At 39.4% G+C, this 57,671-nt stretch carries 52 protein-coding genes (1 of these 52 only partly in view); 22 read left to right on the top strand and 30 right to left on the bottom strand.

What is annotated here, in order from left to right; genetic code table 11:
* Positions 1-112 precede the first annotated feature (112 nt).
* Together J4E06_RS10565 and J4E06_RS10560 are read right to left on the bottom strand one after the other, a co-directional pair.
* Positions 113-808 (bottom strand): LytR/AlgR family response regulator transcription factor, encoded by a 696-nt coding sequence (locus J4E06_RS10565; RefSeq protein ID WP_349523877.1) that lies wholly within the window; start codon positions 806-808, stop codon positions 113-115.
* Positions 805-1,599: a sensor histidine kinase gene (locus J4E06_RS10560; RefSeq protein WP_349523876.1), complete on the bottom strand. Its 795-nt coding sequence runs from the start codon at positions 1,597-1,599 to the stop codon at positions 805-807. The genes J4E06_RS10565 and J4E06_RS10560 overlap by 4 nt, the downstream gene beginning before the upstream one ends.
* Before the next feature lie 208 nt (positions 1,600-1,807).
* Between J4E06_RS10560 and J4E06_RS10555 the strand changes: the two genes are divergently transcribed.
* The 14 genes from J4E06_RS10555 (at position 1,808) to J4E06_RS10495 (ending at position 17,081) form a co-directional block, all read left to right on the top strand.
* Positions 1,808-2,695 carry an ABC transporter ATP-binding protein gene (locus J4E06_RS10555; protein WP_349523875.1) on the top strand — a complete coding sequence of 296 codons (888 nt, stop codon included), beginning with the start codon at positions 1,808-1,810 and terminating at the stop codon, positions 2,693-2,695.
* Positions 2,696-2,790: 95 nt separating this feature from the next.
* Entirely contained in the window at positions 2,791-6,000 is a 3,210-nt protein-coding gene (locus J4E06_RS10550) for an ABC transporter permease/M1 family aminopeptidase (RefSeq protein ID WP_349523874.1), read from the top strand.
* A complete protein-coding gene (locus J4E06_RS18420) occupies positions 5,987-6,262 on the top strand; it encodes a helix-turn-helix domain-containing protein (protein WP_502877348.1) in 276 nt (91 codons plus the stop codon). Before J4E06_RS10550 ends, J4E06_RS18420 begins: the two co-directional genes overlap by 14 nt.
* A gap of 382 nt (positions 6,263-6,644) precedes the next feature.
* Positions 6,645-6,806 carry a glycine zipper domain-containing protein gene (locus J4E06_RS10545; protein ID WP_349523873.1) on the top strand — a complete coding sequence of 54 codons (162 nt, stop codon included), beginning with the start codon at positions 6,645-6,647 and terminating at the stop codon, positions 6,804-6,806.
* Between the two features lie 95 nt (positions 6,807-6,901).
* The gene (locus J4E06_RS10540; RefSeq protein WP_349523872.1) at positions 6,902-7,519 is read left to right on the top strand and encodes a hypothetical protein; all 618 of its coding nucleotides are present in this window, start codon (positions 6,902-6,904) and stop codon (positions 7,517-7,519) included.
* Between the two features lie 40 nt (positions 7,520-7,559).
* Positions 7,560-8,129, top strand: coding sequence for a hypothetical protein (locus tag J4E06_RS10535; protein WP_349523871.1), 570 nt, complete (start codon positions 7,560-7,562; stop codon positions 8,127-8,129).
* Positions 8,130-8,157: 28 nt separating this feature from the next.
* A complete protein-coding gene (locus J4E06_RS10530) occupies positions 8,158-9,063 on the top strand; it encodes a TolB-like translocation protein (RefSeq protein ID WP_349523870.1) in 906 nt (301 codons plus the stop codon).
* Positions 9,064-9,148: 85 nt separating this feature from the next.
* Complete coding sequence (locus tag J4E06_RS10525; protein WP_349523869.1) at positions 9,149-10,081, top strand: NAD(P)-dependent alcohol dehydrogenase; 933 nt, start codon at positions 9,149-9,151, stop codon at positions 10,079-10,081.
* Positions 10,082-10,284: 203 nt separating this feature from the next.
* Positions 10,285-10,968, top strand: coding sequence for a DUF4386 domain-containing protein (locus tag J4E06_RS10520; protein ID WP_349523868.1), 684 nt, complete (start codon positions 10,285-10,287; stop codon positions 10,966-10,968).
* Positions 10,969-11,136: 168 nt separating this feature from the next.
* Positions 11,137-12,570, top strand: a complete 1,434-nt coding sequence (locus J4E06_RS10515) for an amidohydrolase family protein (protein ID WP_349523867.1) — start codon at positions 11,137-11,139, stop codon at positions 12,568-12,570.
* A 246-nt stretch (positions 12,571-12,816) separates the two neighbouring features.
* A complete protein-coding gene (locus tag J4E06_RS10510) occupies positions 12,817-13,674 on the top strand; it encodes an alpha/beta fold hydrolase (RefSeq protein ID WP_349523866.1) in 858 nt (285 codons plus the stop codon).
* A gap of 4 nt (positions 13,675-13,678) precedes the next feature.
* Positions 13,679-14,632 carry an alpha/beta fold hydrolase gene (locus tag J4E06_RS10505; protein ID WP_349523865.1) on the top strand — a complete coding sequence of 318 codons (954 nt, stop codon included), beginning with the start codon at positions 13,679-13,681 and terminating at the stop codon, positions 14,630-14,632.
* Positions 14,633-14,779: 147 nt separating this feature from the next.
* The gene (locus tag J4E06_RS10500) at positions 14,780-15,277 is read left to right on the top strand and encodes an alpha/beta hydrolase (RefSeq protein WP_349523864.1); all 498 of its coding nucleotides are present in this window, start codon (positions 14,780-14,782) and stop codon (positions 15,275-15,277) included.
* Between the two features lie 367 nt (positions 15,278-15,644).
* Positions 15,645-17,081 carry a S41 family peptidase gene (locus tag J4E06_RS10495; protein WP_349523863.1) on the top strand — a complete coding sequence of 479 codons (1,437 nt, stop codon included), beginning with the start codon at positions 15,645-15,647 and terminating at the stop codon, positions 17,079-17,081.
* 507 nt (positions 17,082-17,588) lie between these two features.
* Here J4E06_RS10495 and J4E06_RS10490 read toward each other — a convergent pair.
* A complete protein-coding gene (locus J4E06_RS10490; protein ID WP_349523862.1) occupies positions 17,589-18,197 on the bottom strand; it encodes a TetR/AcrR family transcriptional regulator in 609 nt (202 codons plus the stop codon).
* A gap of 258 nt (positions 18,198-18,455) precedes the next feature.
* On the opposite strand from J4E06_RS10490, the gene J4E06_RS10485 reads away from it, so the two are divergent.
* The 3 genes from J4E06_RS10485 to J4E06_RS10475 all read left to right on the top strand — a co-directional run bounded on the left by J4E06_RS10485 (position 18,456) and on the right by J4E06_RS10475 (position 20,833).
* Positions 18,456-19,145: a Tat (twin-arginine translocation) pathway signal sequence containing protein gene (locus tag J4E06_RS10485; protein WP_349523861.1), complete on the top strand. Its 690-nt coding sequence runs from the start codon at positions 18,456-18,458 to the stop codon at positions 19,143-19,145.
* 227 nt (positions 19,146-19,372) lie between these two features.
* Positions 19,373-20,185: a sulfite exporter TauE/SafE family protein gene (locus tag J4E06_RS10480; protein ID WP_349523860.1), complete on the top strand. Its 813-nt coding sequence runs from the start codon at positions 19,373-19,375 to the stop codon at positions 20,183-20,185.
* A 69-nt stretch (positions 20,186-20,254) separates the two neighbouring features.
* On the top strand, positions 20,255-20,833 hold the full coding sequence (locus J4E06_RS10475; RefSeq protein WP_349523859.1) for a hypothetical protein: 579 nt from the start codon (positions 20,255-20,257) through the stop codon (positions 20,831-20,833).
* A 375-nt stretch (positions 20,834-21,208) separates the two neighbouring features.
* Here the strand turns inward: J4E06_RS10475 and J4E06_RS10470 are convergent, their stop codons facing one another.
* The 15 genes from J4E06_RS10470 to J4E06_RS10400 all read right to left on the bottom strand — a co-directional run bounded on the left by J4E06_RS10470 (position 21,209) and on the right by J4E06_RS10400 (position 32,468).
* Positions 21,209-21,505: a hypothetical protein gene (locus J4E06_RS10470; protein WP_349523858.1), complete on the bottom strand. Its 297-nt coding sequence runs from the start codon at positions 21,503-21,505 to the stop codon at positions 21,209-21,211.
* Positions 21,495-21,896, bottom strand: coding sequence for a group III truncated hemoglobin (locus J4E06_RS10465; protein WP_349523857.1), 402 nt, complete (start codon positions 21,894-21,896; stop codon positions 21,495-21,497). The genes J4E06_RS10470 and J4E06_RS10465 overlap by 11 nt, the downstream gene beginning before the upstream one ends.
* 28 nt (positions 21,897-21,924) lie before the next feature.
* Positions 21,925-22,272, bottom strand: coding sequence for a hypothetical protein (locus J4E06_RS10460; RefSeq protein ID WP_349523856.1), 348 nt, complete (start codon positions 22,270-22,272; stop codon positions 21,925-21,927).
* A 77-nt stretch (positions 22,273-22,349) separates the two neighbouring features.
* Entirely contained in the window at positions 22,350-23,069 is a 720-nt protein-coding gene (gene ric, locus J4E06_RS10455; RefSeq protein ID WP_349523855.1) for an iron-sulfur cluster repair di-iron protein, read from the bottom strand.
* A 65-nt stretch (positions 23,070-23,134) separates the two neighbouring features.
* Positions 23,135-23,569, bottom strand: coding sequence for an RrF2 family transcriptional regulator (locus tag J4E06_RS10450; protein ID WP_349523999.1), 435 nt, complete (start codon positions 23,567-23,569; stop codon positions 23,135-23,137).
* A 144-nt stretch (positions 23,570-23,713) separates the two neighbouring features.
* Positions 23,714-24,916 (bottom strand): hypothetical protein, encoded by a 1,203-nt coding sequence (locus J4E06_RS10445; RefSeq protein WP_349523854.1) that lies wholly within the window; start codon positions 24,914-24,916, stop codon positions 23,714-23,716.
* Between the two features lie 34 nt (positions 24,917-24,950).
* Positions 24,951-25,733, bottom strand: a complete 783-nt coding sequence (locus J4E06_RS10440; RefSeq protein ID WP_349523853.1) for an ABC transporter permease — start codon at positions 25,731-25,733, stop codon at positions 24,951-24,953.
* Positions 25,726-26,436: an ABC transporter ATP-binding protein gene (locus J4E06_RS10435; RefSeq protein ID WP_349523852.1), complete on the bottom strand. Its 711-nt coding sequence runs from the start codon at positions 26,434-26,436 to the stop codon at positions 25,726-25,728. Before J4E06_RS10435 ends, J4E06_RS10440 begins: the two co-directional genes overlap by 8 nt.
* Positions 26,433-27,683 carry a nitrous oxide reductase family maturation protein NosD gene (locus J4E06_RS10430; protein WP_349523851.1) on the bottom strand — a complete coding sequence of 417 codons (1,251 nt, stop codon included), beginning with the start codon at positions 27,681-27,683 and terminating at the stop codon, positions 26,433-26,435. Before J4E06_RS10430 ends, J4E06_RS10435 begins: the two co-directional genes overlap by 4 nt.
* 33 nt (positions 27,684-27,716) lie before the next feature.
* Positions 27,717-28,196, bottom strand: coding sequence for a pyridoxamine 5'-phosphate oxidase family protein (locus tag J4E06_RS10425; protein ID WP_349523850.1), 480 nt, complete (start codon positions 28,194-28,196; stop codon positions 27,717-27,719).
* An 11-nt stretch (positions 28,197-28,207) separates the two neighbouring features.
* Positions 28,208-28,639 (bottom strand): nitrous oxide reductase accessory protein NosL, encoded by a 432-nt coding sequence (locus J4E06_RS10420; RefSeq protein ID WP_349523849.1) that lies wholly within the window; start codon positions 28,637-28,639, stop codon positions 28,208-28,210.
* Positions 28,636-29,262, bottom strand: a complete 627-nt coding sequence (locus tag J4E06_RS10415) for a hypothetical protein (RefSeq protein ID WP_349523848.1) — start codon at positions 29,260-29,262, stop codon at positions 28,636-28,638. Before J4E06_RS10415 ends, J4E06_RS10420 begins: the two co-directional genes overlap by 4 nt.
* 125 nt (positions 29,263-29,387) lie before the next feature.
* Positions 29,388-31,295 (bottom strand): Sec-dependent nitrous-oxide reductase, encoded by a 1,908-nt coding sequence (gene nosZ / locus J4E06_RS10410; protein WP_421813725.1) that lies wholly within the window; start codon positions 31,293-31,295, stop codon positions 29,388-29,390.
* A 73-nt stretch (positions 31,296-31,368) separates the two neighbouring features.
* Positions 31,369-31,950 (bottom strand): fasciclin domain-containing protein, encoded by a 582-nt coding sequence (locus J4E06_RS10405; protein WP_349523846.1) that lies wholly within the window; start codon positions 31,948-31,950, stop codon positions 31,369-31,371.
* Between the two features lie 5 nt (positions 31,951-31,955).
* Positions 31,956-32,468, bottom strand: a complete 513-nt coding sequence (locus J4E06_RS10400) for a c-type cytochrome (protein ID WP_349523845.1) — start codon at positions 32,466-32,468, stop codon at positions 31,956-31,958.
* Between the two features lie 112 nt (positions 32,469-32,580).
* Here J4E06_RS10400 and J4E06_RS10395 point away from each other — a divergent pair, with 112 nt between their 5' ends.
* Positions 32,581-33,015, top strand: coding sequence for an RrF2 family transcriptional regulator (locus J4E06_RS10395; RefSeq protein ID WP_349523844.1), 435 nt, complete (start codon positions 32,581-32,583; stop codon positions 33,013-33,015).
* Between the two features lie 234 nt (positions 33,016-33,249).
* Positions 33,250-34,182: a TerC family protein gene (locus tag J4E06_RS10390; RefSeq protein WP_349523998.1), complete on the top strand. Its 933-nt coding sequence runs from the start codon at positions 33,250-33,252 to the stop codon at positions 34,180-34,182.
* Position 34,183: 1 nt separating this feature from the next.
* Here the strand turns inward: J4E06_RS10390 and J4E06_RS10385 are convergent, their stop codons facing one another.
* The 11 genes from J4E06_RS10385 to J4E06_RS10335 all read right to left on the bottom strand — a co-directional run bounded on the left by J4E06_RS10385 (position 34,184) and on the right by J4E06_RS10335 (position 47,517).
* The gene (locus J4E06_RS10385; protein ID WP_349523843.1) at positions 34,184-34,780 is read right to left on the bottom strand and encodes a Crp/Fnr family transcriptional regulator; all 597 of its coding nucleotides are present in this window, start codon (positions 34,778-34,780) and stop codon (positions 34,184-34,186) included.
* 287 nt (positions 34,781-35,067) lie between these two features.
* Positions 35,068-37,380, bottom strand: coding sequence for a glycoside hydrolase family 3 protein (locus tag J4E06_RS10380; protein WP_349523842.1), 2,313 nt, complete (start codon positions 37,378-37,380; stop codon positions 35,068-35,070).
* An 87-nt stretch (positions 37,381-37,467) separates the two neighbouring features.
* Complete coding sequence (locus J4E06_RS10375) at positions 37,468-38,499, bottom strand: alpha/beta hydrolase (RefSeq protein WP_349523841.1); 1,032 nt, start codon at positions 38,497-38,499, stop codon at positions 37,468-37,470.
* A gap of 10 nt (positions 38,500-38,509) precedes the next feature.
* Positions 38,510-38,821, bottom strand: coding sequence for an AtuA-related protein (locus J4E06_RS10370; protein ID WP_014033591.1), 312 nt, complete (start codon positions 38,819-38,821; stop codon positions 38,510-38,512).
* A gap of 3 nt (positions 38,822-38,824) precedes the next feature.
* Entirely contained in the window at positions 38,825-40,162 is a 1,338-nt protein-coding gene (locus J4E06_RS10365) for an acyclic terpene utilization AtuA family protein (RefSeq protein ID WP_349523840.1), read from the bottom strand.
* A 1-nt stretch (position 40,163) separates the two neighbouring features.
* Positions 40,164-41,462: a CitMHS family transporter gene (locus J4E06_RS10360; RefSeq protein WP_349523839.1), complete on the bottom strand. Its 1,299-nt coding sequence runs from the start codon at positions 41,460-41,462 to the stop codon at positions 40,164-40,166.
* A gap of 42 nt (positions 41,463-41,504) precedes the next feature.
* Positions 41,505-42,995, bottom strand: a complete 1,491-nt coding sequence (locus J4E06_RS10355; protein ID WP_349523838.1) for a DUF1593 domain-containing protein — start codon at positions 42,993-42,995, stop codon at positions 41,505-41,507.
* A gap of 49 nt (positions 42,996-43,044) precedes the next feature.
* Positions 43,045-44,415 carry a Gfo/Idh/MocA family protein gene (locus J4E06_RS10350; RefSeq protein ID WP_349523837.1) on the bottom strand — a complete coding sequence of 457 codons (1,371 nt, stop codon included), beginning with the start codon at positions 44,413-44,415 and terminating at the stop codon, positions 43,045-43,047.
* Positions 44,416-44,418: 3 nt separating this feature from the next.
* The gene (locus tag J4E06_RS10345) at positions 44,419-45,012 is read right to left on the bottom strand and encodes a gluconate 2-dehydrogenase subunit 3 family protein (protein WP_349523836.1); all 594 of its coding nucleotides are present in this window, start codon (positions 45,010-45,012) and stop codon (positions 44,419-44,421) included.
* A gap of 4 nt (positions 45,013-45,016) precedes the next feature.
* Positions 45,017-46,723, bottom strand: a complete 1,707-nt coding sequence (locus tag J4E06_RS10340; RefSeq protein ID WP_349523835.1) for a GMC oxidoreductase — start codon at positions 46,721-46,723, stop codon at positions 45,017-45,019.
* 68 nt (positions 46,724-46,791) lie between these two features.
* Positions 46,792-47,517, bottom strand: coding sequence for an NUDIX hydrolase (locus J4E06_RS10335; protein ID WP_349523834.1), 726 nt, complete (start codon positions 47,515-47,517; stop codon positions 46,792-46,794).
* Between the two features lie 577 nt (positions 47,518-48,094).
* Here J4E06_RS10335 and J4E06_RS10330 point away from each other — a divergent pair.
* The 3 genes from J4E06_RS10330 to J4E06_RS10320 all read left to right on the top strand — a co-directional run bounded on the left by J4E06_RS10330 (position 48,095) and on the right by J4E06_RS10320 (position 56,642).
* Complete coding sequence (locus J4E06_RS10330) at positions 48,095-51,295, top strand: SusC/RagA family TonB-linked outer membrane protein (protein WP_349523833.1); 3,201 nt, start codon at positions 48,095-48,097, stop codon at positions 51,293-51,295.
* 4 nt (positions 51,296-51,299) lie between these two features.
* On the top strand, positions 51,300-53,009 hold the full coding sequence (locus J4E06_RS10325) for a RagB/SusD family nutrient uptake outer membrane protein (protein ID WP_349523832.1): 1,710 nt from the start codon (positions 51,300-51,302) through the stop codon (positions 53,007-53,009).
* 294 nt (positions 53,010-53,303) lie between these two features.
* On the top strand, positions 53,304-56,642 hold the full coding sequence (locus tag J4E06_RS10320; RefSeq protein ID WP_349523831.1) for a VCBS repeat-containing protein: 3,339 nt from the start codon (positions 53,304-53,306) through the stop codon (positions 56,640-56,642).
* Between the two features lie 20 nt (positions 56,643-56,662).
* Here J4E06_RS10320 and J4E06_RS10315 read toward each other — a convergent pair whose 3' ends face one another.
* Positions 56,663-57,671 carry the 3' portion of a serine hydrolase domain-containing protein gene (locus J4E06_RS10315; RefSeq protein WP_349523830.1) on the bottom strand. It continues 50 nt past the right edge of the window, so the window shows 1,009 of its 1,059 coding nt (coding positions 51-1,059); the start codon falls outside the window, past its right edge; the stop codon is at positions 56,663-56,665.

Here is a 57,671-nt window from a genome sequence, read left to right as displayed (position 1 = left end):
CCTTTATTCTAGTTAGTTTTTTTACTAAAACAGTTTTTGCCAACTCAACTAATCGTATACGGACAAGCTATGAAAATTAAACTCAGGTATTAAAGTTAAACGTGAACGGTTGCTACTTTAAAATTTTAATAAGGTTGGCTTTATATAATTTGCCAACTGGAATTGTGTGGTCTTGAATGTGTATTCTATTTCCATCAATTCTATTAATATATTTTATAGCCACTGCAAATGATTTGTGTACTTGTATAAAATCATCTGAGTGTAGTGATTCTAATACATCGGATATTTTTTCTCTTATCGTGATCGTTTCATTATTAGAAACAATTTTGGTATAATTTCCAGAAGCTTCAATAAATAATATTGTGTCTACTTCTACTTGGATATACGATTTATTCTGACGCAAAAATATACGTTTTGTTGTCGCATCATTTTCTTCTGAACTGGCATTTTTTAAGTTCGTATTTGAGCCCATAACTTTGTTTACGGCCTTTAAAAAGCGCTCTAAACTAAACGGTTTTAGTAAGTAATCCGAAACATTAAGCTCATAACCTTCTATAGCAAACTCACTATAGGCCGTAGTAACTATCACTTTTGGAGGCGATGATAGTGTTTTTAAAAATTCAAACCCTTTAAGCTTTGGCATATTTATATCTAAAAAGATTAAGTCGACTTGATGTGTATTTAAATACTCAAGGGCTTCCAAAGCGCTATAACAGTTTTTTTGCAACTTCATATGTGGAAGCATTTCACAATATTCCATTATAATCTTGTGTGCGATATGTTCATCATCTATGATTAGATATCTCATTGTTTTAGCTTTAGAGATAGTTCAACTTTATAACTTTTGGTGTTTACGTCAAAAGAAAGCGCATGCTTATTTGGGTATACTAATGCTAACCTTCTTTGTAAGTTTTTTAAGCCAATTCCTTCTGTATTAGTTGATTGTTGCAATTCAAAATTATTTTCAATGGTGAAATTTACGTTATTATCCTTTTCGGTTAAGTTAATATGGATATATGCGTCCTTTTCTAAATTTTCTAAGCCATGCTTAAAGGCATTCTCTACCAGAATAATAAATAGTAAAGGCATAATTTTAGCTTGCGGATTCTCAATTTCAGAATTAAATTGAACATCAGACTTTTTATGATAGCGTATTCCTTGAAGTTCAATATAGTTTTTTAAGTAATCTAATTCTTGTTTGAGGCTAACCCAATCTTTTTGACCTTCATAAATACTATATCGCATCATATCGGAAAGTTTTAGTACCATTCCCCTTTCCTTGGAATCTTTCTCCATTAATCCATATAAATTGTTTAGCGTATTGAAGAAGAAATGTGGATTTACCTGACTTTTTAAATGCAGTAATTCTGTTTTTTCTTTTTCATTCTTTAAGCGAATGATTGATTTGATTTGTTTAAAAATCCAGTATGCAATGGTTATAAATAAAAGAGTAAAGTACAGAACAATAAACTCTACAAATCCTTCTAATTTACCAAAAGTGTCATTAAACAATACAAGGACTAGACCTATAATTACAAGGGATATTTTATAAATCCTGTTAATGATTTTCTTTCGTATATCTGATATTTTCAACTTCATACGTCAAGATTAGTTAAATAAAACTCCTTCTACAAATTAGTTGATAAACAATGGATACTGAGGGATAAACACCTACTTAGTGGGGATAAGGTACGTTTGCACCCTTCTTAAGGTCTTGTGTCACAACTACTATGAAGTACATCACTTTTTATTTTTTACAATTAAGGCTCGTCATAAGTTTGCCTCAATCAATCAAAAAACGAACAGTATGGAACTGAGAATCGACAATCTATCAAAGACGTATTCAAACGGGATTAAGGCTTTACAAAACATTTCACTAGAGATACCAACAGGCATGTTTGGTTTGCTAGGTCCTAACGGTGCAGGCAAGTCAACTTTAATGCGAACCATTGCAACCCTACAAGATGCCGATTCCGGTTCCATTGTTCTTGGAGACATCGATGTATTAAAACAAAAAAATGAATTGCGACAGGTATTAGGCTACTTACCACAGCAATTTGGCTTGTATCCAAAAATATCTGCGGAGGTATTACTCAATCATTTCGCGGTACTTAAAGGAATCACTAATAAAAATGAACGTAAAGAATTAGTAAAAGCACTTTTGCATAAAACCAATTTATATGAAGTGCGACAACAAAATCTTAAAGGGTTTTCTGGCGGTATGAAGCAGCGTTTTGGTATTGCACAGGCATTACTGAACAATCCTAAGTTGCTAATAGTAGATGAGCCTACAGCTGGACTAGATCCTGTAGAGCGGAATCGGTTTTACAATGTGTTAAGTGAACTTGGAGAACATACCGTAGTTATTCTATCTACGCACATCGTTGATGATGTTAAGGAACTCTGTACGAACATGGCGATTATTAATCAAGGCCAGGTTTGCTTAAAAGGGCAGCCATTACAAATACTAGAGGGTCTAAAAGACAAAGTCTATCAAAAAACAATCGGAAAGGCAGAATTAAACACTTACAAGGACAATTATCAGGTGATTAGTGAAAAGTTATTTCTAGGAAAACCAACCATACACATCTTAAGTGATGAGAACCCAGGGGATGGCTTTTCTCTAATAAATGCCGAATTAGAAGATGTATACTTTTCGGAAATATTCAGTAACACTAACGCTAAATCCAACTAGTTATGTGGTATCAAATTTTTAAGTTCGAAATTCGATATCGCATTAAACGACCAGACACGTATGTGTTCTTCCTGTTTCTATTTCTATTTTCAATTGTGGGTGTAGACTTTATTTTTCAAGGTTCAGAAATGGGGCTTATGAAAAAAAATTCACCCCTAGTGATTACAAAAACAATGGGCGCCATTACAGGCATATTCATGATTTTAGCTTCCATGATTATGGGTGTTTCTGTATTGAGAGATTTTGAATATAACATAGAGTCACTGGTTTTTTCGGCACCAATTCAAAAAAAGGATTACTTGCTAGGTCGATTTTTAGGATCGTTTGCTGTATTACTATTTGTATTCACCGGTATTCTATTCGGTATGATGCTGGCCGAATTTATGCCCTGGACTAACCCGGACGATTTATTAGCATTTAATGCCTTTATTTATTTGAAGACATTTTTAATGGTAACGCTGCCAACTTTATTTTTTGGAGCATCTCTGTTTTTTGTCACAGGTGCTTTAAGCAGAAACCTAGTGGTGGTATATACACAAGGTATTTTTGTATTTGTTGTGTTTATGTTGACCAAAGCTATCACTAATGAGTTTTGGCAAGCCATTCTAGATCCATTTTCCCTAACGACCACCACCTTTGCTACCAAATCTTGGGCAGCTATAGAAAAGAGCACACAAGAGCTTCCTTTTATAGGCGCCTTACTATATAACAAACTATTTTGGATTGCTTTGGGGATACTAGCATTGATCTATGGTTTTAAGAAGTTCACATTCATTGTTGTTAAAGAAAAGCGGTCTAAAAGAAAAAAGCGGCAATTGCTAGCTAATACAGCCTTATCTGAAGTTAATGATGTGGTTGTACCAGATGCTACAAAGCAATATGGTATGCTTTCAAAATTAACGCAGTTAAAAGAGTTTTCTTGGTTTTATTTCGTGAGTATTTGCAAGCAAGCTTCATTTTGGGGCATTGTTATTTGCGGGATGATTATCATCCTTATTAATTCTGTAAATCTGGGAACTGTATATGGTGTTGACAGCTATCCAGTAACATACTTTATTGTTGAGGAACTTAAAGAAACATCTATTTATTTCTTCATTATCATTTTGGTGTTTTATTCTGGAGAATTGGTATGGAAGGAGCGCCATGCTAAACTTAATTTAATTTATGATGCAACACCCATGTCCAGCTTTATGAAGTTGGCTGGTAAGTACATAGGATTAAACTTGATCTATGTTGTTTTAATGCTTGCTTTAATTGGTTCAGGAATTATATTCCAAACGTTGAGCGGTTATTATAACTATGAGTTTCAAGTCTATTTTTATGGTTTCTTTCTAGAGATTTTACCGTCTCTAGCCTTATATACCTTCATCGCATTTTTTATCCAATCGCTTGTTAACCATAAGTTTGTGGGTGTCATGTTGGTCATTGTATTCTTTATTGCCAATATAGCTATGGGGTTATTTGGGTTTGATCATGATTTATACTTTTTTGGAGGAAGCTCTTTAGGAGCCTATTCCGATATGAATAGTTATGGCCACTTTTTAAAACCCTATCTGTTAATTAAATCGTACTGGTTTCTCTTTGGCATGTTATTATTGATAATAGCATCTTTAGTATCGGTTAGAGGTACTGAAACCAACTTGGTAAAACGCATAAAAGTTATTAAATACAGATTAAGTAAGCCGCTTGTTAGGCTTTCGGGTGCTATACTTTTTGCCTTTATGACTGTTGGAAGTGTTATATTTTACAATACGAATATTTTACATGAGTATTGGACGAATTCTGAAGCAACTGCGTTTCGAGTCGCATATGAAAAAGAACTTAAACCATTTGAATATATACCACAACCAAAATTAGTAGAAGTTCACTTGCAATTAGAATTGTATCCCGAAACACGAGACTACACCGCAGAAGGGTATTATATTTTGAAAAACACTACAAATGAACATATCCAAACTGTTCATATTCACAAACTTATTGAAGAGAATGTAACATTAGACAGTATCGCTTTTGAAGGTGGGTTTACAACTGATAATCAGTATGAAAAGTTTGATTACGCCATTTATAATCTCAATACTGCTTTAAAACCTGGTGACTCTGTAACCATGTATTTTAAGCAAAGATTTACCACCAATGGTTTTGAATTAGGAAACTCGAATGTAAACATTAATAACAACGGTACATTTTTTAATAATTCAGATTTGCCAACTATTGGATACAACAACAAATATGAATTGAGAGACAATGATGAACGTGAAGATCATGGTTTACCAATGCTATCTAATAAGGCAGGACAAGATGATATAAATGAACTGGTGAATGCGCGATCTGGTAGTGATTCGGATGGAATCCGTTTTGAAATGACTATCGGTACATCAGAAGATCAAACTGCTTTAGTACCTGGTAACTTATTAAAGGAATGGACCGAGAGTAATCGCAATTATTTTCATTATAAAATGGAGATTCCAATGATTAATTTTTACTCCATAGTTTCAGCAAGCTATGAACTAAAAAAAGACACATGGATGCCTAAAGGGGAAGCTTTAACAAGCCCTGTTGACCTTGAAATTTATTATCATAAAGCCCACGATTATAATGTTGATAGAATGATGACTTCTATGAAAGCCTCTTTAGATTATTACAGTAAAAACTTTAGTCCGTACCAATACGAGCAACTTCGTATTATGGAGTTTCCGCGTTATGCACAATTTGCACAGTCATTTCCTGGAACCATTCCATTTTCCGAATCTATAGGTTTTGTTCTAGACATAGACGACGAGCAAGATGTAGATATGGCATTTTATGTTACTGCTCACGAAATTGCGCACCAGTGGTTTGGTATGCAGGTAGAAGCAGCAAATGTAAAAGGGCAACTTTTCATTTTAGAAACCTTATCGCAGTATGCAGCCATGATGGTTTTAAAAGAACAGTATTCTGAAGAGAAGCTGCTTCAATTTATAGAGAATCAGAGCGAGAGATATAAAGAAGGTAAAGATAGAGAAGCTTTAGAGGAACCGTCATTGGCTTTAGTAGAAAATCAAGATTATGTGTATTATGCCAAAGGAGCCATCAACATGTATCAATTTCAAAAGGCAATAGGAGAAGATAATGTAAACAGGGCATTGAAGCGCTTTCTTGAAGATTGGAATACCACTAATGGTAAACGAAGAATAACTACAAATAGGTATGCAACAAGTCAAGACTTACTAGGTTATTTAAGAGAGGTGACACCAAGTGATCAACTTCACATAATCAAGGAGCTTTTTGAATCTGTAGGTGAACTAAAAACTAATCAGCTTCATTAAGAATCAGCACTCTTACCTAGAACTTCCTGCGAACTATGTATCTCAATTATTAAATTTAGGGTTTCAAAAGAACTTCTCTGAGTATATCAATACCTATAGAGTTAACGAATTTAAAGAGCGCGTTCTTCTAGAAGAAAACAAAGGCATAACTATTATGGCTGTTGCTTATGATAGTGGTTTTAACTCTAAAACAGTATTCAACATATTCTTCAAAAAAATAGAAGGGATTACACCAAATACTTACCTTAAGAGTAATAGTTAGTTCTGATTTAAAAAATAGAACCTTCCTTTTGTAAGCTACAATTAATTTTACTTCATCAAACTATTAACAGTGATAAAATGCTCGATGTTTTCTTTCGTAATATTTTAAAATGCATCATAATTTATAGTCTTGCTCCATAATTTATAGCACTTCGCTAAACTTAATAACTCTTGATTCATAACTGATTACTCTTGCTTCAAGGTTGGTCGCATCTTTGTATCATCAAATCGGAACAGTAATTCTAAAAATTCAAAATCATTACAAAATCAATTAATTAGAATGCAGTTTGCCGATTAAAAGATTTCGTTCTGGTTTTTAAAGTAGAACTTTTTAGTTCCGAAGGCTATTTAATTTTATCAAAAATTTAATAATTATAACAAAAATGAAAATCAAAAAAAGTGGAAAGGGCCTAAAATTAGGAATAGGGATTATACTAGGGGCTATAGTTGGCTACTTGACCTCAAATATGCAATTGTGGTTTGTTTTAGGGATTGCCATAGGTTCAGCATTAGAATATGGTGCCAAAAAAAATCATAAAATATAAAAATCATTCATTACACATTCCTCTTTTTTAAAGCATTAGCTATTAATGCTTGTAACATCAGAAACAAAAATCAAACAATCAAAAAACGAACAATCATGAAATCAATTAAAATGAGAACAATCAAAAAACAAGTCTTATTAAAAATGGCTTTTGTAGCCTTTGCATTAGTATCAAGTACAACATATGCACAAAACGCAGATTCTGAAACAACAACACAAAGAGATGGTTTTATCTTCGAATTCGTCGTAGGTGGTGGCATTATCAGTATAGAAGATAGTGCTGGTATTCAAACCTTCGACAAATCCCAGGGAACCTTCGTTTTTCCAGATTTAAAGTTTGGCTATATGTTAAACGAAAGACTAGCTATTACTGCCTCTTTACCAGGAAATATTTACGAATTTCAGGATAATGACAGAAATTTTGGAGCATTTATCCCATCTGTACAGTATTGGGTAAAAGACCGTTGGTGGATTCATGGTGGAATTGGTTTAGCAATAGATTCACCAGCACTATATGATATTGAAGACAATGTAAATGACGATTGGAATTTTGGTGCCGCTGTTATGGCAAGTACAGGTTATGAGATTTACAAAAAGAAAAACTTCGCACTTAATGTGCAGTCAAAACTAGTTCTTGGCAGTGTGTCTTTAGATGGAAATGCCGATAGAGATGCAGTAATCTTTAATGTAGGCTTAGGGTTTAGCTGGTTATAAGGTTGAATTAACAAATTCACTTAAATCTAAAATTATTATCATGAAAAAAACTTTAATTACCTTGACTTTGTGCGGACTAACATTAATCGCCAAAGCTCAAAACACAAGTGTAGAAAAATCAACATTCGGATTACAAACTGGAGTTCTAGGAATCTGGGCATATAATGAAGCGAAACTATCAAATACCGTAGCACTGAGAACAGAGCTCGGTTTTGATTTTGGTATTTGGGAATCTACGTTTTATGACGATTATGATTCTCCATTTCTACTCGCACCTGTAATAGTTGTGGAGCCAAGATTCTATTACAATCTCAAAAAACGCTCTGAGAACTCAAAACCAATTGATGGAAATAGTGGCAATTTTATTGCTTTAAAAATGGGTTATCATCCAGATTGGTTTGTCTTGTTCAATACAGACAATGCCCCTATTGTAAGTGATTTTTCCATTATACCCACTTGGGGAATTAGGCGACATATAGGGAAACATTTTGATTTTGAAGCAGGTCTTGGCGCAGGATTTAGTTACACATTTGCTAAACGCGCTGGTTATTTAAAGAACAAAAGTGAAATGGAATTAAATATGCACTTGCGAATAGGGTATAGGTTCTAGCAAAAACAATAATAATTTGAATATCAAAATGGAAAAGACCTTCATAACACTACTTATCGCTGGAATACTTTCTTTACAATCTTGTAACATAAAAAAAAGGCAAACACCAGATAATAATATACCAACCTTTAAAAACCCATATCTGGGACAAAAACCACCAGGATTAAAGCCTATACCATTTGCTCCAGGTTTGGTATCTACAGATTTGTATGAAGTCAATAGTGCATTCACCCCAGATATGAAAGCGTTTTATTTTATTAGAAGAGGAGAAGAACATAAAAAATCAGCTTTTTACGAATACAAATACAATGCAAAAAATTGGAAATGGGAAAAATCTGAAATAGCATCTCCATGGATAGGAAGACCAGTAATATCCCCAGATGGACAAACCATGCATTTAGGTGACAGGTATCTAAAAAGAAAAGAATTTGGATGGTCAGAATTACAAAAACTAGAACCTCCTACCGTAAGTAATGATTCTATGTATATTATGCGCCTTTCATCGTCTTCAAATGGGACGTACTATTTTGACACCTATAAAGAGAATGATTCAACTTTTCCAATTCGCTATTCGCGTTTAATAGATGGAAAGCATGAGGAACCTATGGCTTTGCCTAAAGAAATAAACACGGGCACTTTTTTAAGCCATCCTTTTATAGCTCCAGATGAGTCGTATTTATTATTTGATGCTAAAAGGGAAAATGGTTTCGGAGACTCTGATATTTACATCAGTTTTAAACAAAAAGATGGTACTTGGGGTGAAGGCATTAATTTGGGAGATAAAATAAACACCAACGCCTGGGAAGCTTCAGCAAGTATAACGCCAGATGGCAAGTACCTTTTCTTTAGCAGAAATGTTGGATCAGACGATTTTGAAAATGTAGATATTTTTTGGGTGGATGCAAAAGTTATCTATGCTCTTAAAAAGGAATAATGAAAAGGAAAGGTTTGTTCCAATTTAAAAATGCGAACTTTTGTACCCCACATTTTAACCAACTTTGCTGTTAACAAAAACAATTATGAAAGCAATAGAATGTCTAAAATATGGGGAGGTAGAAAACCTGGTGCTAAGTAATGTTAAAAAACCAACACCCAAAGCTAATGAAGTACTTATAAAAATACGTGCAACTTCAGTTACCACAAGCGATGTTCTTATTCGAAGATTGAATGAACCTATGATTCCCAGATTTATACTCCAACTTATATTTGGTTTTGGACGTCCAAGAAATCCAATATTGGGTATGGTAACAGCTGGGATTGTTGAGCGTAAAGGGAAAGATGTGACATTGTTTGAAATTGGGGATGAGGTTTTTGCGTATGGTTCTATTTCACCTACCAAACGTCGTTTCGGTTCTTATGCAGAATATATTTGTTTACCGGAAGATTGGAATCTTACATTAAAACCTGTAAATCTTTGTTTTGAGGAGGCTGCAGCAATACCTTATGGTGGTTTGCTTGCGTCCCATTTATTAAAAAAGACGAATATAAGCAGGAACGACAAAGTTTTAATTTATGGAGCGTCAGGAAGTATAGGCACAATAGCTATACAATTAGCGAAGCATCTAGGTGCTCATGTGACTAGTGTATGCAGTCGAAAAAATTTCGAATTAGTAAAGTCTTTAGGTAGTGATGTGATGATTGACTACACCTTAGAAAATGCTGAAACACAATTGGAAAGGTATAAATATGTGATTGATGCTGTAGGCAATTCGAAATCATCGAAACTAAAAGAAAAGAGCAAAAAAGCATTAACTTCGAATGGCAAATACATATCCATAGATCATGGGACTCCATTAACTCCAAAAGAAGCCTTTTTTAATTTAAAAACTTTAGCAGAACAAGAGAAGATTACCCCTGTTATTGATAGGATTTATCCTTTAGAAAAAATAGCCGAAGCTCATAAATATGTGGAGATGGGGCATAAAAGAGGAAATGTGGTTATCACTATTTAGCTGGGCTATAGATTATCTCAATTTACAAATCATTAATAAAAAACGAACGGTATATGTTTTTCAAATAAAAAGTAGGAAAATGAAAAATAAAATAATCACTTATTTCTAACTGATATCATACGTTGTGTACCATTTGAGCAAAACACTAACAATTACCCTATTACATCGTCAGAATTAGTATAAATATTAAAATCAAATAAATTATGATTGTAAATACAGAACAAAAACAATTGATTAAAACTGCAAGAATAACTGGCGTATGGTACTTAATGATGGCTATTTCAGGAATTCTGGGATTTATGGTCTTTCATTCTCAAATATTTGTGTCTGGTAACCCTGAACAAACGCTAACGAATTTAATAGAATTAGAATCTACTGCAAGAATTAGGTTGCTTTTAGAGTTTGCTATCGTAATATCTCAAGCACTTACCGCAGTTTGGTTTTACAAATTATTCAAAGATGATTATGAATGGGAAGCTTGGACTCTTGGTATTTGGGGTATGGTGAATGCTTTAGCCATTATGATAAGTGCAATTTCAATCGCTTCTGCTATAGGTGTTGTCAATTCTGATATAAGTGCTACGGAAGATAAAGTTATACTCATTCAGGTTTTTCAAATTATAATTTCAAATGCTTGGGGTATTGGTGGTCTTTTCTTTGGGCTTTGGCTGTTTCCTATGGGATATATAGTCATCAAATCTAAAAGAATGCCCCTCTGGTTAGGAAGAGTTATTATTTTAGGTGGTATTGGCTATCTAATCTCTACGGTTATCCGCTATTCAGGAATTGATTTTAGCTTCAATAGATTTCTTACTCTACCTGCAACCATTGGTGAATTTTGGATGATAGGTTATTTACTGATTTTTGGACTAAGACCTCGTAAATGAGTAAAAGTAAATTAAAACGGCGAAAAAAAATGACTATAAGTAATGGCGCTGTTCTCGGCTACTTCTGTAACTTCTAAGGGTTTTCCTCTAGTTCGTTCCATTTCTAGTAAGTTGGTTCCTTAAACACGTAACTATCCTTGCACATAAACGTAATTAAAAATTGGACAAATGAAAATAGTAAAACGAATTTTAAAAATTGTCCTCGCTCTCATTGGCTTGCTTGTGCTAATAGGAATCATTACACTTTGGATTGATTCATCAGGAACTAATTATCTCGAGATTGATAAGAATGAATCAGTATCCAATAACTCTTATCTCATTAAGAACGTCAATGTTATCCCAATGAACCAAGACACTGTTTTAGTTGATAAAATGGTGTATATAAAAGAGGGGATTATTGAAAAGATTGGTGATACTATTGAGGTCGATGGAATTCAAATTTTTGACGGGGAGGATAAGTATCTAATACCTGGACTTATCGATATGCACGTGCATGTGTGGGATAGATATGAACTCGGACTATACCTATCCAATGGTGTAACAGCAGTTAGAAATCTTTGGGGCATGCCCATGCATTTAAGAATTAAAGAAGATGTAATGGAAGAAAACATTTTTTCACCATCGTTTTTTACGACAGGCCCAAAACTAACGGGCTCAGAATTCATTGGTGATGACAATTTAAATCTGACTAATCCGAGTGAAGCTAAAGACAAGGTAATTTCATATAAAGACAGAGGTTACGATTTCATTAAAACGTATTATGGATTGGATAAAGAAGTTTTTGATGCTGTGATTGAACAAGCCATAATTTCTGAAATGGATATCGTGGCTCATCCTTCTCAAAAAGTCCCATTTTCATATCATTTGAATTCACAAATCAAATCCATTGAACATGCTGAAGAAATTGTACAGCAACCTTTACAGTTTGATTTGGATACCATTAAGCTGCAACCGATAATTGATTCCATTTCGCAATCCAAACACACAAGTTATTGTCCTACAATTACGGTATTCAATAATATTTATCAGATGATGATGGATGATTCAATTCTAGATTCAGAATCATTGAAGTATATGAATCCACTTATTAAAATGGATGACAGCAAAAGACAATTTGACCGTTGGTTTAATGCCAAGCAAGAAGATCCATCTACAGTTGAGCGGATAAAAAAACAGCATGACTTTCACATGACCATTGTTAAAAAGCTACATGAAGCGGGAGTACCTATAATTTGTGGTACTGATGGCGGTATTGGAGTTACCCTTCCAGGGTTTTCAATTCACAAAGAACTGGACTTTTACAAAGAAGCTGGCCTTTCCAATTACGAAGTGTTGAAAACAGCTACTGTAAATGCTTCTCAAACACATGCAATGATGAATCAGCTTGGAACTATTGAAAAAGGTAAGATTGCTAATTTGTTGTTGGTGGATGAAAACCCACTTGTTAAGTTGTCTACCCTTAAAAATCCCACCAATGTTTTTGTGAAGGGCAGAAAATTGAACAGAGCGACTTTGGACTCTTTTAATGCAAAGGCCAAAAACCGAAAGAATCTAGTAGCTACTGCGCTTAGGTATTTGGAAAACTTAATCATTGAAAAATAAACTATTGCTAAAAACATAAATAAAGTCGTAGCTCTTATTTGGTCGCCACCCTTTATATTTTCGACTTTACCTAACACTAGAAAAAAAATTAAACAATTAGAAACTACAATCCATTATTAATAATAGTTGTATTTGTGATGTTTTTAAATGCTTGAGATTATTTTTTTAGTAACTATAATTCAGCATCATTCGTCTTAGTATTCTAAATACATCAATTCCAATCATCAATCAAAAAACGAACAGCAAATGTTTTTTAAATCAAATGAAGGTAAATCAAAAATTTTAAGTCTCTACAATCGAAAACTTAAAGAACTTAACATTGATTACTCCGAAAAATTGGTGGATACCAAGTATGGTAAAACCAACGTTCTATGTGTTGGTGATACTACCTTACCACCACTTGTATTAATACATGGTACGGGAGGCTGTGCACCTCAGATTCTTGAGTCCTTTCCCCATTTAGCATTACAATATAGTGTGTATACAGTAGATGTACTGGCGCAACCCAATAAAAGTGCTGAGAACAGATTGGACATGAAATCTTTGGATTATGGAAAATGGCTTTTAGAGGTCATTATAAAACTAAGATTGAAAGAAGTGACCTTGGTCGGCTTTTCCTTTGGAGGTTTAATCAGTTTAAAAGCATTGGAGTATAACGAAACGCCTATTAAACAAGTGTTCTTAATTGCACCCGTTTATATTGTAAATGGCAACCCGATTCTGAACCTATGGAAAATGTTTATTCCATTGAAAAAATTCATCAAAACAAATAATCAGGCTTACATTAAAAAGGTAATGGATGTTCTTTTTTCTGAATATGATGGTTTTGCATTGGTCTTCATGTCAACGGTATTTCAAAACTGCAATATGGATTTTTCACCGCTACCAATAATGTCTAAAAATTCAGGGAAAAACATAAAAACACCTATCACAATTTTCGCTGCAGAACAAGACATCATGTTTCCGGGCAAAAAGATGATAAAACGTGCTAAGCAACTGTTCCCTTCTTTAGAAGAGGCTGTTTTATTGGAAGATTCTAAACACGTACCAGATGCAAAAGATTTTAAAAAAATTGAAGAATTAATTCTAGCAAAAAGCGAATAGTATTATGAAATCAATAAAAGAAACCGTAAGCTTTCCTAAGTCAACTCTAATTCCAATAAATGGTATTGAATTAGAAGTTTTTGAAGCAGGTATTGAAAATAGGGGAAACCCAATTGTATTGTGCCATGGTTTTCCTGAACACGCATTCTCTTGGCGCCATCAAATTCCAGCTTTAGTAAAAGCAGGTTATCATGTGATTATTCCTAACCAGAGAGGTTACGGTAATTCATCCAGACCGAAAGAGGTATCTGCATATGATATTATAAACCTGACAGATGATTTAGTAGCCTTATTACAGCATTATAATTATAACAAAGCAATTTTCACGGGGCATGATTGGGGAGCCAATGTAGTATGGCATCTAGCTCTATTGCACCCAGAACGTGTACATAAAGTGATAAATCTTGCTTTACCCTATCAAGATCGTGGGGATAGACCTTGGTTAGAGGTGATGGAAGCGTTTTTAGGTGAAGATTTCTATTTTGTACATTTCAACAAACAACCAGGAGTCGCAGATGAGATTTTGGAAAAAAACACAGAAAACTTCCTACGAAATTTATTTCGTAAGAATGTACCACTTGCACCACCAGAACCAGGGATGTTAATAATAAATCTTGCCAAAGCAAAAAAACCGCTTGGTGAAGCTTTAATGAGTGATGCTGAATTAGAAGTTTTTATAGAGTCATTTAAAAAGTCGGGATTTACCGGATGTATAAATTGGTACAGAAATCTGGATCGTAATTGGCATTTATTGACAGATTTGAAGCCAAGGATTGAGCATCCAACATTAATGATTTACGGAAAACAAGATGTGATTCCAAAATCTAAAACCTTAAAAGACTTTGCACCTAATCTGGAGGTGGTTAGTTTAGATTGCGGTCATCATATTCAACAAGAATTGCCAGAAGAAACAAATCAAGAGATTTTACAATGGTTAGCAGCTATAAAACGAGATTAATGAATCTAAGAAACGTTAACTTGTTATTACTACTGGCATTTTTATTGTCCTCTACAGTTTTTGCCCAAAAGAGCGATGTGTATAATGATTCTCTTATAACAAAAAGGACAAATTTGGCATTGTCCAAGATTCAAGTAATTCCTATAAATGATTCAAAGACAAAAAGAGCATCCGAAATATCAAAGTGGCGAGGCATTGAATCATTTAAATTTTATTCAAAATGATGTGATCAAGTACGTTGAAGAAAAGTATAGAACTAAACCTAATAGCCGAACGTATTTTGGATATTCACTTGGAGGAACATTTGAGGCCTACATATTGTTAACACAACCTTCAACCTTCAAAAACTACATACTCGGTAGCCCAGAAACGTTATTGGACGATTCTTTTATTTATAACTATGATTTTAATACTGTTCCAGAAATACATGATGTAGAGATCAATATTTTTATATCCACTGGAGAATTGGAAAGAGAAGATTTAATTGAACAAGCTAAAGGCCTTGTTACCATGATAAATAAATCTAAACACAAAAATACATCGTTGGAATACGAGGTTATAAAGTCCGCCGATCACGGAAAGGCTTTCCCAATAGCTGCTGTTAAAAGCATATATTGGCTAGCTGAATGTAATAAAGAGAACTAAATAAGATGTTTCCATTAATATCAATACGCAATGCGGGCGTATGTAAAGTAATTATGTTTTATAAAAAGCAACCCACCAGTGCTCAATAATTCGGTTAGTCACAAAAAATAGGCAGGGCAAAAGCTTACAAATTTAAGGGGTGGCGAATGGATTTCGAACCCTATCGCAATCACTAGTATTATTAAGGGTTGAGACGTTATTATATGGTCTTGGCCCTTTTTTTATTGCGCAGAAACTAATAGGGAATAGTATATCCTAGTTGCAATAAACATCGACCATTTGCTCTTGAACCATCAGATTTTTAATGGAAAAACACCAACTGTAACAAAACGGAATACGTATCCTCTTTGTACAAAATCAATCAAAAATGAAGAAAATAATTTTTACTGCCTTTTTGGTATTCCCGTTCATTCTTTTTTCCCAAAACTGTGATTGTGAATCAAATTTTAATTGGGTAAAAAAAACTTTTGAGGAAAACGATGCTGGATTTGCTTACGCTATATCGAACAAGGGAGAACAAGCCTATCAATCCCATAACGAAGATTTTATCCAAAGAATTAAGGAAGCCGAAAACTCCAAGGAATGTTTGCAATCCATTAAGGAATGGCTTACTTTTTTTCGATTAGGCCATATTTCATTGCGAATGCTGGGCCAAAACTCTGAAGCAAAAATAGATGATAAAAAAATTATTCAACAATACAAGGATACAGAGAGTGTAGCTGTAGACATAGAGAAATTTACGCAATATCTTAATTCCAAAAAAGAAGTGGATTATGAAGGTATTTGGGTTTCCAAACCCTATCGAATAGGCGTTAAGAAGATTAAGGACGAATATGTGGGGTTCATTATTGAAGCTGATGGCGTATATTGGACCAAAGGTCAGGTTAAATTCAAAATAAAACCAGATAATTCCTGTGTTTATTATATGCAGGATCACACTAAAAAGGATTTTCCCACTACGACCCTTTTGGGGAACAATTATCTACAAGCAGGCTTTGTTACACTCCAAAGAGCGGCTCCCAGATATGATAGCAAGCCTGAAATTGACCGTTATTTTGAAGTAATCTCTACCAATAAACCCTATTTTGACATTATTGATGACCACACGGGATATTTAAGAATCCCAACATTCAGTGGTTCTAAAAAAACTATTATTGACAGTGTTATTGCTGCAAACAAGGAAACCATTTTAAATAGTCCCAACCTCATTATTGATATAAGGGATAATGGAGGCGGAAGTGATAGAAGTTTTAAGGAACTTTTGCCCCTGTTATATACAAATCCCATACGAACTGTTGGTGTTGAATTGCTATCAACACCCTTGAACAATCAGCGAATGTTGGACTTTATCAACAACCCTATTTACGACCTGGATAACGAGGAGAAAGAATGGGCGAGAGCAGCTTTTGACAAATTGGAAACACAACTGGGTAGTTTTGTTGATTTGGATTCAAATGTTGTGAATATAACTACCTACGATACCATTTATCCTTTTCCAAAAAAAATTGGAATTATAATTAATGAAAACAACGGTAGTACGGCCGAACAATTCTTATTGGCGGCGAAACAAAGCAAAAAAGTTAAATTATTTGGTAGGACAACAGCAGGGGTCCTGGATATTTCCAATATGTATTTTGTGAACTCGCCTTGTGGGGAACTAGAGTTGGGTTATTGTTTGTCAAGAAGTATGAGAATACCCGAAATGACTATTGATGATAAGGGTATTCAACCAGATTATTATATGGATAAAACCATTCCCGTATATCAATGGATTGATTTTGTGGCGGAATCATTGAAGGAATAGGCATTGCGTTAAGGATGAATCATTAGGGTTTGTGTAGATCCGCAGCCAACCAAAGGTGGATGGCGTGGTTTTAACTCATTGTTCAACCTATTTCAGATATAACCTCTATCAATCCAGTGTAAACTCTAAAATAGTGGGGTCTATCATGGGTTCCTTTTGTCCATTAAACACTTTATGGTTATTCGTAAATTTTTGAAAATTCATGGTGTTAAATGTCATAAAACAGGTTTATAATTGATTTAAGGGCAGGAAACGGTGTGTGAAATATTTCATTCGGAGAAATCGGTTTCATGGTAAAAGGTATTGATTTCAATGAAAAATTGCTAATTGAACTTAAAGAGAGAATTAACGGATTACCAGTTGAGTTTATAAAAGATAACATCGAAATTGATAAGACTTTTATAAAAATACATCAGGAGATGTAATGGTTTGTTGTGGAGATACAATATCTCATTGTAGCCTTCCTAAACAAGGGTAGGGCTGCGCTAGCATTGAATGCGGATAAGGCTATTTTTTAAAAAGCAGTTTGATATAATTTTGATATTGTTTTAGCTGATTTGCTGTCACCTTGGCATCATTCAAAGCTTTGGACATAATAAAAGCCCCTTCAAAAACTGTTGTAAAGTGAAGGGCCAAGGCCTTTTTGTCTATCGGCATAACAGAACTGTACTGTTCTTGGATTTCGGTAATCATTGCCTCGATGGTATGTTGCCACCTATAAAATGCATCGGTAATGCCCTTCATGATCCCTTGGTCGAACAATACGGGTTCATAACTGTAAGAGGCATACAGACAACCGGGGAAAGGCTCATTCAACTTTTCGAAGGCATCGATAAAAACTTGGATGAATGCAAGCAGACGTTTCAAAGGGTCTTTGATACCCTCTACGTGCTTTAAGGCCTCAATTCTTTCTCTTTCATCTTGTTGGATGTATTCTTCCATCAGGCCCATGGCCAGATCATTCTTGGTTTTAAAATGATAGAGGAATGTTCCTTTGGAGATACTGCTCCTTTGAATGATCATATCTATGCTCATTCCACTAAAGCCTCTTTCAAGAACCAAATCTTTGCTGTGCTTTAAAATTTTGTCGCGTGTAGGTTTTCCGTCTCTTGGCATTTCTCAGGGGGATTTACATACAAAAATAAAAAAAATACTTAAACAGTATGGATGGTATAAATAAAATTATATATTTGCACCGTATAGACGGTTTAAAAATTATACAGTGCATTCAGATGAGATAAAAGATAATATAAAGAAATAGCTCAGCAAGCCCAGTCATAAATCTCGTTTAATCAACGATAATGGTAAAGCTGAAACCTTCTCAATTGGATGTCACGGTATATAGAAAAATAGTTTAATCAAAATTCAATAACAATGAAAAATCATCAATCAAGAAGAATGTTCGTTGGAGCTTTGGCTCTAGGGGCCACGGCCAGTGCAATGGCTTCGGTTCCAGCTCCGTTGAAGTCATGGTACTTAAGGGACCCGTCGTTGGGAGACCCACCGTTAATCGAAGGGGATGCAGAACAATGGTTCAAAAAAATCAAAGGCACACATAGGATGGTATTTGATGGATCCATGCCGCATGGTGGCTTTCCCGTAATTTGGAACTGGGCCTATTATCTATCCAACAATGAAACAGGTTCGGCAGATAGTGACATTACCGCGATGACCGTGCTGAGGCACGATGCGATTCCTTTTGGCCTGCATTCGGACCTCTGGGAAAAGTACGAACTTGGGAAGGTGTTTAAAATAAAGGACAATGCCACCCAGAGACCTGCTTTGCGAAACCCATATTACGAACCAAAGGAAGGGGATATGCCCTTGCCAGGTATAGATGGTATCAAGCAATTGCAGGAACGTGGGGCCATGTTTTGTGTATGCAATCTTGCACTGACCGTTTGCTCCAGTGTTGCAGCACAGAAAAAAGGGTTGGACCCCAAAAAGGTTTATGGGGAGTGGGTGGATGCACTACTGCCTGACATTCAATTGGTTCCTTCCGGGGTATGGGCCTTGGGCCGTGCACAGCAACACGGTTGCTCCTACATCTATGCCGGAGGATAGATAATTTCTTCAATTTATAATTTCTAAATCCCAAGAGGATGTCTTAAAAGCTAGTTGGCTGTCAGTTCGAGCGCAGTCGAGAACCTAAAGTAGGTTGATAATCAATGGGTTTCGACTTTAGTTTATCCTGAACGTAGCCGAAGGGATCGACCTGACAAATTCAAACTTTTGTTGTTTTCTAGACACCCTCTTGGGTTAATATGTCCATTTCTTAAAACTGTTTAACAATGGAAACTTTTCAATTGATAGGTTATGCGGGAGCATTTATCATTGGACTGGTCATGGGAATTACCGGCAGTGGAGGGTCGGCCATGGCAGTTCCCATATTCAATTATATATTCCTAATGGATATGCACTCCACCACCTCACATTCTTTGTTTGTTGTTGGGATGTCCGCTGCGACAGGAGTGTTGCTCAATTATAAGAGACGAACAATTGATTGGCGATTGGCATTGTACCTGTCCATACCTATGGTCGTTTCGGTATTTCTGGTACGCAAATATATATTACCGATGATACCGACAGTTCTTTTTGAGATCAATATTATGGAACTGCAAATAACGCGTGATATGGTAATCATGGTGTTCTTTGGCCTATTGATGGCGGTAGGGGCCATACTTTCAATTAAAAGGGGAAAGGCTTCTTATTCCAGTACATCGGATATTAAAAAAGGTCCAATCTTTATTTTATTGATGGGTGTGGGTATAGGGGCCATTACCGGAATAACCGGGACTGGAGGTGGGTTTTTAATTGTTCCCGTGCTCGTGGTGTTTTTGCAATGTTCCATGAAGAAGGCCATTGTGACATCCCTTATGATCATTGCCTTAAAATCTTTTGTAGGTTTTATCGGTGATTTGGGGAGTGTGGACATCGATTGGATCCTATTGTTGGGTTTTACCGCCATTTCTATAACCGGGCTGGCTATAGGTATATACAGCTCTCAACGAATAGGGGAATCTAATTTGAAAAAAGGGTATGCATATGTAATCTTAAGCATTTCTATTCTGGTCGTGGGTAGGGAATTGATTCATTTGGTTTGATTGGTTCCAGTACCTGTGGAAAACATATATTATTAAAATTAATCAAAAAACAAACAAATATTTTTAACAATGGAAAAGATAGTATTAAAATTTATAGCGCTTACATTTAGCTTAATGGCCTTAATATCCTGCAATAATGACAATTATAATGGGAATATGGTCGATGAAGGACCAAGTGCCCCGTTGATGTTCAGCATTAATGCAAAAGGAACGGCAATAGGCGAATTGGTTGAAAATTATGCGCTCCCCGGAACAGAACTCAAGGTATCGGGTAATGCATTTACCATGCCTATGTTCAATCCAGTGACAGGTGAGACCATGGGAACTGTTATTGATATCAATGTGAATGCCGAAACTTTTGGGGATGGTAGCATGTTTGCCGAAAATTATACATTGTTCTTCTTTGAAGATGAACAAGAAAGTATATTGGTGCTCCATAACTGGATAGACATGGTGCCTGCACCACCAACCTTCATGGATGCCTTTATCAAAAAAGAGCACACATTGGATAATGTAGTGTCAGGGTCAGGGTTGTTTTCCGATTTTAAAGGGGGAGCCACCCTTAATGCTTCTTTGGATATGAAGGATTTTGATAAGAATACCGTTGGCTTTGATTGCTTGTACGGGTTTACACAAAAGGTATTTTAGTAAATGGTATGCTTGGAGTGTTGGGAGCTGTTTAATTATAGTTTTATATCACTCGTGCTTGGATTCCCTTCAAATATTTTGAACGATGGCCAGAAATCGAATTCGGTTTCTGGCTTTTGAAAGACTAAAATCATGGATGGGATTATCAAGGCAATAAATAAAGATCGAAAGCTTTGGGGACCTGTACACAAGATTTATTGTTTGCGCTTCCATATTTGGGAGAGCCTTGGGATGAAATACTAGAGAGGACAATCTATGGCTTATCAGTGACTTGTTGCACGACCTGATTCACTAGCTTGGACGAAAGCGATTTAAACAATAGCTACCGAATCTCTTGGTACCGGAATCAAAGAGAATAGATTACCGTCATACAGGTTATGAAAAGGTTATTTCTTCGGTATTGATATCAAAGCTTTCCTGTTCCAAGGTAGCGCCTACATAGGCTATAATGTCTCTTTTGGACAATGTGGATCGATATTCTAACCTGGTGTGGATGTTTTCGGCGTAGCAAAGGTTGCTTTCCACGGTACTACCTTCCATATAGGGTATGTCCAAATGCAGGGACAAACGCTGGATAAACTTCTTTTTGATTTTAAGGGTCAACAATTGATTTCTGGTATACACCGATTGATTCGACTTTTTGACAAAAATATCTGAAAGCTTAACCTTCATGGAACCTTTTTCGTTTGTTGTGTTGAAAATAATCAACTTTTAATTGAAACATTTCAGCCATTTTTTCTGCTCTAAACTTAGCTTCTAGGGCTTTATCGCCATAAAAATTTTCATCAATGGTCTCAAAAAACAAAAGCTTCCAACGATCAAAATGATCGCCATGGACCGGAAGCTTCGCATGAGGTGCAAAAGGACTCCCTTGATAGGTGTGCTCTTGTAATAGGACCGTTTGCCAAAAGCGATACATTTTTTCCAAATGGGCGGGCCAATTATCTTGGATTACCCTGTTGAAAATGTCGGCCAATAGGTCGTCTTTCCGGACCTTTTCATAAAAGAGGTCTACCAATTGCTTTATTTCTTCCAAGCTTTTGATTTCCTTCTGCTGTGGCATTTTTATTGGTTCTTGTATAATAAGTGGATTAAAAAATATGGGCAATAATTACCAAAGTACTGAATACGATACTTAAAATCAAAAGATTAAACGTGGTCAATGGTTTTAACTGGGCCAATACAGCTCCGTTAAATGCCATACAGAATATGGTAACAAAAAAGAGGATTGTCATTTTTAAGGCCATTTCCATATTTCCCATTAAGAGCAACATGGCTGCTGCAGAACCGAGGCAACTTTGTCCTATAATGGCAATGGTAGAATAACCCAATTGCCTTTTTTTGAATTCATTGAACGTTTGTCCGTAAATATTTTTTATTCCATTTGTTTTGGGTTCAGTTCCAGAATGGGTCATTGGAAGTGTTGTTGAATTTTCCATTATTGTGTGTTTTTGTATTATGATATTTTTTCTTAGGCACACCAAATAGTTTACTGGATGTGCCTCACCTATTAAAATCAGTTGCTTAATACGTTGTTTTCCAAAATTTCAGCCTTGGGGAAGAGGATGTTGTTCTCCAAATGGATATGACGGTGAAGGTCTTCCTCAAATTCCTGCAATAGCGAGAAAGCTACCCGATAGGTGTTACATGCATCTGCCGGAGGCGTATAATCATTACTCAATGCAGCTATTTTTCGGAAACGCTCACCTTCATTGTCGTGTTCCTCCATCATCATTTTGATAGGACTTTTTACGGTTTCAAAATGCGGGTGTTCAAAATTTGCAGGATTATTTACCATTTTACGTATCCAAGGGAATAGCACCAGTTCTTCTTTTTTCATATGCATGGCCAGTTCACCCGCTGAGGCATTGAAATGTTCAAAAATGTCGAGCAGTTTAGGATGACGTGCTCCGTGTACCTTGCAAAGTTTGCTTAGGTATTGCTTCAAGATCGGGATTTGTTGCTCCACATAACGATGGTGCTTTTTTTCGATATAGTCGATTAATAGGTCTAACGGCCAGGTTTTAAAATCGGGTTGGTCACCTTCGTCTTGATTTTGTATTGTATCAAGTTCTTCAATGAGGCTGTCCAAATTCAAGCCCTTTTTTTCTGTAACTTCTTGTAGCGTACGGTTGCCTTTACAGCAGAAATCTATTTTGTAATTTTTGAAAATCTGGGCAGTTCGGTAATCCTCTGCTACCATTTGCCCTATTGTTTTATCCAAGGTATCGTTCATAATAAATGATTTTAAATATATTTTTATTAATCGGACAAAAATGTCCTTTATTTATTCAAATTTTTTTATCGTTTCAAATAGGTCAACCCAACCTCCAATCCCGTGGCCAGTTCAAATAAACTGGTACTTTTTAGCATTTTGCTCAAATCGGTACGGATATCAACGAATTTGTCGTGCAAGGGGCAGGGTTTCTGGGCATTACATTCTTTGAGTCCCAGACCACAACCTACATAAATCTTGTCACCATCAATGGCTTTGACTATCATGTTCAATTTTACCGCATCCATATCTTCCCGAGCAATTTCAAACCCACCAGTGGGCCCTTTAACGGAGTGGATGATGTTGTTCCTAGAGAGTTGTTGCAAAATTTTGGCCGTGAAAGCTATGGGCGAATCTATTTCCTCAGCAATTTCATTAACACTGACACGTCTTCCATCCAAGGAACGCAGCGCAATATAAACCGCTGCCCGAATACCATATTCACAGGCTTTTGAAAACATCATAGGGAACTTTTATTGTACAAAGATAAGACTAAAAATTTAATTCGGATAAAATTGTCTTTTATTTTTTTTTAAAAGTTTTTTTTGAACGAAATCAAATATACGGCATTGTAGGGGAGGTCGCATAGGCTCATGCAAAAAAACTTAATTGGAGGCTCGGTTTTCTATGAGCATCATTGCAATCCCCGAAGGAATTAAAAGAGAGAGCAGCGCCAAGATTTCTAAATGTCCATTGAAGATGTTCCACTGCTGCCAAGCAGCCATACCCCTATAAAAAATGAGCGCTTCGGTGAGAAGGAACCCCAAAAAATACCATACGTAAGATTTCTTCGGTATTGGAAATAACGTAAAATAATCCATGAAAAAGAATAAACCAATACTGATGATGCCCAAAAAGGTCAAATGCAGATACCCAATGGTCAGATCAAGATAGTTGGTCGCCATGTTGGCAAAATAGGGGAGAGCGGTCAAAAGCTGCAATACTATTTTGATCCAGATCAAAACCAGTACTGTTCTGAACAATAAAAACTGCACTTTTGACAAAGATAATTTATCGATGTTACGCTTTAACATGCCCCATAATACTGCAAAGGCATAAAGCTGTGCCAAAGCTCCCAGACCTGCCAACACATAAAACCAAAAAGAAGGTTTTGTCCAAAGTGTGGACAAGAAAAAGGTGAGCACAACCCCCACATTTAGACTTATAAAAAAGCGAGCGAAGGTTTTTGTGGGAATTTCAAGACCGCGCTGTTCCCAAACATAAATGAAAAGCCCTACCAAGGCCAATATCATCCAGGCATTGTATTGAAAATGGAGGTAAAAATATATCGCCAACCGGTACCAAATGGATTGAGCTCCCAAACTGTTCATGATCGCTCCCAAGGCCCAAGGTCCCAAACTGGAGATTACCATATATATCAGGGCCGCTTTAGCACATTGCAATCCTTTGCTGTGCCTGTATTTTGGGTTGATGTTTTTCCAGAAATGGTAAACGTAGACATACGACACGATCAGGAACAGGGTAGAAAAAATAATGGAAAACAGCGCATATCCTTGAAAAGGGAAGGTCACTAACATACCCACCAAGGTGGCTTGCGTACACCAAAATATACGTTTGTACCTTCTGCTGGACGCATCCTTATCCACAAAACAATAATGCAACAAGGTAGTTAGGGCCACATAAACCCAACCCAAGAGGGCTATATGGGAATGGGCATGGACAACAAACCTGTAGTTGAAATCAAAAGCGAAAATAGGGTAGGAGCGCAACAGCAACCCCAATAGGGCCGCCACAAGAAAGTAAATCACGGCAATTAGGATATGCAATTGATACGACTGATGCTTCACTTTGTGTTGTTTGGGGACATTACGCTGGTCAAGATCAAAAATCTTTTTTTCTTGCTTTATAGTTCAAACCCAAGATAGGCAGAATGGTCCATAATAAAAGAATTGCCATGGAAATAAAGAAACCAAGATCCGTCCCAAAAAACTTTTTAAAAATGGCACCGGTATACCCCAAAAGGGCAGAGATATCCAATTTAAGGAGAATCAATATGCGGGAAAGATCTATTGGATTTAGCGCAGTGGCCACCATGGAAAAGGTATCCAAAGGGTATTCTTCAAAAATGATCAGGGACATCAAAAACAGTCCATCATAGACCACGGCCAAGAAAAGCCAAAGCAATACGGCATATCCAAATCCTTTTATCTTGTTTTCGTTGGATATGGCAATCACAAAGGAAAGTCCCACAAAAATAAAGGTCAAAAAGGTCCCTGTGATCAGTAAAAGGGAAAAATCAAAAATAGCATTGCTTCGCAAAAGTCCATACAACACAAATGGAATCCCCAGCCCCAACACCAGACTTAGCGTCAACGAACCTGCCACACCAAAATATTGTCCCATAAAAATGGAACTACGTTTTATAGGCTGTGCCAATAGGAGCTCGGTAAATTCTCGAGAATTGTAGTAGTACATCACTCCAAAAATGGTGCCTATCAAAGGAATCAGGACAATGATTACGTTCATTAAGGTAATCACGGCCTTGGATACATCGTTGTTCAAGAACAGCAGCACAAATCCAAGGGCAAGGTAAAACAGAAAATACACGTAGCTCCATCGGCTTCGTATCAAATCGTAAAAACTGTATTTTAATATTTTAAGCATGGCTACCCGTTGTTATGGCCGCAATGGCGTGTTCAAAATTGGTTTGTTTGGTCTGTTCCAATAGTTTTTGGATACTTCCTTTAAAATAAATTTCCCCCTCCAGTAGGTATAGGATTTCATCGGCCATTTCTTCCACAAACTGCATAATGTGCGAAGTGATCAAAATCGTCTTGCCATTGTTTTTTTCTTTTAAAATCAACTCTTTTAAGCGAATCAATGCTCTGGGATCCAAACCAGTCGTAGGTTCATCCAAAATAATCAAGGGACTATCGAACATAAAGGTCAATACAATGTTCACTTTTTGCTTGGTACCCCCAGATAGGGTGGACAGTTTTTTGTTCAAAAAAGGTTCCAACCCAAAAAGCTCGATAAGCTCTGCTTCGGTACTTGGGGCGTTTCTCAGATCCTTGATCATGTTGATCAATTCCTTGACCTTGATATTCGGAGGGAAATTGGCAATCTGGGGCAGGTAGTCGATTTTTTTGCGGTACTTCCACCCTTTTTTAATGGATTGTTCCAACACGGATATTTCTCCTTTGTCGGGAATTACCATACCCAGAATACTCTTGATCAAGGTGGTTTTTCCCGAACCGTTCGGACCAAGGATGGCATAAATGCGGCCCTTGTCAATATTTAGATCTATTCCTTTCAATACTTGGTTTTTACCAAATTGCTTATGCAGATTGTCTATTTCAATGGTCATGGTCGTATTTTCATTAAGGGTTGGGCATCTTTTAAATTATCGGGCGTAAAAACTGGGGATACCCGTTCGGAAAAATCAATAATATCCATGAACAGGCTCCGTAAAAGTACAATGGTCTCGGGAGTACGGTTCACCACATAGGAAAACAACTTGACTGGGCGGTAAGGGACATCCCCAACACCGTCTTTGTCCAGATCATAGCCCGTGTAGCTACTCCAAAAGTTACCCTCGAACACATTATCGTTTAGTTTGCTGTTGTAGGAGATATCAAAAGAGTTGTACAAAAAATTATTGCCTTTAAAACTATTGGTATAGCATGCTCCAACCACTCGTATGGCCCACCCATTGCCTATAAAGTCGTTATTGTTATATTGGATTCGGTTAGATCCCTCGATATTAATGCCGATGGTGTTTTCCTCAAAAATATTCCCAACAATTTCTGCATCAGTGATTTCTTTCAAAAGCATGCCGTAGGCTGCTGTGCCCCAATTCTTGCGAAAAGTGTTGTTTTTCATGGTGATGAACTTGGAGAACATCACGGCAACCCCGGCACCGTTGTTTTCGAAGGTGTTGCGGGTATACACATCATGGTTGGAAAACATAAAATGTAGCCCATAGCGGAGGTTGTCCATGCTCACATTATCGGAGATGGTGATTCGGTCGGAAAACTCCAGATAGATACCATCCCGAGTACCCTGGACGTGGTTTTTGGACACTTCTACGTCCGAGGAATACCACAGTTGAATGCCATTGCCCGAGTTATATTCGTCCACAGCTTCGCCAATAATTCTATTGTGGTAGACCTTGCCGTGTGATGATTTTTCCAAATAGATACCAAAGAACAATTGCTCCAACACCATATTCTGAATGAGGAAATTTTTGCTTTGCACCACCCGTATGGCCGCGTTGTCCTTGGTGTAGCTCACCCCTACATTGATGACGAACAGCCCATCCAACGTAACATCATCCGATGTGATCCTAAAGATTTCCCCCTTTTTTTCGCCATCAACAATGGGGTAACCAATCCCTTTGATGACCAAGGGCTTGTCCACCAAAATCTCAAATTCTTTGTATGTGCCTTTCTGAATCAATAAGGTGTCATGGGCACTGGCTCGTTCAATGGTATTTTTAATGGAACTCTGCTCGCAAGTATTGCAGATGGTCCATGTTTTGGCCAAAACATGGTGCCCCAACAAGAATAGCAGCAGGTATAAAATATACTTTTGATGTGGATGGAATGAAAACATGAGGTGCTTGAGATTTAAAGAGCCCTTTCTTTTTTAATTTGTATTGGATCTATTCTGAATAAAATCATTAACTGACTTCCCTGTTATTTGGGTCACAGCAATACGATATACCACGGGCATCTCCGTTTCTTGCAACCTTCCGGAAAAATGACTTAAAAAGTGAGGGCGATCAGCATTTTTATGATCTATGGTGCGCTGTACGCCTTCCGCAAAATGTTTTAAATATTGCTTGGCGGATTCTCCCGTAAGCTCTTGAAAATTTCCATGTGCCTGTACCGATTCCCAATGGCGAAAAGACTCGATATGATCAACCTGAAAAGAGACTTTGTTATATTGTCGCAGAGCATTGATCCTATGTCCGTTGGAGGCGAAACATAAAATACTCTTTTCATCCTTATCAAAAAAATAGGTCGATGGTACCACATGGGGTTCATTGTCTGCAATATAAGCCAGACGGCCCACATAATTGTCCATTAAGAGTTTTTCACATTTTAAGGGTTCCAAATTTGTCATTGTTTTCGGTTTTATGGTTTGAATTGGTCCTTAATTTCTGTCCAGGTATAAAGCTCGCCCCCGTTCATATCCAAAGTATTTTGGGCAGCTTGTTGCTCAGAGAACGCACTTAGAAAAGCCCCCATGGGGCTGGGAATGTTCTCGCTTACCAGATAGGTGGCCTTTTTGGCATCCACGAGTTCCCCTGGACGGTCAAAATCATTGACCAAGAAAAGGGCCATGGTGGATTCACCCTCATCTTTTAAATGGTTCATCATACATTCAATCGCGTCAAAATTAAAGACTTTGCCTTTCTTGGTCACCAATTGAGCGGCATGTTGTTTGTCCACTATGGTCATGCTGCAATAATGGCAACCTACATGGCCATAATCAATCGGTTTTGGGGCCACGGTGCATCCTAGACTGCCGATTAGCACAATAAATATTGCCAAGCGTTTTTTCATACCTTATGTTTTAATGGTTTTTTACTGTTTTTCCACCCCAAAAATCCCGCTGTCAATGTAAACATCATACCTACGAACATAAGCCATCCTCCGGTGGCCGGCATAGAGGTAACATCAAAGTTGAGCATCTTTACATGACCCAATAATGGGGGTTTATAAGTCATGGGTGTACCATCGGGATTGGTCAACTTCATGATTGCGTTGGGATCAAGATTGGTACCATAATCAACTAACCATTGATTGAAATCGTACATGCCCAATATGCCAAGGATGGACATCAATAGAAACCAACCAATAAACCACTTGTAACTTATTTTGTTCAAGTACCCCAGAATACCGACCAATACGCCCAAGGCCACCATAATGCCGATTACCATGGGAAAAGTGCTGAATTCCCACATATCCTCTTGTTTGGGCAATGTCTGCATACCAATATAGTGGTTTAGGCCATCGATGTTCTGGATATCAAATTCATTGACTCCTTGCAAGCCACTGATATGGATGTTCATTCCCAAGGGATCAGGGTACTGTGGTGCGCCCAATATAATGTACCAGAGCGGAAAGATGTACAAACCCAATAGAAATAAGGGGCCAACAATCATTAAAATACTAGCCTTTTTCATTTTACTTGATTTAAAAATTTACAAATTGAGCGTGGTTTTTGGAGGGTTGATACTGTTCCAATTTGTAATAAAAGCGGGCAGGTCATGGACGCAGCCCGCTTTATTCAATGGTGACTCAATCCGAATCATTCACCAAGTGACCATTTAAGCTCTACGTTGGAATTGGCAGGGGAAACCCTAACATATCCTTGCATTTCTTGGTGCAGCGCAGAACAGAAGTCCGTACAATAGAAAGGCCATACTCCGACTTGTTTTGGTTCCCAAACAGAGGTTTTTGTTTGCCCCGGCATAACCAGAAGCTCCGAGGTGTTCTGTCCTATCATGGCAAAACCGTGCGGTACATCAAAATCCTGTTCATGGTTGGTGATGTGGAAATATACCTTATCACCCACTTTAATGCCCTCGATGTTATCAGGGGTAAAGTGGCTTCTGATCGTGGACATATACACATGTACCTCGTTTCCGTCCCGTACCACTTTAGAGTCGGTGGGGGATAATACGGCATAAGGGTGTTTGTTCTCATCCAACCTATATATTTTCTTTGATTTTGGAGCCAAAATTTCAGCTGGGATTCCTGCGGCATAGTGAGGTTCGCCATGCGTAGGGAAGTCATAGATCAACTCCATTTTTTCTCCAGAGATGTCGTAAATCTGAGCGGAGTGCTCCATTTCGGGCCCGGTTGGCAAGTACCTATCCTTGGTAATTTTGTTCATGGCCACCACATATTTGCCAAAAGGCTTTCTGGAGTTCCCTCCGGGAATCATCAAGTGGCCTACGGAATAGTAGGTCGGTTTCCTGTCAATGACCTCCCAGGTTCCCAATTTCCATTTTACAACTTCTGAAGAAATAAAGAAGGTAGTATAGGCATTGCCTTTTCCGTCAAACTCCGTATGTAGTGGGCCCAATCCGCCACTTTTTACCTGTCCGGCCAGTACATCTTCAAACTTAAGAATAGGAATTCCATAAGCTTCTCCATCAAATTTTTCTCCTTCGATAGCTGCTATCATATTGTCGAATGAATGAACAGTCAGATCAGCGGACAATTTACCGTTACCAATAATGTACTGTCCAGTAGGGTCTACATCACAGCCGTGAGGTGATTTAGGTGTTGGTAAAAAGTAAACGGCCCCCGGCACTTTTAAGGGATCTACGGTCAACACTTCCTTTTTCATGGTCGTGGTAGCCGTGTGGGTGCTTTCATCGTATAAATTGTGGGCATAGTTTGCCGGCATTTTGGTACCACCGCCATTGTTTACATATTCCTCAATTTTCTTCCAATTGACCGCAGCAATAAAGTCTTTGTCATTTTGTGAGGAATTTACTTCTTGCAAGGTGTGTGCTTCTTCGGTGTTATAGGTTGTAAAGAAGAACCAACCATGTGATTTTCCCCTACCGGGGTGGGAAAGATCATAGTTGAACCCAGGCATCAACAGTTGGAATTTTAAATCCATGTGACCATGCTCTGGGTCTACACTGATAAAGGACAAGGACCCCTTAAAATTACTTTTGTATTCATTGATGGGCATATCCCTTTGTGGGATGGGAACAGAGAAACGGGTTCCCGCCACTACATATTCCGTGTTTTCCGTGATAAAGGAAGAACTGTGGTTACCTGCACTATTGGGTACCTCAATAATTTCTTCGGTTTCAAAAGTGCTTAGGCTGATACGTGCAATTCTTGGGGTATTGTTCCCATTGATGAAGATCCAGCGACCATCCAATTCGCCATTGGTCTGTGATATGTCCGGGTGGTGTGCATCGTCCCAAGGTACAAAACCATGCGAAGTGTTGAGCATTGGCTTGGTTTCTTCGGAATATCCATAACCGGATGTTGGGAATTGCGAGAATACAGGTATTTCCTTGAACATTCTTCCAGAAGGCAATCCATAAACGGTAAGGTTTCCGCTGTATCCGCCCGACATAAAGGCGTAAAATTCGTCCTGCTCACCTGGAGCAACGTATACCTTCTCGGCGGCACTCGATGAGAGTGCCCCGTTCGAACTTTTGTTTTGTTGGCCACAGGAAACCAGCATTAAGGCTGTTCCCAGGGACGCAATTAAATGACTATAGATTTTCATTGTATTAATTTTTGTTTTAGAATTATTATTATTGAGTAGGAGGCAAGATCACCTTGTCCACTACATGAACGATTCCATTTCCGGCCGATATGCTGCCGATTATTTTGGCACCACCCACATAAACTTCATTGTCCTTTACTTCTACAGATACATTTTGATTGTTTGCCTGCCCCAGTTTTTTGAAATTCATCAAGAAGTCTTTTGAATAGTTGCCAGGGGTTACATGGTATTTTAGAATATTGGCCAATGCATCCTTGTTTTCAGGTTTCAAGAGGTCTTCCACGGTGCCCTCTGGCAATGCATCAAAAGCTTCATTGGTAGGGGCGAACACCATTAGCGGGCCGGCGTTGACCAATACATTTTCCAATTCTGCTGCTTGAACCGCAGCGACAAGAGTGCTATGGTCTGCTGATCCAACGGCAATTTGCAGCACATTGGGAGTGGATTCGTCATCGGCTATAAAGGCTTGCCCTTTGTTGTTTTCCGAATTAATAATGGCCTCGTTTTGACTGGAGTCCGTTGTTTCGTTTTGAGGTCCGTTTTTACAGCTAATGAAGAATGTAAGCAGTAAAAACAACCCCATCATACTAATTTTGATGGTTGTTTTCATAACGTTTATTCTAAGGTTCTAAAATATTCTAGAATGGCTCTGGCCTGATCTTCCGTTAGTCCTTGATTCGACATAGGTGATCCGTTGAACTCTTGAAAAAGGTCTTTGGCCAAAGGGTCTTGCTGTACCATTTCCTGAGGATTCAAAATCATGTTCATGACCCACTCGGGAGTTCTTCTTTCCAAAATGCCATTAGGGGGCGGGCCAATGAATTTTTTCCCTATTCTGTGGCAGGCCAAACACATTTGGTCGTACACCTTTTTACCCTCCTCAACCATGGCTTGGTCAATTTCCGCTGGCAATTCGATTGCTTTGATGGGACCAACCCCTTTAGTGGTCAAATCCACTCGTTCTGAAGGCTTCACCTCATTAGTGGTAATGGTTTCGGCTGGTTGTTCTGTTTGAGCCTTTTTGCGTTGTACGCTAAATCCTTCCTCTTTTTTTTCCTCTTTCTTTCCACCACAACTAATCATAATAAGGGCGAAGAGCAGAGCTATACTTTTTACTATTGCTTTCATTTGATCAACGGTTAAAATTTCGTTTCAAAAGTATATAGTGGTTCAGACCTATAACATGATATTAATCATAAAAAGGATAAAAATATCTTTTAATCTTTGTTTAATATTTTATATGATGTTCTCCAACTCATCCAAGTACGCTATCAAGGGAGTGCTTTATCTCGCTCTGAACTCCGATAAAGACCATAAAATCATGGTTAGGGATATTTTTGAGGTAGTGCATGTACCGGAAGCTTATTTGGCCAAATTGTTGCAAGAACTATCGCGACATGGTATTGTTTCATCTACTCGAGGACCCAAGGGAGGATTCTATTTAAGCAACGAAAACCGTAAACGCACATTAATGGACATTGTAAAGGTCATTGATGGTGAAAAGCGTGTCAATTCTTGCGTCATGGGCATTAGGAACTGTGACATGAACAATCCCTGTGTGCTTCATAAACTTGTGGGTTCCAACAAATCCAAATTTATTAAAGTACTTGAAAAAACCACTATTTTGGACTTGGTAGAGGGGAGGCAGAATATTGAGGATTTCTTTCCCATGTAATTAATTGTTCTGAATCTCTATATCCTGTCATGTCAAAATCAATTATTCAATTCATAATATTTATTGGCTTGCACTGAAACCCCTAGTCCCCAATAATTTTAGTTTGTGGAACTTATAGCACAGTTTTGAAAGGATGGGCGGCCAATGTGTATTGCCCAGAACTCAGTTTTAATAATTTTTTTGGTTCAGGAATCCGTTCCTTTGTTTATTTTCGATGATTACTATGTTACGCCTATGACCGTTTGGATTATTTTTCTTTTGGGTATTCTCTTTTTTTTGGCTTTGGACCTTGGCGTCTTCAATAAAAACCCGCATGTAATAAGTGTTCGTGAGGCCTCTTTATGGACGGGGCTTTGGGTTACGATGTCCCTTATTTTTTCTGGAGTGATTTATTGGTTATACAGTACTGGAAATATAGATAATGTGGACAATCTTGAACCCATGGATGCTGCGTTAAAGTACATCACGGGTTACCTTATTGAGTTGTCTTTGAGCATTGATAATATTTTTGTGATCGCGGTAATTTTCACGTCTTTTCAAATACCTCAGAAATATCAGCACAGGGTACTGTTCTGGGGAATTTTAGGAGCCATTGTTTTTCGGGCGCTCATGATATTTTTTGGAGTGGCTCTGATAAAAAAGTTCACGTTTACCACATACATTTTTGGTGCTTTTTTAATTTTTACTGCAATCCGTATGTTGGTTTCCAAGCAAAAACCTTTTAATCCTAAACAATCTTTTGTCTACCGAAACCTAAGAAAGATAATGCCCATTACCTCACATATGGACGGGCAAAAGTTTTTTATCAAATTACGCCATATTACAGCGGCGACACCATTGTTTATCGCCTTGGTGATCATTGAGTTTTCCGATGTGCTATTTGCTTTGGATAGCGTACCTGCGATCTTGGCCATTACGTCGGACCCTTTTTTGGTATTCAGTTCTAATATTTTTGCCATTTTGGGGCTACGGTCCATGTATTTTTTCCTTGCGCATATGATAAACAAGTTCCATCATATTAAATACAGTTTGGTGGCTATTTTAAGCTTTGTAGGACTAAAACTTATTCTTGCGCACCATATTAAATTTCCCGAGTGGATTTCGTTAGGGTTTATTGGATTGGCTTTGGGGGCAGGGATTTTGACTTCGTTGATTAAAAAGAAGTAGTCTAACTTCTTTCCTTCATTAGTCTGGATAGGGTTTCCGGTCTTATGGCCAAGTATGAGGCCAAATGTTTCCTTGGAATTCGGTCAATGATTTCAGGCTTTCTGTTTTTCATAAAAAAGTCCAATCGTTTACCAGCATTTGGAATTCTTGCCAAATACACCCTATGTTCAGCTAAAATATAGTATTCCTCAAGTAGTATACGATTAATGTGCCGCATTTCTGGAAAGTGGTTCAAGCAGTATTTATAGTCTTTATATTCCAGATAATCACAATAGGTGGTTTCCAAGCTTTGAATGTATTCCTCGCTTTTTTGGTTTCTAAAGAAACCGGTGATTGAAGTAAAGACTTCATTCTCCGAATCAATCCATGTGGTTATTTCCGAAGTATCGCTTACAAAATATCCGCGGACCATTCCTCTTTTTATCAAATAAAGACGATCGCAAACCTCACCGGCCGTACTGATAAGTTCATTTTTTTCGAAGGAACAACTCTTTATTTTATCGGCAAGGTAATCTTTTAAGCTTGGGCTTAACGGATAAATGGAATTGAGAAAAAAAATGATGTAAAGATTTTTCTTGGGATTCTGGTTGGGGAGCATTAGGAAACTGGTTTGGTTTTAAATCTTGTTTGGCGGGTCAAAACTAGTACATCTTCTCTCGATAGATTTTTTCTTTGGGTTAAAATCACAGATACACGATAAAATGTTTTAAGATGTAAAAGTTGAATAGAAAAGAGGCCTAAAAAGTCTTCACAACTTGATTTGTCAGGTTGAGCCTGTCGAAACCGATATTGATTATCAGTAAGTTGAAAATATTTCGACAAGCTCAATATGACATTGACTTACTTTTTATACCCCCTCCTTTAATTTTAACCTACCCATATATCCTATTTATAGGCTTGCGTTCTTGCATCATTAATTACACCATTCCAATTGAGCCCGAAAGCAAAATCGTACGCATTGCCATTGGAGTCCGTGTAGGGTTCCATGTCCCTTGGCACGTCCTCAAATTGAGATTCAACAGTCATCATATCGTTTGGCATTTGGAATGGTAACATGGCAGAGGGTTCCACCTTGCCGGAGACAATATCCATTAATGCTTGGTCTTGAACCCCCATATGTGCCAAAATAGCATCGGCTGAAGGCTCAATCTCAGCGAAAACCATAGGTTTGGATACTTTAATAATTACAATAACGGGTTTATTTCCCATTTTTCTTTTGGTATCCGTAACCAAGCCCATATCCGAAATATTGACAGCGGTTGTTGTTTTGCCCTTGTAGGAGCGGTTAGTTATCCCATCTTCTAGGGGGCTTCCTGCCGCTATACTTTGGTCCCGGGCATTGGTTGCCGTATAGGTGCCATACTGCAAGCTAATGGGCACATAGCCATTGCCTCCTTTTTCCGTATCCGCAACGTCGTATCCAACACCACCATTTGGACTTTGTATACCTACGAGTGCAAAATCCGCCTCACTAGGTTCATCCACAACTTCAAAATACTTGGCCACTATTTCCATATTAAATGGATGTTCGGTACGTTCTTTGGTCGCAACGCCAAACCAGTTAACGGTAGGGGCAACATAGCGCTGGGGTACATATACTTTTGTTTTGGCTTTAACTGGCAAGGTTTCTGAACTGTTCTTCAGCATCACTACGGATTTGAGCTGTGCCTTGTAGCCCGCTTCCATAAACTCGGCATTACCGACGATTTGTTTTGTTTCTGATACATCCAAATACGGATTTTCAAACAACCCTGTTCTGAATATATTTTTCAAAAGTCGTACAGCAGAAGTTTCAAAACGTTTGCGCATGTATTCCTCTCCATGTTCCTCTACGCCCATTTGATAGGCTTCGATAACAGGTCCCATATCGTTGTTGCCTCCAAATTGGTCGCAGCCCGCTTCAATAATTTTATAATGTCTTTCGGCCACGCTTAAATTTTCAACACCCCAAGGCTTGCCCCTAAATTCATATACATTCGGCGCATCCCCTGTAATGCCCCAATCTGTGCACACCACACCATCGTAACCGTATTTGCCACGTAGCAGGTCTGTAATCAAGTATTTATTGTAGGCATTGCCCACATTTTCGCCATTCTCCGTGTCCTGATTGTATGAAATGGTATAATAGGGCATTACGGCAGTGGCCATTTCGGTTGGACCTTCCAAATCAAAGGCCCCTTCGGTAAAAGGCTTTAAATGATCCTCTAGGTTTTTGCCAGGATAAACGGCATAGGATCCATATCCAAAATGACCATCACGACCACCTTCTTCGGGGCCACCTCCAGGCCAGTGCTTTACCATGGCATTTACACTTTGGTTGCCCCAATCGCCATTTTCTGAAGCTTGGAAGCCTTCAACATATGCTCGGGCCATGTCGGCGGCAAGTTTTGGGTCTTCGCCCATGGTGCCATCAAAACGGGACCAGCGCGGTTCTGTTGCCAAATCTATTTGTGGAGATAGGGCAGTGGCAATTCCTAAAGCACGGTATTCTTTGGAAGCAATTTTCCCAAATTGTTGCATTAGTGATGGGTCAAAACTAGCCGCCAATCCCAAGGTACTGGGCCACATTGAGATTTTCCCTCCTGCACCTGCATTAAACTCTGCATAAGAATCGCTTCCATGTCTAGGGTCCGAACTGGTGTTGATGGGGATGCCCAATCCAATTCCTTCTACCATAGCCTGTGCATTGTTGTTCCATTGTGCCGATATTCCCGGCGACTCCACACTGGTAATCAAAACATGGCGTAGGTTGTCCTCTAAAAGAAATTTCTTTTGTGCATCGGATAGATCACTTGGTTTGGCTCCGCTTTCATCATATGGTTTTCCATTGTAGGTGACAGCTCCGAAAAAACTATTGCCTCCTCCAGGAATGGATTGGTGTGCACTATAAAGCATTAAACCGGCAATTTGCTCCACACTCATTTTTGAGGCAAGATCATGGGCTCTTTCATCGGCAGGGAGCCTCCAATCCTCATAAGGGTCTAAAGTACCGTTTTGGTTCAGGTCCTTAAAGGCCAAACGGTCAACGGTTAGAATGGATACTTTCGAATCTGGGCTGTACCCAAGGGTTGCTCCATTTTCATGATGTACAAGGTTGAAACCTTCCTTTTTTTCTTCGGTAAATTTTGGGCTACAGCCTATAAATAATGTTGCTAAGAACAGACTGCCCCATCGAAGGTTTTGTTTTAAGGTATGCATCTTGTTTAGTTGTTTGTGTGAGAATCAATTGCAAGTTAATGACTTGTATTTAGAAAGATATTACAATACCGCTACTTTTGATCGGTTTTAATCTTCGAACTCGAGATAATATTCAAAAAAAGGCAACACTTGTTGGGGCAAACGGCCATTTTTTGTATAGATATTATTCACATGGGTTCCAATGTATTCCTCAGCGAAATGGTCAATACCCAGGTTTTCCAATTTTATACTGAACATTTTACATTGCTGTGTAAATCGTTCTCCAGCATTTCTGCCCCAATCCATTTTGATGGCTTTCAAGCTTTTTAGATTGTCAATATAATTTTCGAGATTGTAAAAAGGCATATTATCATGCCATTTTTTAAGTGTTTCTTGGTGTATGACCAACTCACCATCTTTATACCCAAACGGAAAATCACCGTAAAAAGGAGGGTTGTTCGGGTTGGGGGACCAGGAACGGGCAAAAGCGACCATGACTTTGCCAAAATATGTTTTTTCCAATGCTTCGTAGGTCGATATTTCCGAAAGCTCTTTAAAGGTATTGCTGTTCGGTCCGTACTCACGAACTATGGCCAAAGCTCCGGGGCTGATGGCGTAAACGGTATTGAAAACATCTGGATGTTTCATGGCGATGTTCAAGGCACCATAACCGCCCATGCTGTGGCCTGTAATGCCGCGACTTTCTTTTTTGGCCAGCGTGCGGTAATTTTCGTCCATGTATTCTACCAAATCTTGTACGGTAAAGTCCTCCCAATTTCCAAAAATGCCAGAATTGGAGTAAAAACTCCCCTCGTAGGTGGTTTTTTGGTTGGGAATCACCAAAATAAAAGGTCGAATTCGTTTGGTCTCTATGGCAAAATCCAAGATTTCCTTCATGGGCTCCAACATGTTGTGGTCGCCATAAAAGCCGTGTAAAAAATAAATTACGGGGTATTTTTGGGTTCCCTTGTCATAGTTGGGAGGAAGATAAACCCCAACTTTCCGAGTAGGGTTTTCATCAAAATTATTTTCCAAATTCTCAGAGTAAATGGAATCAATTACTATGGTTCCCTTTGTTGTTTGTGCATAGGTCAACTGAAGGGTACAAATGACCAATATCAATTTTAAGAATGTTTTCATCAATTAAGTTTTAGTTTTTTATTTCCAGTGGCATTTCCAACAGATAGGACGATAATGTTTTTCCGTGCTTGTCCAAGCGCAGGGAGCGTGTTACCCCTCCCCGAAGTGCCTTGTGGATTACAAAATTCATTGCACCGAGGTTTGGGAGTTCATATCGTATTACCTCGCCCAGGACCATTTCTCCAAGAAACTTTTTCACTGCAGTGGCAGTCACCAATTTTTGCAAGGTTTGATAATCCTTTTCATCAAAAACAATAAGCGAGATATTTATAATATCTCCTTTGTCTCCTGTTCGAGAATGTGCTAGATCCTTTAGTTTCATTTGTTAGCTTTTAAAGTATTCAACTGCGGGAGCTACCCTAGCTTTATCAATTAGGACAGATTGGATGGCAATGATTTCTGTGACCGTTTTGCTAACACCGCCTCCAGCTGCCGGACCATTGGTGTACAGTGTTTCCAGTTCATTGACCAACTGTGCGGCCTCTTTTCTGCTTTTTGTTTTAGCGGCTACTCGCAATCGAACTTCCGTAGGGCTTGCTTTGGTTTCATTCCCTTTAAAAAGACTGTTGACCCCAATTAGGTCAAAAAGGATATCCTCCACTTCCAAATCCATGGATCGTAATCTTTCTTTGATGATTTCAATCGCCAATTTGGCCCGTTCCAATACATGACTTCCACCATAACTTATTTGGGCATCTGCCATATAACCATCATGATAGCCGACGGACACTTTTAATTTTCCCGTCAAAGGTTTTCCCGTAGCTCCAGAAACTTCTACTTTATCTTTTTCCATTTCCTTAAAACTGATGCTGGAAAAATCGGCAATAACATTGGGAGTTAGGTATTCCGATGGGTCATGTACCTCGTACAGCAATTGTTCTTTGCAGGTTGCTGGGGTTACCATACCGCCAGAATCCCTTAATTTGGTGATAAAGAAGGAGCCCTCTTCGTTGATTTCTGCAATAGGGAATCCTAGACTTCCTAAATTGGGAACTTGTTTTTTAACTCCGTCGGCAAAATAACCACCGCATACTTGACCGGCACATTCCATTAAATGACCCAAAGCAGTTCCTTTGGCCAAAAGAGGGTAATCGCTGAGGGACCAATCAAATTCGTGTATAATAGGAGCCAAAAATAGGGCGGGGTCCGCCACTCTGCCAGTTAGGATAATGTCTGCCCCATCCGTCAGCGCCGATAAAATTCCTTCCACCCCCAAATAGGCATTGGCAGAAATGATTTTATCGTCCAAAACGGATAAGGATTCGCCACTTTCCAATAAGGTCTGTGTTTCAAAATCCAGTAATGATTTTACGTCATCACCAAACACGGCACCTATTTTGATGTTTCTTAAACCCAATTCACTTGCTATTTTGGCCGTTTTTTTTGCCGCAGCAACAGGATTGGCGGCACCCATATTGCTGATAAGTTTTACATTGTTTGAAACACAATAAGGTAAACAGGCTTTCATGCGGTCTTCCAATAAAGGGTCATAACCAAGCTCTTTGTTTTGTGTTTTCTGCAATTGGGCCAAGGCAATGGTACGCTCTGCAAGGCATTCGAAGATAATATAGTCCAAATCCCCCTTTTGTATTAGATCCACAGCAGGTTCAATTCGGTCTCCCGAATAGCCAGCTCCTGATCCTATGCGAATTGTTTTTTTCATATTATATGGGAATCACTCCAATTAAAACTGAAATCAATGTCATGACCAATGTGGTCAAAAGGGCATATTTAAAAGTAAACTTTTGATGGTCCGCCAAATCCACTTTTGCCAAACCGATCAATAAAAAGGTTGCGGCCGTTAAGGGACTTAAGGGAAAGCCCGTGGTCATTTGTCCCATAATTGCCGCCTGACCCATGGTTGCAGAGGCTATACCAAACTCGTTGCCCGTTTGTGCCAATATGGGTAAAAATCCAAAATAGAACGAATTGGGATCGAACAAAAAACTAAGTGGCATACTCAGCACCGCAAGAATAAGCGGTAATCTTTCACCTGCAGCGGTCGGAATAACGTTCACGGCACTTTCGGCCATGTTGGCTATCATGCCCGATTCTTTCATAATTCCTGTAAAAACTCCAGCGGCCAACAATATGGAAGCCATCAAAATAGTGGCTCTTGAATGAGAAAAAATTAAATCTTTTTGTTTTTCCAGACTTGGAAAGTTCAACATCAAAACCAAGACTGTCCCGATCATAAAAACGAGGGCGGGAGGAACCGTACCTGAAATTAAAAAGGCAAGTGCCAAAATGGTTATGATGACATTGAGCCAAAAGTTTCTGGTTTTGGAAGGCATGGTCGGCACATCTGTCTCCATGGCTTTAATTTCTTCCTTAGCAACTGTATTTTTTTGAATATTGAGGCGTCTGGATTCTTTTTTGCCCAACCGCCAGGCAATAAAAACAACAAATAAAAGTCCACAAATCTGTGGTAGCATAATAGGGGAATATATCTCGGCCACGCTTAAGTTGAGTGCTGAGGCTGCACGGATGGTTGGGCCGCCCCATGGAAGCATGTTCATGGTGCCTGCTGCCAAGGATACGACGCAAGCCAAAACGCGACGATCCATTTGGAGTTTTTCATAAAGGGGCAATATGGCAGGAATTACAATTAAAAAGGTGGTGGCCCCCGAGCCATCAAAATGTACGGTCATGGCCAACAAGGCAGTACCAATGGCAATTAAGGTTGGGTTGGTGCCCACCCATTTTAAAATGGTGTTTATAATGGGATTGAACATTCCCGCATCGGTCAGGATCCCAAAAAATAGGATAGCAAATACGAACATGGCCACAACAGGAGCAATGCTTTTGATGCCATCCAGCGCAAAATCAAACGTTTCCCAGCCAAATCCAGCTAGTAAGGCACCTACTACGGGTACCAAAATAAGGGCAGCCATGGCACTCATCTTTTTTGTTAGGATAAGCACCAATAAAACAATGATGATGAGCAGACTGGTTAGAAGCAAAAGGGGAGGGTTTTTTAATTAAGCGTTAGTATGTTCTCTAATTTATTTGATCGAAATGATAACTCTTTGGTACCTGGTCAAAGCAGGAAAGCCAGTATCGGTACCTTCAACAATGATATGGTATAGTTCCCCGCTTTTTGCGGTTTTTGGAATTTTTACCGATGCCACATCAGTTTTTAATGCAACGGTTGCAGCCCCATCACCAGCTTCCGCATAGGGCCAAACGTTAAAAAAGACAGGGTGTTCGTCAATATCTTCAGCAGAAAGATTGAGAACAACCTTTTCTCCTGGTTTTGCATTAATCGAATTCCCCTGCGATACAGAAATCTGTGGAGGATGGTTGGCTTCTTCAAAAGGTTTGATGCACCAATCGGCACGGGCAGCAAAATCGAGCTGCATGGGTTTTATCCAACGGGTCTGAGGATAGCTTTTGTCCATTTCTCCGGTTTCAGGATTTAGATCGGCCGCGGCTTCACCGTCTTCAAAACGGTATGGATTTTCGGTCGATTGCTCAAAACGACCGCTCCAACCCCCTCGGGACGGGTCTTCGTAGTTGTCCAGACCAACATCTACCAAATGTAAAAAAGCAGGGGAATCTCCTTCTGAGATGAAATCGTATTTGGAAAAATTGCCGCGATCGGTATGTGCAATTTTTGAAATATCTCCCTCAAAATGATTAGGATCTCCTTCTTGTTTTTGCCCATCCCCGTAGGAATAATATTTTGTAAACAACGGTCCATGATCATTTATGATGTTGGGGCCCATAAAACTCCCCTCTAAATAGGGTTGCTGGCTCTTGGGAACCACTTGTTTCCATGGGTAGGCAAAGCACCAAAATTGGTTGGCATTGTAAAAGACCCTTATATTGGGCCAATTGGGCCCTATGTATTTTTTGTAGGTGGCATCTTGGTCCATGATGGTGTAGATGATGGCCTTTTTTGATACTTTTTCTTTGATTGTTTCCCAATCTTTATGGCTGGAATAGTCTTCTTCGATTGATTTTAGGGCACGGGCAATGGTATTGGTTCCGCCCCAGGCCTGAAGAAAAATTTCGCGCGGGTCATCATCCAGCAATTTTTTTGCTATCCATTTTGAACCTTCGGTGCGTTGGTCTATTTCCCCCTCAAAATCTATGTTGCCCACTTTTACCAGCGCCAAAAGCTCTTTTGGGGTAGGGTAGTTTTTATCATGAAGCAATAGGTTGGGATGTACTTTGGCATATTCGGCCAACAGTTCCTGTATCCAAGTGGTTCCTGGCCATCTCAATTCGCTGCGTTCCCCATACATATTTCGGGTCATTTCCATTTCGGAGACCATGGTGGTTCCCTTGCCATCACCCTTCCAATGCCACATGGAACTGGAATAGATCAATCCTTCGGTATCAAATTCGTTGGCGTACATCAAAAAACGAATAAAGGTGTCCACATCGTCTATTTCACCATCGGTGGTAACAATGGTTCGTTTATGGTCTTGTTGCGCCATAACGGAAAAAGACATGAATAGAAGTGGCAATAAAAGGTTGAATTTTGTCATTTTGGTTCTGTTGGCTATCAATTTTTATATTGATAGTGGGTTTGTTTGATCATAAAATGGTTTCCGAGGGATGTTGCCAAGTCCCTCGATACTGATGTTTGAGCAATGAAGAGGCTTCGGTATCATCAACAATAATCCTTTTTTGTGGATTATAAACCAATGGGCGTTCCAATCCCATAGCAAGGTTGGCCAGGATACAACTGGCTGTGGAAATATGGCCCTGCTCTACATCGGCAACAGGAAATCTATCACTTTCGATAGCATCCAACAAATCCAACATGTGGCCTCGTGTAGCTGGTGCTGTATGGAGCTCGATATCCTTTTCCTTTAAATCCTCTGGATATTTTTCACGCTCGTAAACCGCTTCTTTTTTTATGGTCTTACCACTATCATGGGGAATGAACTCATATTGGAACACACTTCCCTTAAAAGTTCCTTTTTCGCCATAAATAAAAAATGCCCAAGGGTAATCTGGATCCGTCGGATTGCCCCAACTACGATGCTGCCATACGCAATTGAGTTCATCAAACTCAAAAATGGCGGTTTGTGTATCCGAAGTATTGGCAACGGAATCTTTTTGGACGTAAATCCCTCCCGTGGAAGATACTTTTTTGGGCCACCCGAGGCCGAGCATCCACCGAACGGCATCCAGCATATGGACGCACATATCGCCCACAATACCATTTCCGTATTCCGTAAAGGCTCTCCACTTTTTATGTGGCAAACCAATATAGGGCCTCAACGGAGCAGGACCGGACCAAAAATCGTAATCAAAGTGATCGGGAACTTGCTGTACTGGCGGATTGGCATTCCAACGCATGTGGTAGTAACAGCACATTTCCACATGGGATATTTTTCCCAGTAGTCCAGCATCTATAATGTTTTTCTTGCCTTCGATCAAGTGCGGCGTACTTCTACGTTGGGTGCCTACTTGCACTTTTTTGCCCAATCTTCGGGCAGTGGCCAAAATGGCTTCGCCTTCCAAAATATCAAGGCTAATGGGTTTTTGTAAATAAAGATGTGCACCAGATTCCATGGCTTCTATGGCTTGTAGCGCATGCCAATGGTCTGGGGAACCGATAAGAACAATATCTAAGTCTTTTTCGGCAAGCATTTTGCGATAATCGCTGTACATCCTTGGCTTTTTACGGGATTTTTGTCGCTGAGACACCAAATATGCAGCTTCTTCCAGATGTTTTTTGTCCACATCACAGAGTGAGACCACTTCGATATTGGCTACTTGAATCAGTTTGAACAAATCACTTACGCCGTACCAACCACAACCTATTAGTCCTACATTCCACTTTTTTGATGAGTACATCAAATCCATGCCATAGGCGCCAAATGACGATAGGGCCAAAGCAGCGGCCGAGCCAGTCAGGAATTTTCTTCGGTTGATATAAAAAGACTTGTTTTGCATAGGTTAAAGGCTCCATTTATTGCCCACCTCTGCCAATGGTATACAACCGTGATATGCTCCTGGAACAGGGTCATAGTTAAGTACATTTTCACCGATGTCCTCGGAGGTAAAATAGCCCCATAAAATGGTTGATTTTAAGGACAGATAGAAGCCTACTTGTTCTGGGTTTCCTACTGTGGTTCCCCAAACCCCGCTTCCAAATTGCCCCGAGTTTTGTTCTGCCTTTTCCAAGACTTTGATTTGGTCGGATTTGGAAAGGTTCACAAAGCTGTCGCCAAAATCGGATATACAATCGGAATTGAACTTTTCTATTTCTTTTCTAACATGGTTTTGACCATTGGCATCATACAATTTGGCATAGACCTTATCGATAAAAATGTCAACTTTCACATCCAAAGCTCCCGGTGTTTCGGTACGTGGTAAAATCATATCCACTATTTTGGACACGAAGGCAGCCTCATCCATCGTCAAAAATTGTGGTTGCCAATCTACACGTGTTTCATTTTTACAAGACTGAAGCAGGGATAACAATGAAGGGCCGGCAACGGCAGCTGCGGCCATACTTCCTGTAAATTTTAAAGCTTTTCTGCGATCCATAATTTTAAAGGTTCATTTTTTTGAGTTCTTTCACGGCATGATCGGCAGCCCTTGCAGTAAGCGCCATATAGGTAAGTGACGGATTCACACAAGAATTGGAGGTCATACAGGCACCATCTGTCACAAATACATTTTTGACAGCATGCACTTGATTGGTTCCGTTCAAAACTGAGGTTTTTGGGTCGCGGCCCATACGTGCGGTTCCCATTTCGTGAACCCCATACCCCGGTTCGTGCTCGTTATCAAACCCAAGAACATCTTTTACCCCAGCTTTTTCGAGCATTTCCACCGCATCTTCTTGAATCTGTTTGTTCTGGGCCAATTCGTTTTCCTTGTACTCACAATCTATGGACAAAGTAGGTTGTCCCCATTTATCCGTCACCTCCTTGTTGAGGTACACTTTATTATCATGATAGGGCAAACATTCGGCAAAACCTGTAATGAAGAATTCCCAGGGTCCAGGTTTCATGATACTATCCTTGTAATCGCCACCGAATTCTTTACGATTGGCCGCTTCACTATTTCCCATGCGATACCCACCACCTTGATACCCAAAACCACGCAAAAATTTATCGGATTTTGAGTTTTCGTCGATGTTCCAATAGCGGGGGATATAAATTCCGTTGGGCCTGCGGCCACTGTAGTATTTGTCCTCAAAGCCTTCAACCCTGCCCAATGCACCTACACGGTAGGTGTGGTCCATTAAATTATAGCCCAGCTCCCCGCTATCGTTGCCCATCCCTTCGGGAAAGCGATTAGAGGTGGAATTCAATAGTATTTGGGTGGTACTCAAGGTAGAGGCGTTGCAGAATACAATTTTGGCCTTGAATTCGATGTCCTCATTGGTCTCGGCATCAATAATGCGAACACCGGATGCCTTGCCTGTTCCTTCATCATACATAATGGACTGCACAATGGAGTAGGGCCTAAAAGTAAGATTCCCGGTTGCATTGGCTGCTGGCAAGGTTACGGCATTACTGCTAAAATAGGCGCCGTACGGGCACCCGCGGCTACATCGGTTGCGGTATTGGCATTGCCCCCTGCCATTAAGTGGTTGGGTTAAATGCGCCACACGGCCTATGATCATGTGTCTTCCGGGGAAGTCCCGTTCTATACGTTTTTTGATGTGTTTTTCCACGCAGTTCAACTCCATGGGAGGTAGAAAGTGGCTATCGGGAAGCTGGGGCAGCCCTAGGGCTTCGCCACTGATGCCCGCAAACTTCTCCACATAGGTGTACCACGGTTCCAAATCTTTGTAGCGTATGGGCCAATCCACCCCATGACCGTCCTTGGCGTTGGCCTCAAAATCCATTTCGCTCCAACGGTAGGTCTGTTTGCCCCACAAGAGCGAACGACCGCCCATTTGGTGCCCCCGTATCCAAAGGAATGGTTTAACCTCGGTATATGGATTTTCCTCGTCGTTGGCATAAAAATGTTCGGTGTCTTGGCCTATAAAACCTGACCGTATGCCTTTATAGTGTTTTTTTTGTTGTTCAGGAGTTAATCCTCCCCGAAGCTCCATATCCCAAGGGTCTAAATTGGCGGTAGTGTAATCTTTTGGATGTTCCACGACAGGCCCCCGTTCTAAAACAAGGGTCTTCAATCCTTTCTCGCAGAGCTCTTTAGCTGCCCAACCACCGCTGATTCCCGAGCCGATTACTATGGCATCGTAGGTGTGTTTAGGGTCGGCATCAATATTGAAATTTGGCATTCGTCTATTTCGTTTAGATTTTAAAGGTTGAATTATTCAACAATTTCTTGTGGTGAGTTTGATTTTTTTCATGGCTTTTCAGCCTTTTCCATCTTTTTTGTGTTGAAACTGTACAGATAGGGTGCCTTGTTTGCGGCTCCAGTATATAGTTTTTCGTGCCGCTTTAAAATATCCATGCCTAACATTTTACGTTGAAATGTAGTACGACGAAATTCTTTGTTTAAAATAATTTCATAGACCTTTTGTAGTTCTTTCATCGTAAATTTTTCGGGCAACAGATTTTCCCCTATAGGTTTCTTGCCCAGATCATGCTGGATGGATTCCAATGCTTTGTCAACAATTTCCGCGTGGTCTATCATTAACTTTGGGAGCTTATTAATGTCGTACCAATTGATTGAATCCGAAAATTTATCTGGGGTAGGTTGCACTTGGTTGTAATTGATCAGCGCATAATATCCTACAGTGATGAATCTATCAAGGACCCAATGATCGGATGTTAAGGTGTACCCTTTTCCGGCAGCAATCTTTTTAAAGGGGTAGGAACTGTCTCTGTTTTTTTTTCCAAAGGTGTAAAATTGTTCCAAATGGATTTTTTCTAAACCCGTTCTTTCCCGCACTCCTCTTTTAACCGCATCGTACAAATCTTCATCGCGCCGAATAAATCCTCCAGGCAATGCAAACTGATCGGAATTTTGATATTCCAGTATCAAAATCTTCAATTCTTTACCTGTAAAACCTAGGATTACGGTATCATAGGCAAGGTTGGTTATATGGTCTTTTTCGATTGGTAACATTTTGTAAACATCGTAAAATTTACATCAAAAAAATATAAAAATAAAAAAAAGAGCAACTTATTGTATCATTTTGATACAATGAATGGTCTTATCTTGGGAATGTTCAATTTTACTTCGACCGATATTTAAACAGTGGCCATGTTTAGGTGCTTTTGGAAACCTATGGTTGCATATATAGATTGATAAAATCAATTACATCAACAACTCCAAAATTCAATTATAAATATGTTGTAGGAATTTCTTAAAAAATCAGTTCAATGTCCTAAATCGAAGTAGCCACTAATTAGGTCTCAAATTCACCTTGTGTAAAAATAACAATTAATCGCATATTTGTTGTAAATTTAAAGGCGACTTGCAGAGCATCCAATAAGCTATAAAGTAAGGTGGATGCTCAGCCTAGGCATATTAACGTTTTCTTAGCATTGGCATTTTTATATTTTCAAAGTACTCATTTTATCATTTTGAATATTTAATGTTAAAATATTGTCAATTCTAAAATTTTACCTATTATTGTTCCTGATTGAGACAATATGCACGGTCTCGATTATGGTAAATAACTAAACTAAATAGACTATCTATGAATCAAAACAGATTTAAAGTTTTGACAAGATTGTCTGATTGCTTTAAAGCTTTTCAGGCTCTCTTTTTGTCAATGACAATGATGCTGGTGGGTGGATCTGCAATGGCAGCGGCCCCAGACTTGGATGAAGCTACTTCACCTCCTTACCAAATTACCATTACGGGAACCGTTGTGGATAACTTTGGAACTCCACTACCCGGAACAAATGTTATTGTAAAGGGTACTACCAACGGTACGCAAACGGATTTTGATGGAAATTACTCCATTACGGCAGCTTCGGATGCTACCTTGGTTTTTTCTTACGTAGGATTTAAGACCATTGAAATTCCAGTAAACGGCAATACTACGATCGATGTAACCATGGAAGAAGATGCCGCAGCCTTGGATGAGGTGGTGGTAACAGGTTATGGTACACAAACAAGAGGGGAATTAACAGGATCTGTGGCAACAGTTGATGTTGAGGAAGCCACAAAAACTCCTGTTGTAAACGCCGCAGAAGCCTTACAAGGTAGGGTGGCAGGTGTTACAGTTACCAATAACGGTGCTCCTGGTTCAGCTCCAGTAGTTCGTATTAGGGGTTTTGGTACAGGTAATAGTAACGACCCTCTTTATATTATTGATGGCGTTCAGACCGATGACCCAGGTATCTTAAACTCAATTAACCCAGCGGATATCGAGCAATTTAACGTACTTAAAGATGGTGCTGCCGCTATTTATGGTGCAAGGGCATCCAATGGTGTTGTCATTATAACCACTAAAGGAGGTGGTTATAACCTTAACACCGCAAAAGTTTCGGTTGATTTGCTTACAGGATTCTCCGTAGTAACGAATAAGCCAGATATGCTAAACCCACAGCAACATGGAGAAATGCTTTGGCAAAGTATCTTGAATGATGGTGGAACGCCTTCGCACCCACAATATGGTGACGGTGCAAGTCCGGTTGTTCCTTCCACTATTCAAGGTGTTCCTGTAACTATGAATGTTAGACCAGGTGGTACCGATTGGGTGGATGAAATCTACAGAAGTGCCATTACGCAAAACGCTTCCATTACTTTGGAAAATGGTAATGAAAAATCAAGATTTCTCTTCTCTGCTAACTACTTAAACCGTCAGGGTGTTCAAATCCATACAGGATTTAAAAGAGGGACGGTACGATTGAACTCAGAGTTTAAAATCGGTGATAGAATTCGTATCGGGCAACACGCCAACATTTCTTTCGATAGAAGAGCTGGTGGGCAGTCATGGTTCAATTTTGCACAAAGAATGTCTCCTTTGGTGCCAGTTTATGATACTGATGGGAACTTTGGTGGTAACTACAGTAACGATACAGGACTATCCAACCCTAACAACCCTGTGGCGGAAGCTACTCGTCAAAAAGATGACTATGCCAAGACACTCAGGGTATTCGGTGATATTTATGCTACATTGGACATTATGGATGGATTGCAGTTCAAAACATCCTTCGGTGGTTCCATTAGAGCTTACAACGACAGACGTTTTAGGCCATTGATTCCAGAATCATCTGAGCCTATTGCCACAAATACATTAAGAGAGGCCGATCAAGATAACTACGAGTGGGTATGGACAAACACCTTAAACTATAACAAGTCTTTCGGAGATCACAAGATTAATGCTCTAATTGGTATTGAGGCTTTGGATAATCAGGCAAAAGGAAAGGAAATTACTAGAAACGACTATTTTTTCGAAACACCTGACTATTATTTGTTGAGCAATGGTGGTGGTGCGCCTAACGTAGCTTATGCTTACGATAACGCCAACTCCCTTTTCTCTTTGTTCGGAACGGTAAATTACGATTACGATGGTCGTTATTTATTAACTGCAACAGTACGTCGTGATGAATCCTCTAGATTTGTCGGAGACAACAAGAGCGATATATTTCCTTCGTTCAGTGCAGGATGGGTAGTAAGCAACGAATCCTTCTGGCCAACAGACTCTTTCGTGAGCCGATTGAAGTTGAAAGGTTCCTGGGGACAATTGGGTAACCAGACACTTCCGGTGAACAACCCAACAATCAATATTTCTGTGTTGAGCGAGCAATATGCGAACTACGTGTACACAGGTAGTGGTGGAGCAGCACAAGGTGCCCTATTGTCTGCTGCGGGTAACCCTAATTTGAGATGGGAAACCAATGAAACCACCAACTTCGGTGTAGAGCTTGGTTTCTTTGACAACAAATTGAACCTTTCTGCGGAATACTTTAACATCAAGACAAAGGATTTGATCAACCAGGATCAACAGTTGTTCAGTTCTACATCTATTGATGCGGCTGCACCATTCGTAAACCTTGGTTCTTTTAAGAATACAGGTGTGGATGCAACTTTAAGCTATAGAGATCAGACAGAATCTGGTTTTAGTTATGGTATTGATCTTAATGTTTCCCATTACAAAAATGAAGTGGTGGATTTGATCAGTGCTTTCCAAACTGGTTTCGGTGGCTTTAGAACCACGGGTACCGTTACAAGAACACAAGAGGGCCAGCCGCTTTCATCATTTTACGGTAGAGTAGTTGACGGCATTTTTGCCTCGGAAGCGGAAGTGACGGCGGCTGCAGACCAAGGGTTTGCAAGTCCTGCCGATGGTGTTGGAAGATTCAGATATGCTGATTTGAACAACGATGGTACAATCAATGATGATGATAGAACGTTCATTGGATCGCCTCACCCAGACTTTACTTACGGTATTAACCTGACCATGGGCTATAAAGGCTTTGATATGTCAGCGTTTTTCCAAGGATCTCAAGGGAACGAAATATTCAACAATGATAAAGTATATACTGACTTCCCAACATTTTTCAATGCCAACAGAAGTGTGAGGGTATTGGATTCTTGGACACCGGACAACTTGGATGCTGAATTACCGGCATTGAGCCAGAGCATAACAAACAATGAAGGTGCTGCGAATTCTTTCTTTGTGGAAGATGGATCTTATATGAGATTGAAGAACCTTCAAATAGGTTATACTTTCAATGAGCAAGTTTCCAGTTATTTGGGAATGAACAGTGTTCGTTTCTACCTTCAAGGTACCAACTTGTTCACGATTACTGGTTATGATGGAGTTGACCCTGAGCTACAACCTAGAGTTGATGGTGGTAACATTGACAACCTGACCATTGGTGTTGCGGATAACAACTATCCTTTAGCTGCAATTTATTCTTTCGGAGTTAATCTAAAATTTTAAAAAAATGAAAAAGAAGAAGTTATTATTTACAACAATGCTGGCAGGCCTGTTGCTATGGGCCTGTAGTGAAGATTTCACGGAAAAGCCTGCCGTAGGTGCGCTTTCGGATGCAGCGCTGCAAAATGCTTTGGGTGTTGACCTAAAGTTGACAGCGGCTTATTCCGCCATGGATGGAGAACGGATTAGTAGACAGGGAGAAGGTGTTGCTGCCGGTGGTGACAACTGGTGGACCGATGTGGTATCCGATGATGCCCACAGGGGAAGTACCGATGGGGATAACACCGCGCTGTTTCAAGTTGAAACCTTGGACTGGCAGACCGGTAACAACTGGTTTTTGGGAAGATGGAGTGCACTTTATGGTGGAGTGAACCGTGCAAATGCCGTTCTTGATTTGATAAACCAAATTGAGGAGGGTGATTTTACACAGCAAGAAGGAGAAGCATACTTTCTAAGAGGTTATTTCAATTTTGAGCTACAAAAGTTTTATGGATACCCTTCTTTTATTTCTGTGGAGAACTTGGTAAATACAGAGTTCAACCAACCAAACCCGGGTCCTATTTGGGCGGAGATCGAAGCTGATTTCCAAGCAGCCGTTGCTGCGCTGGGCGACGATATTATCGTAGGTAGAGCCAATGCTTGGGTAGCAAAAGCTTTTTTAGGTAAAGTTTACTTGTACCAAGGAAAATATGCAGAAGCCTTGCCATTGTTCAACGATGTGATCAATAATGGTCCATATTCTTTGAACGAGCAATTCGTGGACAACTTTAACCTTGCAGGTGAAAATGGACCAGAATCCATGTTCGCTATTCAGTTTGCAGCGGACGATGGACGTGCTTTTAATGGTAATGGTGCGGGTACGTTAAACTTCCCTGGAGGCGGACCTCTGGAAACCTGTTGTGGTTTTTATCAGCCAACACAAGATTTGGCAAACGCATATCAAACGGACGGTTCTGGATTGCCATTATTGGATTCCTACGCTGCAACTGATGTAGCCAATGATTATGGAATCAACAGTGATGAGCCTTTTACCCCTCATACAGGACCATTGGATCCACGTATTGATTACACTATTGGTCGAAGAGGCATTGATTACAATGGATTCGGTCTAAACCCTGGTAAAGAGTGGATAAGGGCAACCTTTGGCGATATTTCAGGACCTTATTTGCCTAAGAAGAATATGTATCAAGCGGACGAGGTGGATGCCCAACGCGGTACAGGTGGTTGGGGATCGGACTGGTCCGGTATCAACTATAACGTAATGCGTTTTGCAGATGTATTGTTGATGGCCGCTGAAGCTGCTGTTGAACAACCTAGCCCCAATTTGCCTTTGGCATTGGAATATGTAAATCGTGTACGTAACAGGGCCAAGAATATGAATTATGTTCAAACTGTGGATGGTACTGCAGATGCAGCCAACTACCAAATAGAACCATATGCTTCTTTTGGAAGTCTGGATTTTGCTCGACAAGCCATCCGTTTTGAACGTCGTTTGGAATTTGGTATGGAAGGACACAGATTGTTCGATTTGAGAAGATGGGGCAATGCTATGGAAACCATTAACACCTATATTCAAAATGAAGCAGAAGATTTTGATCAAGCGGGTTATGATTCCAAATTTGGGACTTACCAACCAAGGCATGATCTATTCCCAATTCCAATTAACGCTATTGACCAAAGTGGTGGCGTGTTGGAACAGAGTCCTCTGTGGCAATAATATGAGTAGTCTGAGTTAGTTTAATTTAATTCAAGTAAATAGGTTGTCAATTCATTTTGGCAACCTATTTTAATTATGGATACTTCCTATTAATTAAAAATTAATCGTTCTTAATCGAACATTAATCGTAATTCGTTCCACAACAGTATTCGAATTTGTAAATTTAATATGTGACACCGTGCGTCAGTTTTAAAAATGACTTAATTTCCCGAGCACAAACGGTGGTCTTACAATTTACAACCAATTGCACCTAATCAAATAATTTTGGCTAACCCATAAAAAAACTTCAGCACTGTGACTAAAAGGTATATTTTAATTGCACTAGCTTCACTACTGGTGGTTTCTTGTTCCAAGAAAAAGGAGGACACGCTCTTCACCAAGGTTTCATCCGATTATTCCGGTATTACCTTCAACAATAAAATCGTAGAGACCGACAGTTTCAACATTCTTACCAGCGAGTATATTTTTAACGGGGGAGGAGTCGCCGTTGGGGATTTTAACAACGATGATAAACCCGATCTTTTCTTCACGGGGAATCAGGTAACCAATAAACTATATCTAAATCAAGGTGATTTTAAATTTAAGGATGCTACCAAAGCATCCGGTGTGGAAGCAACGGATAAATGGAAGACAGGTGTAGCGGTAATCGATATAAACAACGATTCACTTCTAGATATCTACATATGTGCCGCTATGTACGAAAGCCCTGAAGAAAAGGCCAATATGTTATATATAAACCAAGGCGTGGATGATGACGGTGTCCCTGTTTTTAAAGAGATGGCCAAAGCATATGGCGTTGCCGATACCGGTAACAGCATGAATGCGGCCTTTATAGATTATAACAAAGATGGCCTCTTGGATCTCTACGTGCTCAACAATGTGGACATTCACATTCTACCTGCAAATTATAGGGAAAAAATCACCGATGGATCGTCCAAGAGCAACGACCGTTTATACCGAAATAATGGAGACAATACCTTTACCGATGTAACCATAGAAGCGGGTATTACCATTGAGGGGTATGGCCTTGGCGTGGCCATTTCCGACTTGGATTACGATGGTTGGCCCGATATTTATGTTAGCAATGATTACTTGAGCAACGATATCATGTATATCAATAACGGGGATGGGACATTTACCGATAAGATCAGTGACTTTGTAAAGCATCAAAGTAAATTTTCCATGGGTTCCGATATAGCAGACTTTAATAACGATGGCTACCTTGATATTCTTACCTTGGACATGCTCGGGGAAACCAACTACAGGCTAAAAACCACCATCAAAGTAACCAAGTACAATGATTATTATATGAATGAAAAGTATGGGTACGATTATCAATATATGCGTAATATGCTTCAGATGGGCCAAGGTCCCGATATGCCGTACAGTGAAATCGGTCTTATGGCCGGAATAGCCAAAACCGATTGGAGCTGGTCACCACTTTTTGTGGACGCAGATAATGATGGTCGCAAGGATATTTTGATCACCAATGGTTTTCCAAGGGATATTACCGACCTCGATTTTGGTGAATTCAACTTTAATGTTCAAAAATATCTTACCCCATCTCAAATATTGGACTCTATTCCAGTGGTGAAAATACCAAATTACGCCTACCGAAATGAAGGCAACGGCCAGTTCAAGGATGTTGGTGAGGAATGGGGGCTGAGCATCCCATCTTTTTCCAATGGAGCTGCTTTTGCCGATTTGGACGGTGATGGAGATTTGGATTATGTGGTGAACAACATTAACGACGAGGCATTCGTCTTTAAGAATAATCTGGACGCTGAGAACCAAAAGGACAGGAATTTTCTCAAACTGGACTTAAAAGGGCCAACAAACAATCAGGCGGCTTTGGGCACCAAGGTGGCCATACGGTTTGAGGACGGTACCTTTCAATATTACGAACATCAGTTGAACAGGGGTTATTTATCCACAGTGGAGGGAATGGCCCATTTTGGTTTGGGACCAAAAAAATCAATTGCATCTCTCGAAATAGTATGGCCGGACGGGAAATTCCAAAAGTTAACGGATGTACCAACGAATCAAACATTAAAAATCAATCATGGTGATGCATCACCCTTAAATGGTAAACAATTGGCATTTCCGTTGGCACCAAAACAATCCAACCCCCTATATCAGGAAATATCAGAGGAGGTTGGCGTTAATTATGTCCACGAGGAAACCGATAAGGCCGATTTTTATGTGCAGCCTACCTTACCCCATAAACTGACCCAAAATGGTCCCCGCATTGCAAAAGGGGATTTAAATGGTGATGGATTTGAGGATTTTATCATAGGAAGCTCTTCTGGCCATTCTCCAATGATCTTTATGCAAGACGCGAAAGGTTCATTTACCGGTACTCCCTTGTTCGATGATGAAGAGAATAGAATGCGGGAAGAGACCAGTATTTCACTTTTTGATTTGGAAAATGATGGCGACCTCGATATCTATATGGTTGCAGGCAGTAATGAATTCGATTTGGATTCGCCCTACTATCAAGATTACCTGATGATCAATCAGGGCAACGGAAAATTCGTGAGGGCAATGGATGAGTTGCCAAGCATAAACTCAAGTGGTTCAGTTGTGACAGCAGAAGACTTTGATGGTGACGGTTTTGTGGATCTTTTCGTTGGTGGCCGTACCCCGTTTTCCCAATATCCCAAACCAGATGATTGCTATTTGTTGAAAAACGAAAACGGCACACTGGTAGATGTGACCGATATGTATAGCAAAGCGTTACGAAACCCGGGAATGATCACCGATGCTATTTGGGCCGATTTGGATCAGGATAATTTGAAGGACCTTGTTTTGGTCGGCGAGTTTATGCCCGTTACCATTTTTATGAACAAGAAGGATTCCTTTCAGCAGTTGGACCAAACAGGTATGCAGCAATTGTCCGGTTGGTGGGAATGCGTTCTCGCGAAAGATTTTGATGGCGATGGCGATGTGGATCTAATTGCTGGAAATTTGGGGAAGAACAACCTGTACAATCCTTCACCGGAAAGACCGGTCACCATGTTGGCCAAGGATTTTGACAACAATGGAGCAATTGACCCGGTATTGTTTGCTTATTTTAAAAGTGATTTTGAAGATTCCACCTTTAAGCCCTACCCGGTTAGCTTTTGGGGAGACCTTATAGGGCAAAGCCCTATGTTCCGTAAAAAGTTTAATTACTTTAGAGAGTATGCCACTACCACTAAAAGTGGTCTTTTTACCCCCGAAGAACTGGAAAATGCCGATGAATTAATAGCCAATCACGATCAAACCACCTATTTTGAGAATGATGGAAACGGACAGTTCAAGATGGGCCAACTTCCATGGCAAACACAATTAGCGCCCATAAAATGTATGATTACCACCCAAGCGGCCGGTAATACCACTACTGATGTGTTGATGATTGGCAACGACTTCGGCAATGAAGCCTTTATAGGAAGATATGACGCATTTAACGGTGGCGTTCTACTCGGGGATAACAATGGCGGATTTACATTCAAAAATGCAGAGGAAAGCGGATTTAAGGTCACCGGAGATGCAAAAGATATGGTACAAGTGGAAAGGGCCAATGGCGGTAACCCTTATATTGTGGTAACTCAGAATAGGGGTAAGGTCTTGGTATTCACCAAAACCAATTAACTCCCTTTCTATTAATAAAATTATTGCTGCATATCGAAGATTTCAGCAGCCTTTTTGGCAACATTGATCCTGATCTGGGATGCATTGGCTCTTCGATATGCGGCTTTGGTCTTAAAGGCCAAAACTGTTTCAATAGCAGGGTATACGGTAATGTTTTGCCCCATGGCTCCCTTGGCGGAATAAGCCCCTTCAAAACGTTTGTCATCAACATTTTGCCATAACCACCACATATAGCCATACCCATAATTAACACCGCTACCTTGAAATACGGGAACATTTTGGTTTAACTCTTCATGGCTGGTTCTTGTTTTGAGCATTTCATCCACCCAAGCATTACTTATTACTTGTGTATCTTTCCATTTACCTTTGTTTAGCATCAATAATCCCAAACGGGCCATATCTCTTGTAGAAAACCACATGGGATAGGCTAAATATTTGGAAATGGAAGTGTTCCCCTGTTTGTGTTGAACGGAGCGGTCCCAGTCCTGCATATGTAATGGATTGGCCAATTGGCGTTCTACTTCGTCGTAGATATTTGTGCCAGTTTCCTGTTCAAATATGTAGCCCGCAACATTAAAATCCCAATTACTGTACAACCAATGGGAGCCTGGTTCCACCGAGCCTCGTTCAGGCGCATATTCCTGCATACCTCCAGGGTATCCTTCCGGATGGTAGACTCCAGATCTAGCAGAAACAATGTCTTTGACCGTAGCCTTTTCTTCTATGGGGAGAATGCCTTCCACATCGGTAATCCCCAATTCTTTGATGGTTTTGCTCAAATCGATAGTACCATCCTCCACATATTGACCGTACAACATCGACAACACACTTTTTCGGCAAGAAGCTACGTAACTCAGTTCTTCCAAGTCACCAAAACCGAACACCACCTTTCCCTTATGCACAATCATCAATCCTGTAATTTTCGTACTGTCGATCAAATATTCCCTAAAAGCTTGGGATTTATCGTTCTGCCATGGCTGTGCTTCTTCTTCCGTTGCTGAATGCCAGACTCTATCTGGGAATGTTTGT

Source organism: Allomuricauda sp. NFXS6 (assembly GCF_040148835.1).
GTDB lineage: Bacteria > Bacteroidota > Bacteroidia > Flavobacteriales > Flavobacteriaceae > Flagellimonas.
The sequence above is the reverse complement of the archived record's forward strand: the minus strand, read 5'-3'. Positions and strand labels throughout refer to the sequence as shown.

Bases quoted from the DNA above. Each gene is read 5' to 3' on its own strand.
- J4E06_RS10565 (WP_349523877.1), bottom strand. From the start codon at position 808: ATGAGATATCTAATCATAGATGATGAACATATCGCACACAAGATTATA.
- J4E06_RS10560 (WP_349523876.1), bottom strand. From the start codon at position 1,599: ATGAAGTTGAAAATATCAGATATACGAAAGAAAATCATTAACAGGATT.
- J4E06_RS10555 (WP_349523875.1), top strand. From the start codon at position 1,808: ATGGAACTGAGAATCGACAATCTATCAAAGACGTATTCAAACGGGATT.
- J4E06_RS10545 (WP_349523873.1), top strand. From the start codon at position 6,645: ATGAAAATCAAAAAAAGTGGAAAGGGCCTAAAATTAGGAATAGGGATT.
- J4E06_RS10540 (WP_349523872.1), top strand. From the start codon at position 6,902: ATGAAATCAATTAAAATGAGAACAATCAAAAAACAAGTCTTATTAAAA.
- J4E06_RS10535 (WP_349523871.1), top strand. From the start codon at position 7,560: ATGAAAAAAACTTTAATTACCTTGACTTTGTGCGGACTAACATTAATC.
- J4E06_RS10530 (WP_349523870.1), top strand. From the start codon at position 8,158: ATGGAAAAGACCTTCATAACACTACTTATCGCTGGAATACTTTCTTTA.
- J4E06_RS10525 (WP_349523869.1), top strand. From the start codon at position 9,149: ATGAAAGCAATAGAATGTCTAAAATATGGGGAGGTAGAAAACCTGGTG.
- J4E06_RS10520 (WP_349523868.1), top strand. From the start codon at position 10,285: ATGATTGTAAATACAGAACAAAAACAATTGATTAAAACTGCAAGAATA.
- J4E06_RS10515 (WP_349523867.1), top strand. From the start codon at position 11,137: ATGAAAATAGTAAAACGAATTTTAAAAATTGTCCTCGCTCTCATTGGC.
- J4E06_RS10510 (WP_349523866.1), top strand. From the start codon at position 12,817: ATGTTTTTTAAATCAAATGAAGGTAAATCAAAAATTTTAAGTCTCTAC.
- J4E06_RS10505 (WP_349523865.1), top strand. From the start codon at position 13,679: ATGAAATCAATAAAAGAAACCGTAAGCTTTCCTAAGTCAACTCTAATT.
- J4E06_RS10500 (WP_349523864.1), top strand. From the start codon at position 14,780: ATGATTCAAAGACAAAAAGAGCATCCGAAATATCAAAGTGGCGAGGCA.
- J4E06_RS10495 (WP_349523863.1), top strand. From the start codon at position 15,645: ATGAAGAAAATAATTTTTACTGCCTTTTTGGTATTCCCGTTCATTCTT.
- J4E06_RS10490 (WP_349523862.1), bottom strand. From the start codon at position 18,197: ATGCCAAGAGACGGAAAACCTACACGCGACAAAATTTTAAAGCACAGC.
- J4E06_RS10485 (WP_349523861.1), top strand. From the start codon at position 18,456: ATGAAAAATCATCAATCAAGAAGAATGTTCGTTGGAGCTTTGGCTCTA.
- J4E06_RS10480 (WP_349523860.1), top strand. From the start codon at position 19,373: ATGGAAACTTTTCAATTGATAGGTTATGCGGGAGCATTTATCATTGGA.
- J4E06_RS10475 (WP_349523859.1), top strand. From the start codon at position 20,255: ATGGAAAAGATAGTATTAAAATTTATAGCGCTTACATTTAGCTTAATG.
- J4E06_RS10470 (WP_349523858.1), bottom strand. From the start codon at position 21,505: ATGAAGGTTAAGCTTTCAGATATTTTTGTCAAAAAGTCGAATCAATCG.
- J4E06_RS10465 (WP_349523857.1), bottom strand. From the start codon at position 21,896: ATGCCACAGCAGAAGGAAATCAAAAGCTTGGAAGAAATAAAGCAATTG.
- J4E06_RS10460 (WP_349523856.1), bottom strand. From the start codon at position 22,272: ATGGAAAATTCAACAACACTTCCAATGACCCATTCTGGAACTGAACCC.
- ric (WP_349523855.1), bottom strand. From the start codon at position 23,069: ATGAACGATACCTTGGATAAAACAATAGGGCAAATGGTAGCAGAGGAT.
- J4E06_RS10450 (WP_349523999.1), bottom strand. From the start codon at position 23,569: ATGTTTTCAAAAGCCTGTGAATATGGTATTCGGGCAGCGGTTTATATT.
- J4E06_RS10440 (WP_349523853.1), bottom strand. From the start codon at position 25,733: ATGCTTAAAATATTAAAATACAGTTTTTACGATTTGATACGAAGCCGA.
- J4E06_RS10435 (WP_349523852.1), bottom strand. From the start codon at position 26,436: ATGACCATTGAAATAGACAATCTGCATAAGCAATTTGGTAAAAACCAA.
- J4E06_RS10430 (WP_349523851.1), bottom strand. From the start codon at position 27,683: ATGTTTTCATTCCATCCACATCAAAAGTATATTTTATACCTGCTGCTA.
- J4E06_RS10425 (WP_349523850.1), bottom strand. From the start codon at position 28,196: ATGACAAATTTGGAACCCTTAAAATGTGAAAAACTCTTAATGGACAAT.
- J4E06_RS10420 (WP_349523849.1), bottom strand. From the start codon at position 28,639: ATGAAAAAACGCTTGGCAATATTTATTGTGCTAATCGGCAGTCTAGGA.
- J4E06_RS10415 (WP_349523848.1), bottom strand. From the start codon at position 29,262: ATGAAAAAGGCTAGTATTTTAATGATTGTTGGCCCCTTATTTCTATTG.
- nosZ (WP_421813725.1), bottom strand. From the start codon at position 31,295: ATGCTGGTTTCCTGTGGCCAACAAAACAAAAGTTCGAACGGGGCACTC.
- J4E06_RS10405 (WP_349523846.1), bottom strand. From the start codon at position 31,950: ATGAAAACAACCATCAAAATTAGTATGATGGGGTTGTTTTTACTGCTT.
- J4E06_RS10400 (WP_349523845.1), bottom strand. From the start codon at position 32,468: ATGAAAGCAATAGTAAAAAGTATAGCTCTGCTCTTCGCCCTTATTATG.
- J4E06_RS10395 (WP_349523844.1), top strand. From the start codon at position 32,581: ATGATGTTCTCCAACTCATCCAAGTACGCTATCAAGGGAGTGCTTTAT.
- J4E06_RS10390 (WP_349523998.1), top strand. From the start codon at position 33,250: ATGACCGTTTGGATTATTTTTCTTTTGGGTATTCTCTTTTTTTTGGCT.
- J4E06_RS10385 (WP_349523843.1), bottom strand. From the start codon at position 34,780: ATGCTCCCCAACCAGAATCCCAAGAAAAATCTTTACATCATTTTTTTT.
- J4E06_RS10380 (WP_349523842.1), bottom strand. From the start codon at position 37,380: ATGCATACCTTAAAACAAAACCTTCGATGGGGCAGTCTGTTCTTAGCA.
- J4E06_RS10375 (WP_349523841.1), bottom strand. From the start codon at position 38,499: ATGAAAACATTCTTAAAATTGATATTGGTCATTTGTACCCTTCAGTTG.
- J4E06_RS10370 (WP_014033591.1), bottom strand. From the start codon at position 38,821: ATGAAACTAAAGGATCTAGCACATTCTCGAACAGGAGACAAAGGAGAT.
- J4E06_RS10365 (WP_349523840.1), bottom strand. From the start codon at position 40,162: ATGAAAAAAACAATTCGCATAGGATCAGGAGCTGGCTATTCGGGAGAC.
- J4E06_RS10355 (WP_349523838.1), bottom strand. From the start codon at position 42,995: ATGACAAAATTCAACCTTTTATTGCCACTTCTATTCATGTCTTTTTCC.
- J4E06_RS10350 (WP_349523837.1), bottom strand. From the start codon at position 44,415: ATGCAAAACAAGTCTTTTTATATCAACCGAAGAAAATTCCTGACTGGC.
- J4E06_RS10345 (WP_349523836.1), bottom strand. From the start codon at position 45,012: ATGGATCGCAGAAAAGCTTTAAAATTTACAGGAAGTATGGCCGCAGCT.
- J4E06_RS10340 (WP_349523835.1), bottom strand. From the start codon at position 46,723: ATGCCAAATTTCAATATTGATGCCGACCCTAAACACACCTACGATGCC.
- J4E06_RS10335 (WP_349523834.1), bottom strand. From the start codon at position 47,517: ATGTTACCAATCGAAAAAGACCATATAACCAACCTTGCCTATGATACC.
- J4E06_RS10330 (WP_349523833.1), top strand. From the start codon at position 48,095: ATGAATCAAAACAGATTTAAAGTTTTGACAAGATTGTCTGATTGCTTT.
- J4E06_RS10325 (WP_349523832.1), top strand. From the start codon at position 51,300: ATGAAAAAGAAGAAGTTATTATTTACAACAATGCTGGCAGGCCTGTTG.